54 protein-coding genes and 1 pseudogene (2 of these 55 only partly in view) are annotated in these 55783 nt (G+C 68.7%); 27 read left to right on the top strand and 28 right to left on the bottom strand.

Annotated features, from left to right (window positions below):
- Positions 1 to 430, top strand: the 3' portion of a protein-coding gene (locus tag ABC337_RS07155; RefSeq protein WP_412884559.1) for an SDR family NAD(P)-dependent oxidoreductase. 356 nt of this gene lie to the left of the window's left edge; 430 of the gene's 786 nt are visible here — the last part of the coding sequence; the start codon falls outside the window, past its left edge; the stop codon is at positions 428 to 430.
- A 7-nt stretch (positions 431 to 437) separates the two neighbouring features.
- On the opposite strand, the gene ABC337_RS07150 is transcribed toward ABC337_RS07155, so the two are convergent.
- The 3 genes from ABC337_RS07150 to ABC337_RS07140 all read right to left on the bottom strand — a co-directional run bounded on the left by ABC337_RS07150 (position 438) and on the right by ABC337_RS07140 (position 4067).
- Positions 438 to 1571, bottom strand: coding sequence for an FUSC family protein (locus ABC337_RS07150; RefSeq protein ID WP_412884560.1), 1134 nt, complete (start codon positions 1569 to 1571; stop codon positions 438 to 440).
- A gap of 164 nt (positions 1572 to 1735) precedes the next feature.
- Positions 1736 to 3319, bottom strand: coding sequence for an MFS transporter (locus ABC337_RS07145; RefSeq protein WP_412884561.1), 1584 nt, complete (start codon positions 3317 to 3319; stop codon positions 1736 to 1738).
- 256 nt (positions 3320 to 3575) lie between these two features.
- Positions 3576 to 4067 (bottom strand): GNAT family N-acetyltransferase, encoded by a 492-nt coding sequence (locus ABC337_RS07140; RefSeq protein WP_412884562.1) that lies wholly within the window; start codon positions 4065 to 4067, stop codon positions 3576 to 3578.
- Between the two features lie 79 nt (positions 4068 to 4146).
- Between ABC337_RS07140 and ABC337_RS07135 the strand changes: the two genes are divergently transcribed.
- Complete coding sequence (locus tag ABC337_RS07135) at positions 4147 to 4404, top strand: hypothetical protein (RefSeq protein ID WP_412884563.1); 258 nt, start codon at positions 4147 to 4149, stop codon at positions 4402 to 4404.
- A 36-nt stretch (positions 4405 to 4440) separates the two neighbouring features.
- On the opposite strand, the gene ABC337_RS07130 is transcribed toward ABC337_RS07135, so the two are convergent.
- Together ABC337_RS07130 and ABC337_RS07125 are read right to left on the bottom strand one after the other, a co-directional pair.
- Positions 4441 to 5742: an amidohydrolase gene (locus ABC337_RS07130; protein WP_412884564.1), complete on the bottom strand. Its 1302-nt coding sequence runs from the start codon at positions 5740 to 5742 to the stop codon at positions 4441 to 4443.
- 71 nt (positions 5743 to 5813) lie between these two features.
- Positions 5814 to 8318: an ATP-dependent DNA ligase gene (locus ABC337_RS07125; RefSeq protein WP_412884565.1), complete on the bottom strand. Its 2505-nt coding sequence runs from the start codon at positions 8316 to 8318 to the stop codon at positions 5814 to 5816.
- Between the two features lie 40 nt (positions 8319 to 8358).
- On the opposite strand from ABC337_RS07125, the gene ku reads away from it, so the two are divergent.
- Complete coding sequence (gene ku, locus ABC337_RS07120; RefSeq protein ID WP_412884566.1) at positions 8359 to 9471, top strand: non-homologous end joining protein Ku; 1113 nt, start codon at positions 8359 to 8361, stop codon at positions 9469 to 9471.
- A 36-nt stretch (positions 9472 to 9507) separates the two neighbouring features.
- On the opposite strand, the gene ABC337_RS07115 is transcribed toward ku, so the two are convergent.
- The 6 genes from ABC337_RS07115 to ABC337_RS07090 form a co-directional block, all read right to left on the bottom strand.
- A complete protein-coding gene (locus ABC337_RS07115; RefSeq protein WP_290256953.1) occupies positions 9508 to 9795 on the bottom strand; it encodes a DUF7218 family protein in 288 nt (95 codons plus the stop codon).
- A gap of 255 nt (positions 9796 to 10050) precedes the next feature.
- The gene (locus ABC337_RS07110; RefSeq protein ID WP_364136038.1) at positions 10051 to 10329 is read right to left on the bottom strand and encodes an HPr family phosphocarrier protein; all 279 of its coding nucleotides are present in this window, start codon (positions 10327 to 10329) and stop codon (positions 10051 to 10053) included.
- A gap of 60 nt (positions 10330 to 10389) precedes the next feature.
- On the bottom strand, positions 10390 to 12444 hold the full coding sequence (locus ABC337_RS07105) for a PTS fructose transporter subunit IIABC (RefSeq protein ID WP_412884567.1): 2055 nt from the start codon (positions 12442 to 12444) through the stop codon (positions 10390 to 10392).
- A gap of 2 nt (positions 12445 to 12446) precedes the next feature.
- Entirely contained in the window at positions 12447 to 13433 is a 987-nt protein-coding gene (locus ABC337_RS07100) for a 1-phosphofructokinase family hexose kinase (RefSeq protein ID WP_412884568.1), read from the bottom strand.
- A complete protein-coding gene (locus tag ABC337_RS07095) occupies positions 13430 to 14242 on the bottom strand; it encodes a DeoR/GlpR family DNA-binding transcription regulator (RefSeq protein ID WP_412884569.1) in 813 nt (270 codons plus the stop codon). Before ABC337_RS07095 ends, ABC337_RS07100 begins: the two co-directional genes overlap by 4 nt.
- Before the next feature lie 288 nt (positions 14243 to 14530).
- Positions 14531 to 14794, bottom strand: coding sequence for a DUF6458 family protein (locus ABC337_RS07090; RefSeq protein WP_412884570.1), 264 nt, complete (start codon positions 14792 to 14794; stop codon positions 14531 to 14533).
- 372 nt (positions 14795 to 15166) lie between these two features.
- On the opposite strand from ABC337_RS07090, the gene ABC337_RS07085 reads away from it, so the two are divergent.
- The 5 genes from ABC337_RS07085 (at position 15167) to ABC337_RS07065 (ending at position 21039) form a co-directional block, all read left to right on the top strand.
- On the top strand, positions 15167 to 15784 hold the full coding sequence (locus tag ABC337_RS07085; RefSeq protein WP_412884571.1) for an alpha/beta hydrolase: 618 nt from the start codon (positions 15167 to 15169) through the stop codon (positions 15782 to 15784).
- Positions 15785 to 15926: 142 nt separating this feature from the next.
- Positions 15927 to 16952, top strand: a complete 1026-nt coding sequence (locus ABC337_RS07080) for a LacI family DNA-binding transcriptional regulator (protein WP_412884572.1) — start codon at positions 15927 to 15929, stop codon at positions 16950 to 16952.
- An 85-nt stretch (positions 16953 to 17037) separates the two neighbouring features.
- On the top strand, positions 17038 to 17781 hold the full coding sequence (locus ABC337_RS07075; protein WP_377971238.1) for an HAD family hydrolase: 744 nt from the start codon (positions 17038 to 17040) through the stop codon (positions 17779 to 17781).
- A 61-nt stretch (positions 17782 to 17842) separates the two neighbouring features.
- A complete protein-coding gene (locus ABC337_RS07070) occupies positions 17843 to 20173 on the top strand; it encodes a glycoside hydrolase family 65 protein (protein ID WP_412884573.1) in 2331 nt (776 codons plus the stop codon).
- A gap of 110 nt (positions 20174 to 20283) precedes the next feature.
- Positions 20284 to 21039, top strand: coding sequence for a class I SAM-dependent methyltransferase (locus ABC337_RS07065; RefSeq protein ID WP_412884574.1), 756 nt, complete (start codon positions 20284 to 20286; stop codon positions 21037 to 21039).
- Between the two features lie 68 nt (positions 21040 to 21107).
- Here ABC337_RS07065 and ABC337_RS07060 read toward each other — a convergent pair whose 3' ends face one another.
- A complete protein-coding gene (locus ABC337_RS07060) occupies positions 21108 to 22118 on the bottom strand; it encodes an isopenicillin N synthase family dioxygenase (protein WP_412884575.1) in 1011 nt (336 codons plus the stop codon).
- A 381-nt stretch (positions 22119 to 22499) separates the two neighbouring features.
- On the opposite strand from ABC337_RS07060, the gene ABC337_RS07055 reads away from it, so the two are divergent.
- The 4 genes from ABC337_RS07055 (at position 22500) to ABC337_RS07040 (ending at position 26142) form a co-directional block, all read left to right on the top strand.
- Complete coding sequence (locus tag ABC337_RS07055) at positions 22500 to 23873, top strand: NAD-dependent succinate-semialdehyde dehydrogenase (RefSeq protein WP_412884576.1); 1374 nt, start codon at positions 22500 to 22502, stop codon at positions 23871 to 23873.
- A gap of 173 nt (positions 23874 to 24046) precedes the next feature.
- Positions 24047 to 24865 carry a hypothetical protein gene (locus ABC337_RS07050; RefSeq protein ID WP_412884973.1) on the top strand — a complete coding sequence of 273 codons (819 nt, stop codon included), beginning with the start codon at positions 24047 to 24049 and terminating at the stop codon, positions 24863 to 24865.
- Positions 24849 to 25598: a LamB/YcsF family protein gene (locus tag ABC337_RS07045; protein ID WP_412884577.1), complete on the top strand. Its 750-nt coding sequence runs from the start codon at positions 24849 to 24851 to the stop codon at positions 25596 to 25598. The genes ABC337_RS07050 and ABC337_RS07045 overlap by 17 nt, the downstream gene beginning before the upstream one ends.
- Positions 25599 to 25605: 7 nt before the next feature.
- The gene (locus ABC337_RS07040; protein ID WP_412884578.1) at positions 25606 to 26142 is read left to right on the top strand and encodes a GNAT family N-acetyltransferase; all 537 of its coding nucleotides are present in this window, start codon (positions 25606 to 25608) and stop codon (positions 26140 to 26142) included.
- A 322-nt stretch (positions 26143 to 26464) separates the two neighbouring features.
- Here the strand turns inward: ABC337_RS07040 and ABC337_RS07035 are convergent, their stop codons facing one another.
- The 7 genes from ABC337_RS07035 to ABC337_RS07010 all read right to left on the bottom strand — a co-directional run bounded on the left by ABC337_RS07035 (position 26465) and on the right by ABC337_RS07010 (position 32971).
- Positions 26465 to 26716 carry a hypothetical protein gene (locus ABC337_RS07035; protein WP_412884579.1) on the bottom strand — a complete coding sequence of 84 codons (252 nt, stop codon included), beginning with the start codon at positions 26714 to 26716 and terminating at the stop codon, positions 26465 to 26467.
- Positions 26717 to 27330: 614 nt separating this feature from the next.
- Positions 27331 to 28089, bottom strand: a complete 759-nt coding sequence (locus tag ABC337_RS07030; protein ID WP_412893303.1) for a sulfurtransferase — start codon at positions 28087 to 28089, stop codon at positions 27331 to 27333.
- Between the two features lie 374 nt (positions 28090 to 28463).
- Positions 28464 to 29486, bottom strand: a complete 1023-nt coding sequence (locus tag ABC337_RS07025) for a S66 family peptidase (protein ID WP_412884580.1) — start codon at positions 29484 to 29486, stop codon at positions 28464 to 28466.
- Positions 29487 to 29580: 94 nt separating this feature from the next.
- Complete coding sequence (locus ABC337_RS18540) at positions 29581 to 29955, bottom strand: YunG family protein (protein WP_459562737.1); 375 nt, start codon at positions 29953 to 29955, stop codon at positions 29581 to 29583.
- A 42-nt stretch (positions 29956 to 29997) separates the two neighbouring features.
- On the bottom strand, positions 29998 to 30501 hold the full coding sequence (locus ABC337_RS07020) for a P-loop nucleotide/nucleoside kinase family protein (RefSeq protein WP_412884581.1): 504 nt from the start codon (positions 30499 to 30501) through the stop codon (positions 29998 to 30000).
- Positions 30502 to 31300: 799 nt separating this feature from the next.
- On the bottom strand, positions 31301 to 31876 hold the full coding sequence (locus ABC337_RS07015; RefSeq protein ID WP_306971199.1) for a recombinase family protein: 576 nt from the start codon (positions 31874 to 31876) through the stop codon (positions 31301 to 31303).
- Positions 31877 to 32485: 609 nt separating this feature from the next.
- On the bottom strand, positions 32486 to 32971 hold the full coding sequence (locus ABC337_RS07010; protein ID WP_412884582.1) for a hypothetical protein: 486 nt from the start codon (positions 32969 to 32971) through the stop codon (positions 32486 to 32488).
- A gap of 171 nt (positions 32972 to 33142) precedes the next feature.
- On the opposite strand from ABC337_RS07010, the gene ABC337_RS07005 reads away from it, so the two are divergent.
- The gene (locus ABC337_RS07005; protein WP_412884583.1) at positions 33143 to 34033 is read left to right on the top strand and encodes a hypothetical protein; all 891 of its coding nucleotides are present in this window, start codon (positions 33143 to 33145) and stop codon (positions 34031 to 34033) included.
- A 77-nt stretch (positions 34034 to 34110) separates the two neighbouring features.
- Here ABC337_RS07005 and ABC337_RS07000 read toward each other — a convergent pair whose 3' ends face one another.
- The 3 genes from ABC337_RS07000 to ABC337_RS06990 all read right to left on the bottom strand — a co-directional run bounded on the left by ABC337_RS07000 (position 34111) and on the right by ABC337_RS06990 (position 37459).
- The gene (locus ABC337_RS07000; RefSeq protein ID WP_412893302.1) at positions 34111 to 34536 is read right to left on the bottom strand and encodes a DUF3995 domain-containing protein; all 426 of its coding nucleotides are present in this window, start codon (positions 34534 to 34536) and stop codon (positions 34111 to 34113) included.
- Between the two features lie 166 nt (positions 34537 to 34702).
- On the bottom strand, positions 34703 to 35311 hold the full coding sequence (locus tag ABC337_RS06995; protein WP_412884584.1) for a DUF1349 domain-containing protein: 609 nt from the start codon (positions 35309 to 35311) through the stop codon (positions 34703 to 34705).
- Between the two features lie 837 nt (positions 35312 to 36148).
- Positions 36149 to 37459 carry a DUF445 domain-containing protein gene (locus ABC337_RS06990; RefSeq protein ID WP_412884585.1) on the bottom strand — a complete coding sequence of 437 codons (1311 nt, stop codon included), beginning with the start codon at positions 37457 to 37459 and terminating at the stop codon, positions 36149 to 36151.
- 50 nt (positions 37460 to 37509) lie between these two features.
- Here ABC337_RS06990 and ABC337_RS06985 point away from each other — a divergent pair, with 50 nt between their 5' ends.
- Positions 37510 to 38397 carry a glycerophosphodiester phosphodiesterase gene (locus tag ABC337_RS06985; RefSeq protein WP_412884586.1) on the top strand — a complete coding sequence of 296 codons (888 nt, stop codon included), beginning with the start codon at positions 37510 to 37512 and terminating at the stop codon, positions 38395 to 38397.
- A 23-nt stretch (positions 38398 to 38420) separates the two neighbouring features.
- Here the strand turns inward: ABC337_RS06985 and ABC337_RS06980 are convergent, their stop codons facing one another.
- The gene (locus tag ABC337_RS06980; RefSeq protein ID WP_290256928.1) at positions 38421 to 38567 is read right to left on the bottom strand and encodes a hypothetical protein; all 147 of its coding nucleotides are present in this window, start codon (positions 38565 to 38567) and stop codon (positions 38421 to 38423) included.
- 93 nt (positions 38568 to 38660) lie between these two features.
- Between ABC337_RS06980 and soxR the strand changes: the two genes are divergently transcribed.
- Entirely contained in the window at positions 38661 to 39185 is a 525-nt protein-coding gene (gene soxR / locus ABC337_RS06975; RefSeq protein WP_412884587.1) for a redox-sensitive transcriptional activator SoxR, read from the top strand.
- Positions 39186 to 39225: 40 nt separating this feature from the next.
- Here soxR and ABC337_RS06970 read toward each other — a convergent pair whose 3' ends face one another.
- Together ABC337_RS06970 and ABC337_RS06965 are read right to left on the bottom strand one after the other, a co-directional pair.
- A complete protein-coding gene (locus ABC337_RS06970) occupies positions 39226 to 40818 on the bottom strand; it encodes an ABC transporter permease (RefSeq protein WP_412884588.1) in 1593 nt (530 codons plus the stop codon).
- Positions 40811 to 41722, bottom strand: coding sequence for an ABC transporter ATP-binding protein (locus tag ABC337_RS06965; RefSeq protein WP_412884589.1), 912 nt, complete (start codon positions 41720 to 41722; stop codon positions 40811 to 40813). Before ABC337_RS06965 ends, ABC337_RS06970 begins: the two co-directional genes overlap by 8 nt.
- Positions 41723 to 41880: 158 nt before the next feature.
- Here ABC337_RS06965 and ABC337_RS06960 point away from each other — a divergent pair, with 158 nt between their 5' ends.
- The 4 genes from ABC337_RS06960 (at position 41881) to ABC337_RS06945 (ending at position 43810) form a co-directional block, all read left to right on the top strand.
- Positions 41881 to 42333 carry a DoxX family protein gene (locus ABC337_RS06960; RefSeq protein WP_412884590.1) on the top strand — a complete coding sequence of 151 codons (453 nt, stop codon included), beginning with the start codon at positions 41881 to 41883 and terminating at the stop codon, positions 42331 to 42333.
- Positions 42330 to 43082, top strand: coding sequence for an AzlC family ABC transporter permease (locus tag ABC337_RS06955; protein WP_412884591.1), 753 nt, complete (start codon positions 42330 to 42332; stop codon positions 43080 to 43082). The genes ABC337_RS06960 and ABC337_RS06955 overlap by 4 nt, the downstream gene beginning before the upstream one ends.
- Entirely contained in the window at positions 43079 to 43390 is a 312-nt protein-coding gene (locus tag ABC337_RS06950) for an AzlD domain-containing protein (RefSeq protein WP_412884592.1), read from the top strand. Before ABC337_RS06955 ends, ABC337_RS06950 begins: the two co-directional genes overlap by 4 nt.
- A gap of 81 nt (positions 43391 to 43471) precedes the next feature.
- A complete protein-coding gene (locus tag ABC337_RS06945) occupies positions 43472 to 43810 on the top strand; it encodes a hypothetical protein (protein ID WP_412884593.1) in 339 nt (112 codons plus the stop codon).
- Positions 43811 to 43873: 63 nt separating this feature from the next.
- Here ABC337_RS06945 and ABC337_RS06940 read toward each other — a convergent pair whose 3' ends face one another.
- Together ABC337_RS06940 and ABC337_RS06935 are read right to left on the bottom strand one after the other, a co-directional pair.
- Positions 43874 to 44800 (bottom strand): NADP-dependent oxidoreductase, encoded by a 927-nt coding sequence (locus ABC337_RS06940; protein ID WP_412884594.1) that lies wholly within the window; start codon positions 44798 to 44800, stop codon positions 43874 to 43876.
- Positions 44801 to 44974: 174 nt separating this feature from the next.
- Positions 44975 to 45056: pseudogene (locus tag ABC337_RS06935) on the bottom strand (YkvA family protein); the annotation flags it as partial.
- Between the two features lie 377 nt (positions 45057 to 45433).
- On the opposite strand from ABC337_RS06935, the gene ABC337_RS06930 reads away from it, so the two are divergent.
- A complete protein-coding gene (locus ABC337_RS06930) occupies positions 45434 to 45760 on the top strand; it encodes an ArsR/SmtB family transcription factor (RefSeq protein ID WP_412884595.1) in 327 nt (108 codons plus the stop codon).
- Positions 45757 to 46485, top strand: a complete 729-nt coding sequence (locus tag ABC337_RS06925; RefSeq protein WP_412884596.1) for a cation efflux transmembrane domain-containing protein — start codon at positions 45757 to 45759, stop codon at positions 46483 to 46485. Before ABC337_RS06930 ends, ABC337_RS06925 begins: the two co-directional genes overlap by 4 nt.
- A 48-nt stretch (positions 46486 to 46533) precedes the next feature.
- Here the strand turns inward: ABC337_RS06925 and ABC337_RS06920 are convergent, their stop codons facing one another.
- Positions 46534 to 47202 carry a TetR/AcrR family transcriptional regulator gene (locus ABC337_RS06920; RefSeq protein WP_412884597.1) on the bottom strand — a complete coding sequence of 223 codons (669 nt, stop codon included), beginning with the start codon at positions 47200 to 47202 and terminating at the stop codon, positions 46534 to 46536.
- 84 nt (positions 47203 to 47286) lie between these two features.
- Here ABC337_RS06920 and ABC337_RS06915 point away from each other — a divergent pair, with 84 nt between their 5' ends.
- The 6 genes from ABC337_RS06915 to ppsA all read left to right on the top strand — a co-directional run.
- Positions 47287 to 47640: a thiamine-binding protein gene (locus ABC337_RS06915; RefSeq protein ID WP_412884598.1), complete on the top strand. Its 354-nt coding sequence runs from the start codon at positions 47287 to 47289 to the stop codon at positions 47638 to 47640.
- A 146-nt stretch (positions 47641 to 47786) separates the two neighbouring features.
- The gene (locus tag ABC337_RS06910; protein WP_412884599.1) at positions 47787 to 48884 is read left to right on the top strand and encodes an acyl-CoA dehydrogenase family protein; all 1098 of its coding nucleotides are present in this window, start codon (positions 47787 to 47789) and stop codon (positions 48882 to 48884) included.
- Positions 48878 to 50308 carry a PIG-L family deacetylase gene (locus ABC337_RS06905; protein ID WP_412884600.1) on the top strand — a complete coding sequence of 477 codons (1431 nt, stop codon included), beginning with the start codon at positions 48878 to 48880 and terminating at the stop codon, positions 50306 to 50308. Before ABC337_RS06910 ends, ABC337_RS06905 begins: the two co-directional genes overlap by 7 nt.
- Positions 50305 to 51099 (top strand): glycosyltransferase family 2 protein, encoded by a 795-nt coding sequence (locus ABC337_RS06900; RefSeq protein ID WP_412884601.1) that lies wholly within the window; start codon positions 50305 to 50307, stop codon positions 51097 to 51099. Before ABC337_RS06905 ends, ABC337_RS06900 begins: the two co-directional genes overlap by 4 nt.
- 122 nt (positions 51100 to 51221) lie before the next feature.
- Positions 51222 to 53864 carry a cation-translocating P-type ATPase gene (locus ABC337_RS06895; RefSeq protein WP_412884602.1) on the top strand — a complete coding sequence of 881 codons (2643 nt, stop codon included), beginning with the start codon at positions 51222 to 51224 and terminating at the stop codon, positions 53862 to 53864.
- Positions 53865 to 53925: 61 nt separating this feature from the next.
- Positions 53926 to 55783, top strand: the 5' portion of a protein-coding gene (ppsA, locus tag ABC337_RS06890) for a phosphoenolpyruvate synthase (protein WP_412884603.1). It continues 542 nt past the right edge of the window; only the first 1858 of its 2400 coding nucleotides appear in the window; its start codon is at positions 53926 to 53928; its stop codon lies beyond the right edge, outside the window.

Below are 55783 nucleotides of genomic sequence, written 5' to 3'. Positions count from 1 at the left end.
CCACGTCGAGACAGCGATGGAGCTCTCGCACGCCGCCCTCCAGGGAATGCTCCAGCGGGGCTCCGGCCGGATCATCAACGTGGCCTCCGTCGCCGCGTTCCTGCCGCGGGAAACGTACTCCGCCGCGAAGGCCTGGCTGCTGAGCTTCAGCCGCTGGGCCAACATCGCATATGCCTCGCGAGGCATACAAGTAACCGCAGTCTGCCCCGGCTTCACCGATACCGAATTCCACGACCGGATGGGTATGGACAAGTCCGTGGCCCCGTCCTGGATGTGGCTGAGCGCCGAGCAGGTGGTCCGCGAGGGTCTGGCGGACAACGCCCGAGGCCGCGGGGTGTCCATCCCCAGCCGGCGCTACAAGGCGCTGATCGCGGCGGCGCGGCTGCTGCCAACGAAGCTCGTGGCCGGTCCGCCGCGGCGGGCGAAGTAGCCGGCGGCTAGGCTTCCGGCGGGCTGAGCGGCGGACCGGCCGGGGCCGCGGGCGATGTCCGTGGCGGCGTCCGTTGCCCCAGGGCCCGGCGGCGGCGGATCAACAGCACGACGGCGATCCCCACGCAGGCGCCGAGTAGCGTCTCCACCGCCCGTTCGGCCACCAGCAGGTGCGGGTCGGCCGGTGAGGAGAGCTGGGTCATCAGCAGGATCACCGGGGTGAAAAACACCATGGCCAGCCCGTAGTGCCGGGCCATGAATAGCTCCGTGCCGAACTGCAGCACGATCACCAGCACCGCAACGGCGGCGGTCTCGCTGCCGGGGAACAGCCGCAGCGGAGAACCCGCCCACGGGAAGAGCACGGCTGCCACCACGAGCAGGCCCAGCAGCGTGCCCACGATCCGGTGCAGGCCTCGGTAGACGCTGCTCGGCAGGTCGGCGCCCGCCAGAGGCACCGCCGCCGCGGCCATCGCCCAGTGCGGGTGGCCGCTGCCGCTGAGCACCCCGATGCTGCCGGCCGCTCCGACCGCGGCCAGGTAGCGGGCGGCGTGGATCCAGGCCGCCCGGCGGCGGACACCGCGCAGCGGCGGCACGGTCCGTCCCGCGCCGCGCACCCAGGTCCGGGTGCGGAGCCAGCCGGCGAAGCCGACCAGGATGGAGAACGCCGCGGACCCGGCGCCGATCAGGATCGCAACCGGTCCAGGAACCGGGGTGGGGATGGACGCGCACGCGCCGAGGGCCAGGAGCCCAAAGAAGGGCCCGTTCGGTTTCAGGTTCACCCGGTCCGCGAAGAGTGAGCCGAGGGCGGCGAGGCCGGACTCCACGGCCACGAGGGTCCAGGAGTGCAGGTGGTTGACCGAGAGCAGCACGCCGACGGCCAGGCCGCCCACCAGGACCAGCGCCGCCTGCAGCTGGTGCCGGAGCCTGAGCTGGTGCGGTTCGGAGCGGCCGTACATGCCGGTCAGGGCGCCAAAGACGGCGTAGACGATCAGGTCCGGCCGCCCGGCGGCCAGCAGCGCCATCGAGGGAACGGCGACGCTGAGCGCCACGCGCACCGCCGAGGCGTGGTCCCGGTTGGCCGGTCCGAGCGAGTGGAGACCCTTGGCATGGCGGAGCAGGGAGGACCGCGGCGTGGACGGCATACGGACCTCCTGGGGTGTTTTGAGGTGGGGAGAGCGGATGGGGGCGCGGCCGGGGACGGCATCGAAGCGGGCCGGGAGCCGCCAAAGGCCCGCCGTGGCCGCCGCCCCAATGGGGACGGACGGGCCGCGACGGGCCTCGGAGGGCGGGGCGCTGGGCGGGGTGCCTAGGCCGGTGCGCCGACCTTGCCGCCGTCGGAGTCGCCCGCGGCAACCAGGGGCATGTCCATGTGCTCCAGGTTGATCAGCGGGTTGTCATCCTGGGTGGCGACCAGTTCCCGGGCCTCGTCCGGGGTGTCCACGCTCGGCATGGAACCGGGCAGCGGCATCTGGGCGGATTCCTTGAGGAAGTAGATGGCGACGGCGCCGATCGCCGAGGTGACCATCAGGTAGTACGCGGGCATCATGTCGTTGCCGGTGGCCGAGATCAGGGCCGCGACGATGAACGGGGTGGTGCCGCCGAAAATCGCGACCGAGAAGTTGTACGCGATGCCCATGGCGCCGTAGCGGCTGGCCGTCGGGAACTGGGCGGGCAGGGCGGAGGCGAGGTTGGCAACGTAGAACGTCACCGGGAACGCGATCAGCGCCAGGCCAGCCAGGGTGGACCAGATCGCGCCGATGCCGATCAGCAGGAATGCCGGGGTGGCCAGGACCACGGTGCTGATGGCGCCGATCCAGAGCACAGGCCGACGGCCGATCCGGTCGGAGAGCTTGCCGGTCAGCGGGATGCAGAGGCTCATGACCACCAGGACGGGGATCGTCAGCAGGGTGCCGTGCAGCTCGTCGTAACCCTTGGACTCGGTGAGGTAGGTCGGCATGTAAGAGGTAAGGGCGTACCCGGCAGTGTTTGCCGCTGCCACCAGGATCATGGCGGTGATGATCGAGCGCCAGTAGGCCTTCACGATGCCCACCGGCCCCTTGGAGGCGGCGTCGTCGGCGGCGGAAGCGTTCTTGGCGAGGTTCTCCTGGGCGTCGAGCGTGGCCTGGAACTGCGGGGACTCCTCGATCTTGCTCCGGAAGTACACGGCAACGGCGCCGAGCGGGCCGGCCACGAGGAACGGGATGCGCCAGCCCCACTGCTCCATGTTGTCCTGGCCGAGGGTCAGCTGCAGGACGGATACCAGCGCGGCACCGAGCGCGAAGCCCAGGTAGCTGCCCATATCCAGGAAGCTGGCGAAGAAGCCGCGGCGCTTGTCCGGGGCGTATTCGCTGACGAAGGTGGTGGCACCGGCGTACTCACCGCCGGTGGAGAAGCCTTGGATGAGTTTGAGGACCACCAGCAGGACGGCGGCCCAGATGCCGATTTGTGCGTACCCCGGCAGGAGACCGACGGCGAAGGTGCTTGCAGCCATGATCAGCAGGGTGGTGGCCAGGACCTTCTGGCGGCCCACTTTGTCGCCCAGCCAACCGAACACGACGCCGCCCAGGGGGCGGGCGATGAATGTGGCGGCGAAGGTGCCGAGTAGGAACAGGGTCTGGACGGTCTTGTCCGCCTCGGGCAGGAAGACCGGGCCCATGGTGGTGATCAGGTAGCCGAACACGCCGACGTCGTACCATTCCATGGTGTTGCCGACGATGGTTCCGCCGAGGGCCTTCTTCAGCATCGGCTGGTCAACGACGTTGACGTCGGACTCGCGGAGCCGGCGGCGGCGGAGGCGTGGCTTCTTGGCGGCGACGGATGCGCCCGGGTTGGTTCCGGCGGCGTTGGCTACGCCTGCGGAAGAGTCGGTCATGCTTCGGTCTTTGGGCATTTGGGAAGCTCCTGTGGAGGTCATTTGCTTGCGACTTCTAGCTGCCCCGCTCTGGGCAGGCTCTCAATTTTACGGGATTTCCGTAGTGATTCCGATTTTTGTGCCGTAGGATGCCCCTTTTGGGCGGCCGGATGCCCGGCGTCGGCGCGAGGCAGTGATCGCATATTCCGCGTCATCACTGGGAAGTAAGCAGTGAGCTTATTAGTTTGGTAACAATTGGGCCGCGACCGCCCCGAAGTCCCGGATTCCGGGCGTTTTACCGCCGTTCGAGCCTGATTTCGGGGAGCTCGAACCAGTCCTTCGGGAGCAGTTTCCGGGTGCCGTCGGGGGTGAAGCCGTGCCGGGCGTAGAAGGCCCGCGCCCGGGGGTTCTCTTCGAGGACCCACAGGTAGGCCGGGCCGGGGCCGACGGCGGCGTGCAGCAGTGCCGCGCCGAGCCCGGAACCGTAGGCGGTCCGCAGCGTGTAGATCGCGTACAGCTCCCGTTGGTCCGGCCGGTCCTCGTCCCGTCCGGGGCCGCCGTGGGCGAACCCGACGATCCGGCCGTCGTCGTCGAGGGCGATCACCGGCGCGGACGGGCCCGCCAGGGAGGGCCGCCGGCTTTCCGTCCGCTCCGGCAAGGAGGCGCGGCGGGCGGCGAAGAACTCCGCCGGGAGGACGTGGGAGTAGCACTCCTCGTGGGCCAGCGTGTGCATCTCGACCAGGGCTTCGGCGTCAGCGGGCGTTGCCTGCCGCAGGTGGTATTCCATGCCCCCAGCCTAGAGACATGGCGACGGCGGCAGTCCTACCATGGTGGGACGCTTCATTTCATCGCGGAAAGGAAGAGTCATGGCGGATCATCACTCGAAAGAGCAGCTTGAGCCGGAGGTCGCCCAACACCTCACCGAGTCCATGGACAAGGTCCCCGGCCCGGAGATCAAGCGGCCCGCCCCGCCGTCGCCGGCGGACGGCCACCCGTGGCCGGACGGCAGCGGCAAGCACCACCACCCCAGGGACCGCGACGCCGTCCACGCACAGCAGGGCCAGCAGGTTGCCGACGCCGCAATGCACCGCCAAAGCCGGCCGCAGATTCCGCACCACGACTAGGCCGGGTTTTCGTTTGCGGCCGCCGCGGGGCCGTCCCTAATCCCTGGCGAGCCAGGCCATGGCTGCGACGACGGCCGCCGTTGTTCCCGTGCGCAGGGTGGGGTCAATGACGGGGGCAAAGTGCGGGGAGTGGTTGGCCGGGATGTCCTGCGTGACAGTCCCGGCAGACTCTGCCGCCGCGTAGGCTTCCGGATCGCTGCCGCCCAGGCCCCAGTAGGTGTAGGGCGTTCCCAGGGCGTCGGGAATCTCGCTGAAGTCCTCGCTGGCCGATTGCCGGTCCAGGCCTGCCGCCTGCGCGCCGAAGTGCCGGCGGAAGGCGGCGCTGACCCTCGCAGTGGCCCCGGCGTCGTTGTCGGTGAGTGGGTAGTGGTCGTAGAACTCGAACTCCGGCTCCTTCGGGCACCCGGCGGCCAGGCACTCGCCGGTCACGATCCGCCGGACCGCGGCGGTGATCTGCTCCCGGGTGGCCGGGTTGAAGGTGCGGATGTTCAGTTCCAGCTCCGCCCGGTCGGAGATGATGTTGCTCTTGGCTCCGGCGCTGAGGCGGCCGATGGTCAGGACGGCGAACTCTCCTGGTGCCACCTCGCGGGAGACGACCGTCTGCAGCCGCAGGGCAACGGAGGCCGCCAGCACCACCGGGTCCACGGCGAGCTGGGGCATCGAGCCGTGGCTGCCCCGCCCGTGGAGCGTGATTTTGACGCTGTCCGCGCTGGAGAGAACCGCGCCCGGCCGGGTCCGCACCTGGCCGGCGGGGAACGCCAGGACATGCTGGGCCAGCGCCACGTCCGGCCGCGGAATCAGGTCCGCCAGGCCGGCGTCGACCATCCGCCGCGCCCCGTCCGCCACCTCCTCCGCCGGCTGGAACAGGGCGATGTAGGTGCCGGCCCAGGAGGCTTTGCCCTCCGCCATCAGGCGGGCGGCGCCGAGCAGGCAGGCGACGTGCACGTCGTGCCCGCAGGCGTGGGCCACCGGTACGGTGCCGCCGTGGCCGTCCGCGGCAGTGTCGGTGCTGGCATAGGGCAGCCCGGTGTCCTCGGCCATGGGGAGGGCGTCCATGTCGGCGCGCATCAGCACGGTGGGCCCCTCGCCGTTCCTCAGGATGCCGACGACCCCGGTGGTGCCGATGTTCCCGTGCACCTCGTAGCCGAAGTCCCGCAGCAGGCCGGCCGCCAGCGACGCCGTCCGGGTTTCCTGATGGCCCAGTTCGGGGTGCCGGTGCAGGTCTTTGTAGAGTTCCTCCTGCCATGCCGCGATCCCCGCCGCGCCGGCGACGATCCGGGCTCCGGGGGCCGCGGACTCCGGGGTTTCGTGGTGGTCGTTGCGCCTGGTCTCGCTCATGGTCCGGTCCCTTCATCGCTGATATGGCTCATCGCTGGAAAGCTCAGGTGTGGAAAGCCTCAGGGCCGCCGTCAGCCGGATTCGACGACGACGTCGGCCGGGTTCTTGTCCAGCCGCCAGCCGCGCCAGACGGGGTGGCGGAGCTTCCCGGTGCCCGTCCACTCGCCGAACGTCACCTCGCCCACGAGCTTGGCCGAGACCCAGTGAGCGTCGGCGGCGTCCGCGACGGGCACCTCGTCGAAGGGTGGCGTCTTGCGCGGTATCGCGTCAAGGGTCCGGCGCATCTCGGCGAGCTCGCGGGTGCTGAAGCCGCTTCCCACCCGGCCAACGTAGCGGAGCCCCGAACCGTCGGGGATGCCCACCAGGAGGGACCCGACGGTATCGCTCCGGCCGCCGTTGCCCGGCCGCCAGCCGCCCACCACCACTTCCTGGGTCCGCTCGAATTTCAGCTTCAGCCAGGACCGGCTGCGCTGGCCGACGTAGCGGCCGCCCGTGCGCTTGGCCATGATGCCCTCGAGGCCCAGTTCCTGCGCGCTCTCGAGCAGATGCCCGACGTCGGCGTCGATCACCTCGGAGAGCTGCACCGGGCAGTCGCCCCGGGGCGCGGCCGCGAAGAAGGCATCCAGCCGTTTCCGCCGGGATGTCAGGGGGCGGCGGCGCAGGTCCTCGCCGCCGTCGGTGAGCAGGTCGAACAGCATCAGCCGCACCGGGGTGGCGGCCCGCGCCTTGGCCACGTCGCCGGCCTTGGTCAGCTTCATCCGGCCCTGCAACAGCCCGAAATCGGACCGCCCGGATGGGCCGACGGCGATGATCTCGCCGTCGGCGGCGAAGTCCTGCGGCGGCCAGCAGGACCGGTCCGTCAGCTCCGGGTAGCTGGCGGACATGTCGATCCCGTTGCGGCTGATCAAGCGGATCCGCTGCGCGTCGCCGAGCACCAGGGCCCGGACGCCGTCCCACTTGAGCTCGAACTGCCAGTCACTGTCGGTCAGGTCCGCGCGCGTTCCCGGGCTGGCCAGCATGGGGGAGAGTTGCGCGAGGTCCGGGGCCGCGGGAGCCTCCGCCGTCCCGCCGTCGCCCTGTCGGCCGTCTTCGCCCTGGCCGCCGTCGTCCGGCCCGCCGTCGCCGTCATTTGAATCCCCGTGGTGTTCCTTCGCCTCGTCCATCAGGTGGATCAGCCACTGGTCCTTGGCCTGGCCGGTGTGGATGAGGGCGAAGCGCCTGGGACCGCCCAGCGCGCCGCCGTCCTGTCCGGTGAGCGTGGCGATGACCTCCTTGCCGGCGATCCACTTCTCGCACTCGTAGGTGCCGCGGTCCCAGATGCTGACGGTTCCGGCGCCGTACTGGCCCTTGGGGATGGTCCCCTCGAAGTCCGCGTAATCCATCGGGTGGTCCTCGGTCTGCACCGCCAGGTGGTTCTTGGCCTTGGATACAGGCACCCCCTTGGGCAGCGCCCAGGAGACCAGCACGCCGTCGCGCTCCAGCCGGAAGTCGTAGTGCAGCCGGCTGGCGTGGTGTTCCTGGATGACGAAGCTCTCCCGGCGGGTTTCTTCCGCGGCACGGTTGCGGTGCCGCTCGGCGGTGAACGGTTCCGGGGTGGCGGCGGCGTCACGCTTGGTGCGGTACTTCTCCAGGCGCGGGTCGGTGTCCCCGCCGTCGCCCGGGGCAGCGGCACCGGCGCCGCCGTCGTGCCTTCCGGAAATCACGGCGAACGGGTCCGTGCCGGCGGCCACCCGCTTCATCACCTCGCGGTAGTCCAGCTGGTGCAGCGTCGGGGCCGCGAGCTCCCGCCAGGTGCGGGGCGCGGCGACGGTGGGTCGGAGCCGGCCGCGCAGCGAGTACGGGACGATCGTGGTCTTGGCCGCGTTGTTCTGGCTCCAGTCGACCAGGACCTTGCCGGTGCGGAGGGTCTTCTTCATGTCGCTCACGGCCAGGTCAGGGTGGTCCGCCTCGAGGGCCCGGGCCAGTTCGTGGGCGAAGTCGGCGATCTGGTCCGAGCTCTGCGTCCCGTCGAGGGCCGCGTAGAGGTGGATGCCTTTGCTGCCGCTGGTCACGGGCACGGGGTCCAGGCCCACGTCCCGGAGGATGGCCCGGGCTAGGGTGGCCACTTCCACGCATTCGGCCAGGCCCGCGCCCTCGCCCGGGTCCAGGTCCAGGACCAGGCGGTCCGGGGGCAGCGGATCGCCGCCGGAATCCACCCGCCACTGCGGCACGTGGATCTCCAGGGCGGCGATCTGGGCCAGCCAGGTGAGGGTGGCCGGATCGTTGACCAGGGGGTACTGGACGGTGCGGTCCTTGTGGGTGATGGACGCCCGCGGCACCCAGCCGGGGGTGGAGTGGTCCAGGTTCTTCTGGAAGAACATCTCCCCGGGCGCGTCCGCGGTGCCCACGCCGTGCACCCAGCGTTTGCGGGTGGCCGGGCGGTCCGCGGCGGCCGGTATCAGGACGGGTGCGACGGCGGCGTAGTACGCCAGCACGTCCGCCTTGGTGGTGCCGGTCTCCGGGTACATCACCTTGTCCAAATTGGTCAGCACCAGCTCCCGGCCGTCCACCCGGACCCGTTCCTTGCCCTCAGCCACGGGGCTTCACCTCCGTGCCGGTCTGGTGTTCACTTGAGCCATGAGAGCCATCTGGAAAGGCGCGATAGCGTTCGGCCTGGTCAACGTCCCCGTCAAGGTCTACAGCGCCACCGAGGATCACGACATCAGCCTGCACCAGGTGCACAACGCCGACGGCGGGAGGATCCGCTACCAGCGCCGCTGCGAGGTGTGCAGCAAGGTTATCGACTACGAGGACATCGACAAGGCGTACGAGGACGACGGCCGGACGGTGATCCTCAGCCGCGAGGAACTGAAGTCCATTCCGGCGGAGAACAGCCACGAGATCGAGGTGGTGCAGTTCGTCCCCGCTGACCAGCTCGACCCGATGATGTTCGAGAAGAGCTACTACCTGGAGCCGGACGCCAAGTCGCCGAAAGCGTACATGCTGCTGCGCCGGGCGCTCGAGGACACGGACCGGGTGGCGGTGGTCCAGTTCGCGCTCCGGGAGAAGACCCGTCTGGGCGCCCTGCGGATCCGCTGCGACGTGCTGGTGCTGCAGGGCCTGCTCTGGGCCGACGAGGTACGCGAGGCCAATTTCCCGGCCTTGGAAACCACAGTCCGGATCTCCGCCCAGGAGCGGGAGATGTCCGCTGCCCTGGTCGATTCGATGGCGGCCGACTTCGATCCGGCGCAGTTCACCGACGACTACCAGCTCCAGCTGCGGCAGCTGATCGACGCCAAGATCGAGCAGGGCGACTCGCTGGACACGGAGGAGACCTTCGGCGCTCCCGCGGCGGAGGCGGGCACCGGCGAGGTGATCGACCTGATGGACGCCCTGAAGCGGAGCATCGAACGCAAGCGCGGCGGCGGGTCCGACGGCGGAGCCTCCGAGGGCTCGTCCGGCGGATCCGCAAGGGGTGCCGCCACGTCGGGCACGACGAAGACTGCTGCCGTCAAGACGGGCACCGCAAAGACCGGCACTGCCAAAGCCAGCGCCGCCAAGACCGGCACCGCCAAACCCGCGGCTGCGAAGACGGGCACCGCGAAGTCGGCCGCCGGCACGTCCGCCGGAACCAAATCTGCCGGGACCAGAACTGCCAGTACCAAGACTGCCGCCACGAAGACTTCCGCCGCTAAGACCAGCGCCGCCAAGTCCGGGACAGCGAAGACCGCGGCGCGGAAGGGCGCCTGAGCCGGGGGAGGCCGCCCGGGGCAGCGCCGACACCGCCTAGGAGTTCCGCAGAGCGGAGATGAGCTCGCTCTTTTTCTTGGCCGAATACCCGGTGAGGCCGATTTCCTTGGCGCGCTTCTTCAGTTCCGGGACCGTCCAGTCCTCATAGTCGCCGGAATGGCCGCCCTTGCTGCCGACGCTGGAGCGCCCGCGCTTGGCCGCGGCGTTGGAGATCCGGGCCGCCTTCTGCTTGGAGGCACCGTCCTCGAGAAGCGCCTCATACATCTCGGGATCCTTAATGCTGGGGCTCTCGGAGCCCTGCGGTGCGCCCTTCTTGGTCGGCATGCCCACCCCTCCTGATCGGTCCTAACCGTCCTGAATTCGTGCGGCGCCGGAGCCGGCCTCCCGCGCCCTTTCTGCCCACGCTAACCACGGGCGGAAGCGAACACAAGCATTTCGTCAGCATGCTGACGAACCGGACCAAAAGCCCGCCGGCGTCGCGGTCGCCCCATGGCCCCCGGCGGGCGGGCCGCCCTAAAAGCGGAAGGCCGCCGCCCCGTCCCGCGAGGGGAGGGGGCGGCGGCCTTCCGGCGTCGGTGACTACTCGGCGTCGTGGTCCGTTTCAAGGATCTGGACCAGGCGGTCGAGGGCGGCGTCGGCGCCGTCGCCCTCGGCCCGCAACACCACAACCTCGCCGTGCGAGGCGCCCAGGCTCATCAGCGAGAGGATGCTGGCGGCATCCATGGCCTCGTCCGCGGGTTCGCCGAGCCGGGCGATGGTGATCTCCAGATCGAACTCGCCTGCTGCCTCGGCAAAGATGGCGGCCGGGCGGGCGTGCAGGCCAACGCGGCTGGCGATGGTGGCGTTACGTTCGGTCATTGTTGCTCCTAGAATTTCAGCTTCGGATGATCAGCGATGAAGGGTCTGTGGTGGACCGGCTCAAACGGTGACGGGGACCGGTTCCACCGTATCAACGGTCTTCTTGACTGCCCAGCGCTTGAGTGCGATCACCGACAGGGCGGTGATCACGGTGCCAACGGCGATCGCGACGACAAACATCAGGAAGTTGTCGATGGCGAAGAAGACGAACAGTCCGCCGTGCGGGGCCTTGGATCCGACGCCGGCCGCCATCGAGATGGCACCGGTGACCGCGCCGCCGAGCATGCTGGCGGGGATGACGCGCAGCGGGTCGGCAGCGGCGAACGGGATGGCGCCTTCGGAGATGAACGAGGCACCCAGCAGCCAGGCGGCCTTGCCGTTTTCCTGCTCGGCCAGGCTGAAGAGCTTCTTGTTCAGGACGGTCGAGGCCAGGGCCATGGCCAGCGGCGGAACCATGCCGGAGGCCATCACGGCGGCCATGATCTGCCACGGTGCCTGGTTGTCGATCGAGGCGGCGCCGAGGCCGGCGACGGCGAAGGAGTAGGCAACCTTGTTGACCGGGCCGCCGAGGTCGAAGCACATCATCAGGCCGAGGATCACGCCGAGGGCGATTGCGCCGGCACCGGTCAGGCCGGAGAGCCAGGAGTTCAGGCCGTTGGTGATGGCCACGATCGGGCCGCCGAGGATGACGAACATCAGGCCGGAAGCCACCAGCGAGGCCAGCAGCGGAATGATCACCACGGGCATCAGGCCGCGCAGCCAGCGGGCCACCTGCAGGCGGCCGATCACGAGGGCGATGTAGCCGGCGAGCAGGCCGCCGACAATGCCGCCGAGGAAGCCGGCACCCATGAAGCCTGCGACGGCGCCCGCGACGAAGCCGGGGGCGATGCCCGGACGGTCGGCGATCGCGTAGGCGATGTAACCGGCCAGCGCCGGGACCAGGAAGCCCAGCGAGAGGGCGCCGATCTTGAACAGCACGGCGCCGAGGTAGGCGCCCAGCGGGCCCCAGGCGTTGTCCGGGTACTGGGTGGGCAGGTTGAAGAGGGAGTTCTGCAGGACGATGTTGTCCGCGAACTTGGTGATCAGGTAGCCGCCCATGAGGAAGCCGAGGGCGATCAGCAGGCCGCCGCCGGCGACGAATGGAATCATGTAGCTGACGCCGGTGAGCAGGGCCTTCTTCAGCTTCTGCCCGACGTGCTCGCCGCGCTCCTCCGCCTCGTGTTCGGCCTGTTCCTCCGCGCCGAAGTGTGGGACGCGGCGGGCGTGCGGGTTGTCAGCGGCCGCGAGGGCCTCCTGGACCATCTTTTCCGGCTCGTCGATGCCGCGCTTGACCGGGGCGTTGATGACGGGCTTGCCGGCAAAGCGCTCCTTGCCGCGGACGTCGACGTCGACCGCGAAGATCACGGCGTCGGCGGCGGCGATCACGGCCGGGTCCAGGGCCTTGGCGCCCGAGGAACCCTGGGTCTCGACCTGCAGGTCGACGCCGACCTCCTTGGCCGCAGCCACGAGGGAGTCGGCGGCCATGTAGGTGTGGGCGATGCCGGTGGGGCAGGCGGTGACGGCGACGAGGCGCTTGGTCCGCGGAGCACCGGCGGCACCGGCCGCAGCGGCGCCGGTGGCTGCGGCTGCAGGTTCGGCGGGCGTTGCGGCGTGGGCGGCCGGCTTGTCGGCCAGGGCACCCTCGACCAGTTCCACGACCTCGGCCTGGCTGGACGCGGCGCGGAGGGCGGCGGTGAAGTCCTTTTTGATCAGGGACCGGGCGAGCTTGGAGAGCAGCTTCAGGTGTTCCTGGTCAGCGCCTTCCGGGGCGGCGATGAAGAAGATCAGGTCCGCGGGGCCGTCCTTGGCGCCGAAGTCGACCGGGTTGGAGAGGCGGGCCATGGCCAGCGTGGCCTCCGTGACCGCCGTCGAGCGGCAGTGCGGGATGGCGATGCCGCCGGGCACGCCGGTGGCAGTCTTGGACTCGCGGGCGAAGGCGTCGGCGAAGAGGCCTTCGACCTCGGTGGCGCGTCCGTTGGCCGCAACCTTGCCTGCCAGGTGCCGGATCACGTCCTCGGGTGAAGTGCCGAGATTCTGGTCGAGCTCGACCAGTTCGGGAGTGATGAGCTGGGTCACTGTCAATCCTTTGTCAGGGCCGTGATGGTTACGGCATCGGGGGTGGTTTCGTGCACTGCCGGGACTCGGGAGCCGGGCAGGGAGGCGGCGGCGGCACCATGGGCCACCGCCTGACGAAGGCAATCAGCCGGGGCGGCGCCCTGGCTTGCGGCGAGCAGGTAGCCGGCCAGCGAGGAATCGCCGGCGCCCACCGTGCTGACCGCGGTGACCGGCGGGTGCGTGGCGAGCCACGCGCCGTCGGCCGTCACAAGCACCGCACCCTTGGAACCGAGGGTGGCGAGGACGGCGCCCACCCCGGAGCGGACGACGGCGGCGGCTGCCGTAGCGGCTGCCTCCGGATCGGCCTCGAGCTCCTCGGCGGACTTGTCCGTGGCGAAGCCGGCTGCGGCAGCCAGTTCCGCCAGTTCCTCGGCGTTGGGCTTGAGCAGGTCCGGCATGCCGAGGGGGTCGCCGGAGACCGCTGCGGCGAGGGGTTCGCCGGAGGAGTCGACGGCGATGAGGGGTGCCTCGGAGCCGTCGTGGGTGGAGCGCAGCCGCCGGGTGACGGTGGCGTAGAAATCGGCCGGGACTCCGGGCGGGAGCGAGCCGGCCAGGACCACCCAGCTGGCGCCACGGGCGGAGTCCAGCAGCAGCCCGATCAGGGCCTCCTGCTGTTCGGCGCTCAGAACCGGGCCAGGTTCGTTGATCTTGGTGGTGACGCCGCCGGGTTCGGTGAGGGCCACGTTGCTGCGCAGCGGCTCACCGATCGGCAGGGCGGCGAAGGGCACCTCGGTGTCCCGGAGCCCGGCCAGGACCGGGTCGGCCTCCGCGCCCGGGAGCACGGCGAGGGTCTTCAACCCGGAGGCCACGAGGGCCCGGGAGACATTGACGCCCTTGCCTCCGGATTCCTGCCGGACGGAGAGGGCGCGTTGGACTTCGCCGCGCTGGAGGGGGCCCGGGAGGGCGACGGTACGGTCCAGGCTGGGGTTGGCGGTGAGGGTGACGATCATGCGACCACCACCTCCACTCCGGCGTCCGAGAGTGCGGCCGCGAGGGCCGGACTGGGGTTCGAGTTGGTGATCACGGTGTCCAGATCTTTCAGGGAGGCGAACTGGACCAGCGTTTCCGCGTCCAGCTTGGAGGAGTCGGCCAGCACCACGATGCGGCGTGCCGAGCGGACGAAGGCGGCCTTGACGGCTGCTTCTTCAGGATCGGGAGTGCTCAGCCCGAAGGCCGCGGAGATGCCGTTGGTGCCGATGAAGGCGATGTCCGGGCGGATCCGGCCGGCGGCTTCCACGGTGGACTGGCCGACGGCGGCCTGGGTCAGGCCACGGACCTTCCCGCCGAGCAGGTGCAGGGCGATGCCCGTCTCGCCGGAGAGTCTGGCCGCGATCGGCAGGGCGTGGGTGATGACGACGAGTTCGGCGTCGGTCCCCGGAGTGCCGGTTCCAGTGGTGGCTGCCGCCGAGCGGGCGGCCAGCATGCCGGCCAGGGCCTCGGTGGTGGATCCGGCGTCGATCAGGATGCTGCCCGAGCGGTCCTCGGGGATCAGGGCCAGGGCCGCTGCGGCGATCCGCGTCTTCTCCGAGGGGCGCTGGACCGTGCGTTCGAGGATGCTCTCCTCGGTGGTGCTGATCCGTTCGGGGGAGACGGCGCCGCCGTGGACCCGGCGGACGCTGCCGGCGGCCTCGAGGGCGGCCAGATCCCGGCGCACGGTTTCGGTGGTGATGCTGAATCGCTCGGCGAGGTCCGTCACGCTGGCCCGGCCGCTGGCGGCCACGAGCTCAACGATCAGTTGCTGGCGTTCCTCGGCGAACACTTGCCCTCCATTGCGGCGTTGACGTGGCTGCGGTTTCTGCTGGTCCCGACTTCGGTGACCGCTGTCACATCGAAGTGGAATTGATTGACTTTATCTTTGATCATGTGGCTTTGTCAACGAAAAACCACACGAACAAAGAATGAGTCTTTGGGGCGCCGGCGGCGGGGCCCGGGACGGGTGGGCCGGACGCTGCTTAAACGCCGGATGCCGGGCCGGACCTGTGCGGTCCGGCCCGGCATCGGGCGGTGTCTTGCGGTTGCTGCGGACGCCGGGACGGCGGCCCTTGGGCTAGATGCCGGCGTCGCGGCTCTCGTTGCGGGTGATGGTCTCGCCGGTGTTGGGGTCAACCACCGACCGGGTCTCGCTGACGCGGCGGGTGCGGCTGCGGCCGGGGGAGGCCAGGATCAGCGAGGCGATCAGTCCGATCACGCCGACGACCATCAGGATGTACCCGATCATGGTCTGGTCCACGTTGGGGATCAGTCCGGGGGTGATGGCCCAGGCCAGGATGGCACCGAGGGCGATCAGGAAGATGGAGGATCCGATTCTCATTACTTGCTCCTTAGGGGTCCGGATGGACGGTGTCACTGGCTGAGTCTGGTGAAGTCCTGTGGTGCAGTCGGTATCGAAGAGTCCGGGTCGCGACCAGGGCCGCCGCCTGAGGGGCTGCGGCCAACGCTAAGCATGCTGTCCATTGTCACGCTACAGCCCGGCACCCCCGGATACAACGATTTGGGCCCCGGTTTGACGGAAAAGCCGCAGGTGAGGGCCGTTTTTCGCACCAATTCCGGGTTTCCGCTCCGCTTCCGGACGGGGGCGGTCCGGACCCGGGGCGCGCCGGTCCGGAAGCGCAGCGGATTTCCTGAGCCGGTGCGGCGGGCCCGGCTCGACGGCGGTGACCCCGGTTCTCGCTAGGCTGGCCGGATGGAGACGGTTGCCTGGTCCAGGCCGGAGGTGGAGCGGGAGGGCACCCCGCTGCTGGTGATGCTGCATGGCTACGGCACGGACGAAACCCGGATGTCCCGTCTTTTCGGCAGCCTGCCGCCCGAGTTCACCTGCGCCGCGCTGCGTGGCCCGAAGGTGATCGGCGACGACTACGGCTGGTTCCTGCTGGACTACTTCCTCACCCACGACTTCGCGGACGTGATTTCCGCCGCCAACCGTGTCTTCGCCTGGATCGACTCAGTCAAGGACCGGCACAGCAGCGTCACCCTCCTCGGTTACTCCCAGGGCATGGCGATGGCCAGCACCCTGCTGCGCCTCCGCCCCGAAGGCTTCCGCGCCGCCGTCGGACTTTCCGGGTTCGTGCTGGAGAACGAACTGCTGGCCATGAGTGAATCGTTCGACGCCCGCCCGCCGTTCTTCTGGGGCCGGGACAAGGAGGATGTCGTCATCAACGACGCCGCCACCGAACACACGGCGGAGTGGCTGGAAGAGCACACCCAGCTCACGGCCCGCAGCTACCCCGGGATGGGGCATTCGATCTCGGCAGCCGAGCTGGTGGACGTGGGGGCGTTCCTGAGGCACTACGTCCTGCAATGACGGAGGCCGGCCCCGGCGGATAATCCATTCGATGGCCCGAATCCGGGTACTTGCGCCCTGTTTTTATAAGCGTTTACACTCTAATTTGGCCAATTTGATCGGCCCACTACTTGCTGGGGAGAAAGGTCTAGGCCCGTGTCGCATGGCTAAGGCACCGCGCGTGACCATCCAGGACGTGGCAGCCCTCTCCGGGCTCTCGATCTGCACCGTCTCCCGTGCACTCCGCAACCTCCCCAATGTGTCCGAGAAGGCGCAGGCCAAGGTCGCGGACGCGGCAGGCAAGCTGGGCTACCGCGCATCCAGCGCAGCCTCCCGCCTGGCCGGAGGCTCCACCGGCGCCGTCGCCATCATCGTCCCCACCGCCACCGCGTGGTTCTTCGCCCAAGCCGTCGAGGCCGCGGAAGAGGTCTTCGCCGACAGCGGCTACGACACGGTGCTGATCAGCCTCCGGAACCGCCCCAGCGTGCAGCGCAAGCTGTTCGGTGACCTGGCCGGACTGGCCCAGCGCGTGGACGGGGTGCTGCTGCTGAACGTGGCCTTGGACGCCGCCGAGGTCGCGGCCCTGGAGGACTCCGGCCTCGCCGTCGCCAGCGTCGGCATGCAGTCCGTGCCCTGGGACAACGTCGGGATCGACGACGAGGAAGCGGCGCGGAAGGCCACCGGCCACCTCCTGGACCTGGGCCACTGGGACCTGGCAATGCTGGCCGGCACGGAGCCGCCGTCGAGCACCGTGGTCACCGCGGACGCCCGGCGCCGCGGCTTCGAACGGGCGCTCGCGGAGCACGACCTGACGCTGGACCCGGACCTGGTCCTGGATGCCGGCTCCAGCATCGAGGGCGGACGCCGGGCCATGACCGAACTGATCGAGAACCGCAGGCTCCCCTCGGCGGTCTTCGCCGGCTGTGACGAAACGGCCTTCGGGGCACTGATGGCCCTGCGCGACCTGGGCATGTCGGCACCGAAAAACGTCTCGATCATCGGGATCGACGACCATCAGATGAGCTGGTTCCTGGGCCTGACCACCGTGGCCCAGCCGGTCGCGGACCAGGGCGCCTTCGCCGCGAACCTGCTGGTGGAACGCTTGCTCCGGCCGGAGCCGCCGGCCCGCACCGCACACCTGCTCGAGACCAAGCTGGTGGAGCGGCGCAGCACCCGCCGACGACGCTGACCACACCCCCGGCCGCGGCCGGGCAGCAGACCCCCGTCTCCACCCCCCCGAATCTCCACATCCGTCTGGAAGGACACCCGAACCCATGACTGCCACTTCCCCCGAGGCCCTGCCGGCCGACGCCTTCGCCGGCGCCTCCGCCGTCCTTTTTGACCTCGACGGCGTGCTGACACCCACCGCGGTAGTCCACGAGCGCGCCTGGCAGGAACTCTTCGACGGGTACCTCAAGGACGTCCCCGGGGCGCAGGCCTACCGGGAGAGCGACTACTTCGACCACATCGACGGCAAGCCCCGCTTCGACGGCGTCCGCGACTTCCTGGCCTCCCGCGACATCGTGCTGCCCGAGGGCCCGGCCGACGACGACCCGGCCCATGACACCGTGCACGGCCTGGGCAACCGCAAGAACAAGGTGTTCAACGACATCGTCGCCGCTGGCGGCGTGCAGCCCTACGAGGGCTCGGTGCGTTTCATCGAGGCCGCGCTCCAGCGCGGACTCAAGCTCGCCGTCGTCTCCTCCTCCCGCAACGCGGTCCCGGTGCTGAAGGCCGCGGGACTCTCGGACTACTTCCCGGTGGTGGTCGACGGCGTCGTCGCCCTCTCCGAAGGCCTGCCCGGCAAGCCCAGCCCGGCCACGTACCAGTACGCGGCCCGGCTCCTGGAGCTGCCGAGCGAGGAATGCATTGTCGTAGAAGATGCCGTCTCCGGTGTCCAGGCTGGAAGCGCGGGGAGCTTCCACTCGGTCATCGGCGTGGACCGGGGAGCGGGCCGACAGACCCTGCTCGACGCCGGCGCCACCCTCGTGGTCAGCGACCTCGCCGAGCTGCTCTAGCCCGGCCCGCCTCCGCCACCCCACCCGCACCAGACCCTCCGCCCCCAGAAGGACCCCCACCATGGCTCTCATCACCTCGGACCGCGCCAGGTTCCCCAACGACCCCTGGCAACTCGTGGAGACCGCCCACGTCCCCGGCAACGCCGGCACCCTGGAGACCCTGTTCAGTCTCGGCAACGGCCACCTCGGCATCCGCGGCGCGCACTGGGCCGCCGCCGACGCCGAACTGCCCGGCAGCTTCATCAACGGCTTCCACGAAATCTGGGACATCAAGCACGCGGAGAACGCCTACGGTTTCGCCCGCACCGGCCAGCGGATCCTCTACATCCCGGATGCCAACAACTTCGCGGTGGTGATCGACGGCGAGATGCTCAGCCTGGAGGATTCCACCGTCCTGGACTACCGGCGCAGCGTGGACTTCGCCACCGGCATCTACGAGTGCCGGATCGTCTGGCAGTGCCGGTCCGGGTCCACCGTGACCACCACCGAACGCCGTGCCGTGGGCTACCAGGCCCGCGGCACCCTCGGCATCTCCCTTGAGGTCTCCGCCGACCGCGAGATCTCCGCAGACGTGACCTCCGCCGTCGTCAACCGCCAGGACCAGCCGGTGGAGGACCACTCCGCCCACGACCCGCGCCGCGCCGGCCGGCACGCCGGGCGCGTGCTGCTGCCGCTGCGGCTCGACGGCGGCGACGGCTCCCTGCGCCTGTCCTGGGAGGCCGCGGAGTCCCGGCAGCGGCTGGGCATGGCCGTGGACCACTGGACCTCCGCCAACGTCCAGCCCTTCGACACCCAGGTGGACCAGGACGACAGCAGCGTCCGGTACGTCCTGGCTGTCAGCCCGGATGAGCCGTTCCGGCTGGAGAAGAGCGTCAGCTACGCCGTGGCCCGCGGCGTGGACGAGGACCCCGCGGAGACCGCCGAGCGCGAGCTGCTGCCGATCGCGGACATCTTCGCCCAGAGCGAGGCGCACTACCGCGACTACTGGACCACCAGCGACATCGTGGTGGGCGGCCGGTCCGAGCTGCAGCAGGCCATCCGCTGGAACCTTTTCCAGCTGGCCCAGGCCACGGCCTGCGCGGACGTCGCCGGCATCCCGGCCAAGGGCGTCTCAGGCTCCGGCTACGACGGGCACTACTTCTGGGACCAGGAGGTCTACCTCCTGCCCTACCTGACCTACACGAACCCGCACAACGCCCGTCAGGTCCTGGAATTCCGGCACGAACTGCTCCCCGAGGCCCGGGTCCGGGCCAAGGAACTCAGCGTGGACGGCGCGCTCTTCCCGTGGCGCACCATCAACGGCCTGGAGGCCAGCGCCTACTACGCCGCCGGCACCGCCCAGTTCCACATCGCCGCCGCGATCGCCTTCGCCACCAACCGCTACATCTGGGCCAGCGGGGACGCGGCCTTCCGCGAAACCCAGGGCTCCGAGCTGCTGATCGAGACCGCCCGCATGTGGGCCTCTCTGGGCTTCTTCGGCAAGGACGGGCTGTTCCACATCCACGGCGTCACCGGCCCGGACGAGTACACCGCCGTCGTCAACGACAACCTCTACACCAACGTCATGGCGCGCTTTAACCTGCGTGCCGCCGCGGCGCTGGACCACCCGGGGATCGACGACGCCGAGCGTGAACTCTGGGAGCAGGCCGCCAACCGGATGCAACTGCCCTACGACAGCGACCTTCAGGTCTTCTCGCAGGACAACGACTTCATGAGCCTGGAGCCCTGGGACTGGAACACCCCCCGCTCGAAGTACCCGCTCCTGTTGAACTTCCACCCGCTGGTGATCTACCGGCACCAGGTGCTCAAGCAGGCGGACACGGTGCTGGCGATGTTCCTGCAATGGCAGGACTTCAGCGCCGAGGAGAAGCGCCGGGCGTTCGACTTCTACGACCCGATCACCACCGGCGACTCCACCCTGTCCGCCTGCGTGCAGGGAATCATGGCGGCCGAGGTGGGCTACGGCAAGGCCGCGCTGGACCACTTCCTCCACGCGGTCTACATCGACCTGGACGACACCCACGGCAACACGATCGACGGCGTCCACATCGCCTCGACCGGCGGCGTGTGGAGCTCGCTGGTCAGTGGATTCGCCGGCCTCCGGGACCAGGGCGAGGTGCCGTACTTCGATCCGCGGCTGCCCGCCGAATGGGATTCGCTGGACTTCCACCTGAAGCTCCGCGGCGGACTGCTGCACGTGCAGCTGGACCACCGGGAACTGCGGCTGGCCATGGTCGAAGGCGGCCCGCTGGAGGTCGACGTCCGCGGTGAACGCCGCACCGTCGGGACCGACGCCGTGTCCTTCCCCGTGCAGCCGGTGGAGAGCCCCGAGCCGACGGTCTTCCCCGGCCCGGCGACGGCGTCCATTCCGGTGATCCACGCCGCGGGGTAGGGGAGCGGGGGGCTAGCTCCGCTTCACCTTCGCGCCCGTCGAAACGGCGGGGCTGAAGCGCGTTCCGGGATCTCCTTCCGGGCCGGGGTTCCGGGTGCCATAGTGGCGGGATGATCAACCAGCAGCAGCTCTGGGATGCCGACGCCGCCTCCCGCTATGACACGCCCGGCGAGGGGATGTTCGCCCCGGAGGTGCTCGAACCGACCGTCGCTGTCCTTGCGGAGCTCGCCGCCGGGGGACGCGCCGTCGAGTTCGCCATCGGAACCGGCCGGGTTGCCCTTCCCCTGGCCGCGGCCGGCGTCCCGGTGACCGGCATCGAGCTCTCCGACGCCATGATCGCAAGGCTCCGGGAGAAGGCCGGCCCGGAGGAGATTCCCGTGGTTCGGGGTGACATGGCGGAGGCCTCGGCGGGGGAGGGGTTCGCCCTGGCCATCCTGGTCTTCAACACCATCTCCAACCTCCTGACGCAGGAGGAGCAGGTCCGGTGCTTCCGGAATGCCGCCCGGCATCTGGCCCCCGGCGGATGCTTCGTCGTCGAACTCTGGGTGCCGCAGCTGCGCTCGCTGCCGCCTGGCCGCGGGGGAACCGTGGAGGTGAGCGAGCCCGGATACCTGCTGGTGGACACCTACGACGTGCTCCAACAGCTGGTGGTCTCCCACCATGTGCGGTTCGATCCGGAAGCTTCCGGCGGCCGCGAGGCACGGATGGGCCGCACCCCGCACCGGTACATCTGGCCGGCCGAGCTGGACCTGATGGCGCAGCTGGCCGGCTTCGAATTGGAATCCCGTTGGGCGGACTGGGACCGGAGCGAGTTCACGGCGGACTCCCGGAGCCACGTCTCGGTCTACCGCCTGCCCGCACGCTGAGGCCGGCACCAAACGGCTGACGACGGCGGGAGCGTACGGCCGAGGGGACGGAAGCGGACCCGCGGAACCTACCCCTGCAGGTCGGCGTGGTGGATGGCGGCGACGTTCGGGTGCGCCCGCAGCCGGTAGCGCAGCGCGTTATCGCCGTACGTCTCCAGGATAGGGCTGTCGGTCGGGTCCACGGACAGGCCGCGGGCCTTGGCCTGATACTCCGGGTTCATGGCAAGCTGCGGCATGGCGGCGTCCAGCGCGGGGTTGTAGAAGAAGGGCAGCGAGATCCGGTCCGTGCCCTTCGCCGGGGAGATGACCCGGTGCAGCGTGGCCTTGAGGTAGCCGTTGGTGGCCAGCTCCAGCATCTCGCCGATGTTCACCACGAACGTCCCGGGCACCTGCGGCGCGTCTATCCACCGACCCTGGTATTCCACCTGCAGGCCGCCCTTGTCCGGTTCCACCAGCAGGAGGGTGAGGACGCCGCCGTCGCGGTGCGAGCCCACGCCCTGCTTGGGTTCGTCGCCGGATTCGCCCGGGTAGCGGACGATCTTCAGCATTGGGAACGCGCGGTCACCGAAGGCGTCGTCGAAGCTGTCCTCGGGGGCGCCCAGGGACACCGCCAGTGTGCGGAGCAGGTTCAGCGAGATGGTGCTCAGCCGGTCCGTCCAGGCCGCCACGACGTCGCGCATCCCGGGTAGCTCTGCCGGCCACAGGTTCGGGCCCTCCAGCCGCCAATAGTCGGCGACGCCGTCGCCCGGCTCCACCGCGGCCCGCTCGACGCCGATGTCGATCTGCTCGCGCCAGTCGACGGCCCGGTCCGTGAGCTCGGCGCCCATCCGGGTGTAGCCGCGGAACTGCGGACTGTGGATGTTCTCCACGGCGAGCTTCTGCTCCTCCGGCAGGTCAAAGAACCGGCGGGACGTCACGAGCATGGCGTCCACCAGATCCTGCGGGATGCCGTGGCCGGAAAGGTAGAGGAACCCGACGTTGTGCATGGCGTCGCGGAGTTCGTCCCGGAACCGGGAGGCTTCCTCCGGCCCGGCGTTCAGCCGGGAGTAGTCCAGAACGGGGAGTGATTCGAGTGACACGGTCCTATAGCCCTTCGTGGCGCGATGTGGAAATCGAAGTCCTTAATTTCTTCAACGTTACGACCGGATGCCCCCGGCGGCAGCACTGCATTTCGAAATGCGTCACCGCCTTGTGCGGGCCGGCGCGATGGGGTATTTCCGACGACGGCGGCGCGGGCGACGGCGATGCCGGCGCCAACGGCGGACCCGCCGCCGGCGTGCAGAAGATCACGGTTGGAATACAGCCGGGGACGGCGCGGTTGCCGCTTAAAGGATGGGCCGCGCACCTGCTGCGGCCCGTCTTCACCCGGGGCGGGGACCGCCGCGCGGCGCCGCATCGGCGTCGTTCGCGGCCCGCGCCCACACCGGCTCAACCCAGCCAGAAACGGAGATGGTGGACCAATGACTGCCTACAAGACAGTGAACCCCGCGACCGGAGAGACGGAAAAGGAATTTCCGCTCGCAACCAAGCAAGAGGTCGAGACGGCGCTCGCCGCCGCGCAGCAGTCGTTCCTCGAGTGGCGCAAGGCGCCCGTGGAAGAGCGCACCAAGGTCATCGCCCGGGTCGCCGAGCTGTACCGGGAACGCGAGGATGAACTGGCGCGCCTGATCGCCAAGGAGATGGGCAAGCCCGTGGTCGAGGCCCGCGGCGAGGTCAAGCTTGTCGCCTCGATTTACGACTACTACGCCTCCGAGGGCCCCGAATTCCTCAAGGACGAACCGCTGGAGGTCAAGGGCGGCGGCGATGCGCTCGTGCGTTCCACCCCGATCGGCCCGCTGCTGGGCATCATGCCGTGGAACTACCCCTACTACCAGGTGGCCCGCTTCGCCGCGCCCAACCTGGTCCTGGGCAACACCATCCTGCTTAAGCACGCCGGCAGCTGCCCGCAGTCGGCCCTCGCGATCGAAAAGATCTTCCACGACGCCGGGCTGCCGAAGGGCGCCTACACCAACCTCTTCCTGGACAACGACCAGGTGGCGGAGATCATCGCGGACTCCCGCGTCCAGGGCGTGTCCCTGACCGGCAGCGAGCGGGCCGGCGCGGCCGTGGCCGAGGTCGCCGGGCGCAACCTCAAGAAGTACGTCCTCGAACTGGGCGGCAGCGACCCGTTTATCGTGCTCGACTCCGATGACCTGGACGCCACCGTCAAGGCCGCCGTCGGGGGCCGCATGGGCAACGCCGGTCAGGCCTGCACCGCGTCCAAGCGGTTCATCGTCCTCGAAGACCTCTACGAGCCCTTCGTGGAGAAGTTCACCGAGCGGATGGCCCGGATTAAGCCCGGCGATCCCCAGCAGGAAGACACCCGGTTCGGTCCGCTGTCCTCCCAGAGCGCCGCGGACGGCCTGGTCGAGCAGATCCAGGACGCCGTGGACAAGGGAGCCACCCTGCGCACCGGCGGCCACAAGGTGGACGGCCCCGGCGCCTACGTGGAGCCCACCGTCCTCACCGACGTCACCCCGGAGATGCGCGCGTTCTCCGAGGAGCTGTTCGGCCCCGCCGCTGTCATCTACAAGGTGGCCAGCGTCGAGGAAGCAATTGACCTGGCCAACGGCTCGCCCTACGGCCTGGGCGGATCGGTGTTCAGCACCGACCCCGCGAAGGCCCAGGACGTCGCCGACCAGCTGGACACCGGCATGGTCTTCATCAACTCGGTGGCCCAGACCCAGGCGGACATGCCCTTCGGCGGCGTGAAGCGCTCCGGCGTTGGCCGCGAACTGGGCCGCTTCGGCATGGACGAGTTCGTCAACAAGAAGCTCATCCGCACCCCGCGCTAAACGCCGACGGCGCGACCGGCCGCCGTGCGAAAAGCTTCGGCGCGACCGGCTACTCACGGCCGCGGACGGGGGCAACTGCCTCCGTCCGCGGCCGTCGCCGTGCCCGGTTCGGGCGTGGCCTAGTCTTAACCCTGGACAACGTTCAGCACCCTTATGGTTTATGAGAGGCGATGATGGCCAAGCGCAGCAACCCGGCGATGAAGATTGCCCAGCAAGCCGCCCACAGCGCGATGTTCGACGCCGAGGGCAAGCCCAAGCCCGGCGTGCACAACGTGCTCCTGCGGGCCGTGGAGATCCAGCGGCCGCTGGTCCTGGCGAACCTGCGGCGGCTGCAGAAGAAGCACCCGCACGCCAGCGCCGCGCAGCTCGCAGCGATCCTGGAACGCAACTACCTCATGGCCGTCACCGGGGGAGGTGCCCTGGTGGGCGGCTCCGCCGTCGTCCCCGGCGTCGGAACCGTGGCCGCGCTGGGGCTCTCCGCCGCCGCGACCGCCGGCTTCCTGGAAGCCACCGCCCTGTTCGCCACGTCCCTGGCCGAGCTGCACGGCGTGCGGCTCGAGGACCCGGAGCGCGCCAGCACCCTGGTCATGGCGATCATGCTCGGCGAGGAAGGCACCACGCTGCTCAGCTCCCTCAGCGGCCAGGCCGCGGGCCAGGGCAAGGGCCCCACCCAGGCCTGGGGTTCCCTGTTCGCCCGGCGTGCCCCCCTGGCCGGCTTCGGCTCGGTCCGCGAGCAGATCCAGCGGGCCTTCCTACGCAACCTGCTCAAGCGGCAGGGCACCGCATTCCTCGGCCGCGCGCTGCCGTTCGGCGTCGGCGCCGTGGTGGGCGGCGTCGGCAACCGCATGATGGGCCGCGCCGTGATCGAGAACGCCAAGGAGGCCTTCGGCCCCATGCCCATCACCATTCCCGGCGACCTGCACTCCGCTGACCTGAACACGGACGACGCCGGAACCGGCCTGAAAGGGGCGCGCGGTGGATCTGAACGCTGACCTTGGGGAGTCGTTCGGCTCCTGGACCATGGGCGACGACGCCGCAATGTTCCCGCTGGTCACCAGCGCCAGCGTCGCCTGCGGGCAGCACGCCGGTGACCCGGTGACCATGCTGGACACCTGCCGCGCGGCCTACGAACTCGACGTCCGCGTCGGCGCCCACCTGGGGTACCCGGACCTGGGCGGCTTCGGCCTGCGCGCCATGGACATCAGCTTCGATGACCTGTTCGGCTCGGTGCTGTACCAGCTCGGGGCGCTCGACGGCGTCGCGCACGCCGTGGGTGCCTCCGTGGACTACGTCAAGGTCCACGGCGCGCTGTACGACCGCACGGTCCACGACGAGGAGCAGGCCTCAGCTGTCGTCGCCGCCGTCCAGGCCTACGACCCGGGCCTGCCGGTCCTGGGGCTGGAAGGGTCCGCCCTGCTGCGGCTCGCCGCCGACGCCGGCAGTCCCGTCTTCCACGAGGCCTTCGCGGACCGCGCCTACCTCCCGGACGGCACCCTTGTGCCGCACCTGGAGGACGACGCCGTCATCGAGGACCCGGACGAGATCGTGCGGCGGGCGGTGCGGCTGGCGCTCAAGGGCGAGGTCGAAGCGATCGACGGGACCGTAGTGAAACGCACCCCGCACTCACTCTGCCTGCACGGCGACACCCCCGGCTCGGTGGCCGTGGCCGCCGCCGTCCGCTCCGCGCTGGAGCAGGCCGGCGTCGAGCTCGAGTCCTTCGCATAGGAACCGTATGGACGACGTCCCGCGCACGACCCCGGTCCGGACCGCGGACCTGGACGGTCCGGATGCTGCTGCGGTCGGCCGACTTGTGGCTGCCTACCTGGTGGAAACCGAGCGGGAAAAGGCCGCCCGCCTGGGCGGACCACCGTTTTCCGGGGTACTTCCGGAGAGGTATCGGCGCGAGGTTGAGAACCCTGCGCGGGCCTACTCCGGCGCGGCCGTCCTCGTGGCGGACTCGGGTTATGGTCCGGCCGGTGTGATCACCGTGCACCGCGCGTGCGCGGCCTGGGAGATCAAACGGGTCTGGGTTGATCCAGCATCCCGTGGCCAGCGGGTCGGCGCCGCCCTGCTGGACACCGCCCTAAAGTTTGTCGCCGCGAACGGGCACGATCCCGTACGGCTCACGGTCTGGGACTGGCGGGAAGACGCTATCCGGCTCTACCGCCGGGGCGGATTCGTCCCCGTTCCGTCCTGGGAGGACAGACACCAGCTGCTCTGCATGGAGCGGCCGGCGGTCGAGCTGGGTTGGCCGGAAACGCTGAGGTAGCTTTCAACCGGACTTATGATCGGGCCGATAACGCCGGAGTGAATGCCCCTCGCCACCACCTTCTGCGATCGTTTGTTAGCCTTCGGAAAGTTTCCGACGCAGGCTGCCCTTGCCTCGGAACGCGACATTCAATCAGAAAGCCCTGAATCCGAAACGCCCCGGTGTTGGCGCCGTTCCTTGAGCCCGGCCCGCACTGTCGTGAAGATCCCGATGCCCATGGCTATGGCGGTAAACCAAAGGCCCGGCGATCCCTGCAGGGCAAGAGTGACTGAGACGATCAGGAGCAGACCGGCAAGCGATAGGAATGCCCATCGTCCCGCGGTCACTGTTGCCCCCGTTCGGTAGATGGACGGGCGGTGAAGTACCGAAGGATCAGCGTCAGGCCTACCGGTACGAAGATGATGCCGCTGACAAGGCGGACACTGTCCACTGGCGTCCATGTCAGGAAAATTGCCGCCCAGAGCAGGAAGAAAACTCCTGCAATGAGCCTCAGCGGCGAGGACCTTTTCATTGCATACTCCTTCGGGACGGGAACCTGGACGGGACTGCCGGAGCCGGCGCGCTCTTCTGACATGTCGCGAGCCTATCTACGGCAACCGAGGACGCAAGTCACAGCTAAGACTCCACGGCCCACGGCAAGTACCGGCCGTCTGGACCGTTGGATTTATGCGCAACCGTCATAGGCGACAGTATTCGCGGGCTTGTCTGAACTTCCGCGCACACTGGCGTCCGCAACTCAATCCCAAGGCATTGGAGTGCGGGACGCGCATCCGGGTTGTCCCTTTCCTGGCCAGTCGCGGCCGAAAGAGCGGTTGCAAGGACACCGTTTAGGGGTGTTCGGATTCTTCAGCACCCGAAAGCGAGCGGGTTTTATCGTGGGGCTGTAGTCGAGGGTTGCCCCGGCCAGCAAGGCGAGTGCAGCTTCGCTGACGAATAGCTCCGCCCCGGGGCACCCGTATCTAGCGTCGGAGTCAGTGCCCCGGGCCCTGGTGAAGACTTATGTGTTTCCACAACAGCCGCCGTCCTGGATGTCTACTCGTGCTTGACCTCCCATGAGTTCCAACTGGCGAATGGCCGCAGCTGTAACAGTAAATGGTGGGAACACGGTCCCTGCCATGCCGGTCACTCTAATCCATGCGGAATTGCTGCGCGGCCAAGTTCAAGTGGCGGTATTTTTTACGGCGGTGTTCATCGGTCAACCTCGGCCGGGCGGCGAGGCTCAGCCCCGTACTCTGACCACCCGCCTGCGTAAAGTCGGCCCCGGCCGAGTCCTGCGTGCTCAAGAGCGAGCAGGTTGTGGCAGGCAGTGACGCCTGAGCCGCAGTAGGAGATGACGGTGGTCCCGTCTTCGATCCCAGCCGCCGCATATGCTCGTTGGATCTCTACGATCGGGCGCAGGCGCCCGTCGGGGGTGAGGTTCTTACGACAGGGGACGTTCACTGCGCCAGGAATGTGTCCGGCCTGGGGGTCGGTGGGCAGCTGGAGGCTTCCGTCGTAGCGATCGGCATTGCGCGCATCGACGATGGTCCCGACAGCCCCTGCAGGGATCTCCGCAAACTGAGCGAGATGGGCCTCGGGCCACGGAGACTGCGTGAAAGTCTCGGGGCTTGGGTTCACGGGCATCGTCTCCAGCGGGCGTGTCCATGCGGTCATCCCGCCATCGAGCAGCGCCGCATGGTGCCCGGTCGCACGCAGCATCCAAACGAGGCGCGCGGCGATAACTCCTCCCGCGTCGTCATAGGCGATGACGATCGAGTCGTCGCCGATTCCCAGGGAGGACATTCCCTGTGCGAAGACTTCAGGGGCCGGAAGCGGGTTCAGGCCCATCGGCCCGGAACTGCCGGACAGCCATCCGTCCAGATCCACGAAGACCGCGCCCGGAAGATGTCCACCTTCGTATGCTGCATGGCCCGACGCGCCGTCGAGGTACCAGCGAACGTCTGCGATGACTACGTTGTTTTGGTGCTCCTCGAGCCACTCGGCATCGACAAGGGGGGAAGATCTTCTTGGTTTATCCAGCCGTCATCCACGTGGTGCAGGCTAAACGATGCGTCCATACTTCGAACAACAAAGAACCGATATGTGGACGCCCCGGAGGTTGTGATGTACCGCCCCACATGCCGGCGGGCCGGTCCTCAACCGCGTTTTGAACTTCCTCACGATGAGGATGTGTGGCGCCGCGTATTCAGAAAGTGACCGCCATCGTCCGCTCGCACAGATAGTGGAAAACCCCCGGGTTTGGGCCCTGCTCGGTATATGCAAAAACGACCGTTTCGTACCCGCTCCCCCTGCGGGTGGACAATGCTCCACTTGACGTGGGTTCAGGTCGTGAGGTGCTGCGTGATCATGCCGAAGCCGTCGCTGAGTCTGATGTCCGCGAGAGCGCCATTAACTAGGGGCATCTGTGGCGGCTGGTGGCCGATGTCGAAGTCATAGATGACGGGTATGCCGAGGTCCCCAACAGCACGGTAAAGGGCTTCTACCTGGCTTAGCCCATTGGCATCATGCGAGCTGCTGCGACCAATAACAATGCCGGAGGCTTGCTGGAACCGGCCTGCCAGCCGCAGGGACCAAAGCATTCGGAGTACGGATGGTGCATCGGAACCAGCCGATTCAAGGTAGACGATCAAACCCTCGGGGGCGTGGCGCTGAGCAAACCCAGGCACATCTCCGAACCGTGAGCCAGCGAGTAGGGAGACGGTTTCCAGGCAGCCTCCTATCAGCCGGCCCTGCATACTGACGGGACGGCCGTCCAGCGATTGCCACTTAGTCGGAGCCTCATAGGCGGACTTCCGGTCAAGAGGTTCATCTTCCCAGTCGACCCATGCGCGCGAACGGCGATGGGGAGCGGAACTCTGGGAGAACGAATCGCCCCCCGCCAGCCCCACGACCTGGGTCCAGCGCTTGAACTGAGTTGGCAACTCCCAAGGCTCGTCCATCAGATTCGCCCCGTGCAAGGTGGCTACTCCAGTAAGGATGGTCAGCGGCAACAAGAGGGTTGAAATGTCGGACCAGCCTACAAACCATGTTTCCGCGTCTGCAATAGCGTCCCAGTCGAGATATTCGATGAGCTCAATTGCGAGTTCTCCGCCCCACGGCGGCAATACCGCTCCAGCTCCCGCGAAGGCTGCGCCTAGGTCCTCCGCGCGTTCCTGGGCGCTGGCAGGGGTAAGTCCGCCGATGGTCGCATGGGGACGCAGTCGCGGATCGAAGCCTCGTTGCCTGAGGTTGTCAGTGGCGGCCTGAAGCCTGGCAAGCAGGGTGTCGGGGACGCCCATGGACGGGGCCGGGACCTCGATTCGGTCCCCCCTCCGGAGCGGCTTGGGATAACGCACGGCAACCATTACCCAAAGGTAGCAATCCGGTCCACTGGGTTTCTCGTCGCGCCCGTGGCGCCATTCTTTGGCTGTCCACACGGCCTAGTGCCCGGGCGAAGCATCAGTGGTCGAACGCGGAAAAAACCCGGGCACGGAGGAGTTGGTACTCGTTGATGTAAGCTCGGGGGCCGCCAGGCGGGCGAACGACGACCCTCGGTTCCCCGATGGTGCGGTGACTTTGGAATTGTTCTCGGGTGAGATCGATCTCAAGCCCATTGGTGAACTGGTTCCAGTAGTGGACTTCGTTGTTCTCGTCCCCGCCGGTGACGTCTGCAATGAGTAGGTCGCCACCGAGTAGGTCCTGAATCACTAGCGCCGTTGGCCCACACTGACCATGCGCTGGTTTGTCGGGGTGCCACGTCGCCAGGCTTTCGGCGTCGAGGCAGGTCGTATCCGGACCCCAGGACAAGCGGAACGCACGTTCTATCTCAAGCAAGGTATGGGTCAACGAGACAGCGTATCTGCCTGCTGCTTGGATTCAGCGAAAATCCACGGGGGAGACCACGACCTCCAGCGGCCCTTCTTCTGCTGTTGGGGGTTCGAAAGCGTCGAAGTATTGGGTCGCGAGGTCCTCGCTGAGTTTGAAGTCATCTGCGTGGCTTGTAGTTCGGCTACGAACGCGATTGAGCGCGATTTCTCGTGGGGTTTGCACATAGATCGTCTCCGGCCGTACACCGAGAGGTTTGACCAGGCGGCGGTACTCTTCTCGCATTTTGAGTGACCAGAAGGAGAAGTCGAGAACCACGTCTGAACCTGACCGGACAAGTTCCAAGAGGCGCGTTTGTAGCGCTGCCTCGATCGCAAGTTGTGTCCCGGCTTCCAGTGGCATAGTTCGGCACCCCAACCGCCACGCAGCCTCGTCAATGGAGAGCCGGATCATCCCGTCGCTCTCTAATCCTCGAGCGATGGTGGATTTGCCAGCGCCGGCGGGGCCGCACATGAAAATGACTCGACTCACCCGGGCAACGTTACGGTGTTCCATGCTCAGTCGAGCCATGGGAATCCCAGCGGGTTGGCGGCCGCGCGGCTGGAAACCGTTTCGAAGTTGTGGAGCGCCGGTATGAGCGGCAGGTTCTGGGGTTCTACCGGTATTTCGGCCAAGACAGGAACGGGCTCGGTGCTAATGAACTGGCACTCAGTGATGGGCCCGAGAGCAGGGTCTGTGTAGCTGGGCATCCTTGTGAAACTCTTACCCGGAAGCACGTACACCGCCCCCGCATTCGTAGGCGCCCGGCCGTCCTCAGTCGAAGCGTAAGAGAGAAAGATGCGCCGTTCAGCCAAGGTCCCAGGGGCCGTTCCCGGGTAGAAGCAGGCGTTTAGAAATCGGCGGCATGAGAAAGATCGGATGGCGTACGCAATAGCCCACGTGGGGTCTTCGGTCGCGTAGATGGCCGTCGTCTTAGAGAACTGGTCCAGGCTGAAGTCGAAGGGTGCTCTAGGGGTAAGCGTCGACAGACCTGTGGTCTGCGAACCATGGAGTAGGACGTCGTTATCTGCAACGAGTTCGGCGAGACGACTCCAAGTCTCGTTACCGTTGGTCGGAGCGGGGAAATGCCACGTAGGTCTGTCCACCCGACAAACGCTAGCAGCGCCTCATCCGAGCCCCTGGAGCCCCTCCGAATGGCGTAGGACCGTCGATCCTTACGTGTGGACGTCAAAAACGACCGTTTTTGACGGTGACGGTGCGTCCCATCAAGACACCGCTGTGACTTTCGGCGGTAAATGGCGGTCTTTTGCGGCGCTATTTGGCGCGTTCCTAGCCGTCGGCACCGCGCCGGTCTTCAGATGGTGCGCCTTTGGAGCTCGCGGTACACAGTCGTCCGTGACACGCGGAACAGCTCCGCCAATTCAGCCTGCGTATGTTCGCCGGCGTCGTGCAGGGTCAGAAGATGCTTCCGCTGCGTCTTGGACAATTTTGGCTGCTTGCCCTTCAGCCGCCCCTTCGCTTTTGCGACCGCCATGCCCTCGCGGGTGCGCGCCCGGATCAGATCCGCCTCAAACTCGGCCACCATTCCCAGGACGTTGAACAGCAGCCGGCCTACCGGGTCAGTCGGGTCGTGGCTATTGCCTCCGAGACTAAGCACAACCCCCTTGGCTGTCAGCTCATCGGCAATGTCCCGGGCATCAGAAAGTGAGCGCGCCAACCTGTCGAGCTTGGTCACCACGAGCGTATCGCCGGCCCGGCACGCCGCCATCGCTTCACGGAGCCCAGGGCGCACCCGGTTCGCGCCCGTAAGTCCGTGATCGACATAGATCTGGGACTCCTCTACACCCAGGGCAAAGAGGGCATTGCGTTGGGCGGTAAGGTCCTGGTCGTTCGTCGAGACCCGGGCATAACCGATCTTCATTCCAGTCATAAGGAACATGGTTGCAGTAATCCCCCCGTCACCGTGCATATGATCGTGCGGGTCTTACGTACATGGCCTGGGCCAGCATCCCCGCGGAACGTGGCAGCTAGCTTCCGCGGTACGGTGATCGACCGGCTTACGGACAGTGAGCCGCCCTCTGCTTCTGGTGACTGAGCGGTTACGCTCACGTTCCCTGTCTGCCCAATTTTGGTCCGAATGGCCGGCTGCTGGCCAACAAGTAATGACGCATACTGATCCTATGAACATGGCAGGTTCCGCCTCATGGCTGCCTTGGTTGGTCCTCATCCCGTGCGTGGCCATATGGGGCTACAGCCTGGTCAACTTCATCCAAACGGACGAAAGAGAGATGCGAACCTTCAGCAGGGATATCTGGCTGGTGCTCCTCGTCTTTGGAAGTGTGGTGGGCGGGCTGGCGTGGCTGGTAGCGGGCCGCCCTCGGCCGCCTGGGGTTCATCGTCGAACCTAGTTCAGCGGGAATCGGGCTGCGACTGGACGGTTTCGAGCGACACGATTAGGCCGACGAGCTTGGGCAGAATTGTTATCACGCTGCCCGGCGGTGAAGCGTCCGGTGAGGGATCCTCCAATGGCGCTCGACACCTAAGCGAGCTCGACCTGGCACCTTCTGCCGGTCGACTCCCCGTGGAGCGTGAAATCGAGGTTGAGAGTCCGAGCATCTTTTGGCGGCTTCGGTAGGAAGGTCCAAGATGCCGCCCATTCAGTCCCGTCCCCGGCAACTTGCCCAGACGCTCTTTGATATTCAGTTCCAGCGTCGTCTGAAACAACCACCTTGATCGGTTCCAAGGCCATCACGCCGGGCATGATCGGCCCGTCCCCGGCAACCTCAGGGCCATGTTCCTTCCTCTGCTCAACCCACCGGAGGCGGGCTTCGACAAAGCTTTGGTCGCGATGGGTGGTCTCATGGCTCCGAACCCCCTCAAGATTGACCCTTATGCCAGGTTCATCTTGCGCCGCTGCGATTTGGTTTGGTGTTTGGTCTGTAAGTTCGACGCCCGCGAAACGCACGGCAATGCCATCGCTTTCGGCAACAATGAGATCAGCGGGAGCAGAGACAATCGTCATCATGAGAGCCAGCCTAGCTTCCGTAAACCCTCCTGAAAGCTTCGCAGCCGCGCCAGTAAGCGCGTTAGCCGATCCTTTACCGGGCGCTGTCAACGATCGGTAGCGCCAGCTTCACTACCCCGTGGTTCCCAAGCTCTCACGGAGCAGCCCCGAGCTGACTACTAGGCTGGCGCCATGGAATCGTTGCCCAACGCTGCTCCCGGTGCCTGGCTCAAACCTCTGATGGACACTGTGTGGCGTGACATGCACGTTGTGGTGCCACGGGGATTCCCCGCCTACGCCAGAATCTTCCATCCGATGACCCGGGACCGCCCAACGGACACCGGCTCCTGGCACGGACATCCCCGCGGTGGCGTCTTCCCCCTGGACGAGCAACAGGTCCGCTGGTCTGACGTCGCGACTGCTTTCGGGACCAAGATGTACCCACTAGCCCAATTCCACCGGATCCTCGGGCAACGACCGGACCAGCAGGAAATTTTCGACAATGAGGGCTGGCGCTATTCCGAACCCTTAACCGGCAACCTCGCACCGAACATCCTTGCGGCCCTGGCTGCGCGCCTCTGCGAACATACGTCCACACCAAACAAGGGTGTGACCGCCATCTGGGAAGGATGGGGAGGCCTAACGAGTTCCCTCGGCTACGCCCAACTCACGTTCACGGACACGGAGATCCCCGGAGACATTGCTCCCGATTCGTCCTCATTGCCCACGGGACCCGGTTCGGGTCTGTTACCGGCAGAGGCGATCAACGGAGAAACACTTAGCCTGCCGGGGCGCGCCTACTACCTCTTCAACGCCGCGCCGCAGTTCTACCGCGACCGTGGGTGGGTGAATCATGTGCCCTGGCACCACTCCCCACACTTCCCGCAATCACCGAACATCCTCTGGCCAGAGGACAGAAGCTGGGTCATGGTGACCGAAATCGACTTTGACTCCACAGTGGTTGCGGGCAGCCAGGAACTCATAGCGGCGCTAGTGCAGGACCCCGCCATCGAAGCGCGACCCCTAAATGAGGGAGCAGACCTGACACGGGACGCCGACATCATCAACCGCCCCGGACAGTAGCCGAGCCTTGCACTTCACCGCACCCACAAGCGGCGCTATAGCACTCACCTCGTTTAGGGGCCCGAATGAGGATCGGCTTACGCAACTGCCGTTGAGCTCCTGCGCGAGTACCAGAGCGATAACAATAGGGCTATACCCCAAAGGAAGAACAGGGGATCCCACAACCATGCGTGGCCAATCATCGCGTTGAGGTCATACCCACCTGCAGGCCGAACCACACCTCCAAGAACTGCACCGCTGACTAACGTGTTCACGCCCCCGTAGACGACAAGGAGCAGTCCGCCGGCCCAGCTCACGGCACGCCAGAACCTCTGCCGGGGCATTCGTCCATACGCGACGGCCACGGGGAGAGTCGCTGCCAGCAACTTCACTACCGCAACAACTCCGAGCCATAGTCCTGCCTCGAGGGGGGCTTCGACGGACAGCTGGACTGCCCATTGACCAACCGTGGCTAAGAGCCACTGCCCACCCAAGGCCCAGTACAAGCTGAACCCGGCATGCACAGTACCGGCTATGCAGGCCAGCCACACCAAAGATCGGCTGCAGGACAGTTTCCTTTCAGGCGTCACCTGGATCACTGTAGCCAATGGCCGAAGATCGTTTCAGACGGGGCACCGATTGCCGATCCTTCACCTCTCCCAGTACGACTCACGGATGAGTTCTGCGGCTTTAGTCGTGTTCAGCGTGCAGGGTTGCATCTGCATCGGTCTCAACCCATCGGGTGAAGGTGGTCGTGAGGTTAGCCCGAGTGGGTGAGGCACAAAATGGGCCGACCTCGGCACTTGCTGTTTCATCCAGAGGAGCAACGCGGATGAGCCGGAAAGACTCATCCCCGGCGCGGGCCCTGATGGTGACGGCGTTACCGGCCCTGCTCAGCCGCACTGTGATTTCCCGATTGATCCACTCAGGGACAGGTGCCACCGACCAGTCGGAGACCCCATGGGTTACGACGGCCCCAACCTGTGGGACTCCGTCGGACACCTCCACACCGGCCTTGATCCAAGAAAATTCCGAAACGTGAAGATAGATCCCCGCCTGGTCGAACTGCTCAGTGTAATTCAGAAGGAATGAAACCTCCACCGCCCCCTCAGCGGGCAGCGGTGCCAACAGGGCATGCGCGCTGTCATGGACGAAGCCGTACGAGGTGTGCCTCCACGCGTCACTGTTCTCGGCTGCGGTTACCCGCAGAGTCCGACCATCCGCGACGACACGCACGGGCGGGTTGCGCCACCTTCCCCGGTCCCAGGAATCGAGTGCTTCCTTTATCACCTGTGTCACGTCAGATCCCCTAAGTCGATCGTTCAGTCCGTACGCCTTATTCAAGCAGTGGCAGACCCAACACGACGGCGGTTGCCCGTTGATCGATCCTTTACCGGGCGCCCCGCGCCTATGGACCGCCCAATGCGAAGAGGTGTTTAGCGAGGAAACCTGATAATCCAGTTGATCAGCAATGCAGCCACAACAACGATCGGAAGCAACGCCGGCAACAGCCGCTCGCGTCGAGCAAGGGCAACAAGCCCAAACCCAGCACCCACCAAGACGGTTGCTCCCGAGAGTAAAACCAGCAGCCCAAAGAACAGTGAGGTAGTTTCAACTTCCCGGCATGAAGCAACCCCCGCCGGATAGCCATACTCCGGCGGGCACTGAAGCCAGAAGGCTTGCGCGCAGTATGCGGGAAGTCCGATACCCAGAGCAATCACCCCAAGCAGCAGCGCTGTCGTGCCGAATCTTCTACGTTCACCGCGATGTCTCCAATCCCCCATCCCGAGAACCCTACGGCAATGAAGCTTCCTGCCCGTAGGACAGTCCTAACCCGCCCGCCGGCGCTTGGGCGTCCTTCATTGTGAGGCTGATCGAACACAGCTGTTGAGGAAGGCGCCGGCGGAGCGGCCGTCCGGTGGAGGATCCTCTTCCGGACTGAACCATGCGCCAAATAGCGCCGCAAAAAGACCGCCATTTACCGCCGAAAGTCACAAAGACACCGCCGCAAATCCGGCTTTTGCCATTGGATCGTCAGGTCAGAACTCGACTACGAAATTTACTGCCGCCATGTACGTCAAAACTCCGCAAACAATGGGTTTTGATGCATTGGAAAGGCTGAGGGAACCCGGACGTCTACCCAAACACCAAACTCGCCACCGTAAAGATCGCCAGCCCGGCCAGCGCTCCCACCACGGTGCCGTTGATCCGGATGAACTGCAGGTCCTTGCCGACCTGGAGCTCGATCTTCTCCGAGGTTTCCTCCGCGTCCCAGCGCGCCACGGTGTCCGTGATGACGCCGGCAATGTCGGAACGGTAGTTGTTCACCAAGTAGCCCGCGGCGTCGCCCACCCAGGCGTTGACCTTCCCGGCGAGTTCGGGGTCCACCGTGAGGCGGGTGCCGAAGTCGTGGACGGCCGCCTTGAACCGGACCGTCAGCTCGCTGTGCGGATCGTCGACTGCGGTCAGCAGCGCCGCCTTGACGGTGCCCCAGGTACGGGAGGCCAGCTCGCGGACCTCCGGGTCGCCCAGCACCTGGGCCTTGACGCCCTCGGCCCGGGCAATCATCACCGGGTCGTGCTGCAGGTCGTGCGCCAGCGACTTCAAGTACGTGTCGATGGAGCGCCGGACCTGGTGCTGCGGATCGGCCTGCACGGCCCGGGTGAACTTCAGGATCTCCACATAAACCTTGTCGCCCACCAGACCGTCCACGAAGCTGGGAACCCAGGTGGGGGAGCGGTCCGTGACCACCCGGTTGACGGTCTCGTGGTTGTCCCGGACCCAGTCCACCGTGCGGTCCACCAGCAGGTCCACCAGGGCGTGGTGGTGCCCGTCCTCAAAAATCCGCTCCGCGAGACGGCCCACCGGCGGCCCCCACGGCGGGGTGAGCAGATGCCGGCGCACCATGCCCTCGATGACGGCCTGGACGTCGTCGTCGTTCAACACCGTGAACGCACCCCGGATCACCGCGGCGCCCTCCTTCGCCACCCGCTCGGCGCCGCCCGGGCCGGAGAGCCAGCCGCCGACCTTGCGGGCGACGTCGACGCTGGCCAGCTTCTCCTTCACCACCTGCTCGGAGAGGAAGTTGGTCTCCACGAACTCGCCCAGCGAAGCCCCGATCTGGTCCTTGCGCCGGGGAATGATGGCGGTGTGCGGGATCTTCAGGCCCAGCGGGTACTTGAACAGGGCGGTCACGGCGAACCAGTCCGCCAGTGCACCCACCATGCCGCCCTCGGCCGCGGCGCGGACGTACTCCAGCGCCGGGTACTGCTTCTGTAGGGCGAACGCGACGACGAACACCACTGCCATCCCGATCAGGAGCGATCCTGCCACCATTTTCATCTTCCGTAGCGCGGCTGCCTTCGCGGCATCGGCAGGGGAGAGCCGGTGGTCGGCTGCAGCCGTTATGGTGCCAGCACGGGATGGTCGCTCAGAGTTCACCTGCATGTGCCCAGCCTAGCCGGGCCCCCGGACCCCGGGTCCGCTAACGTGTTCGCATGACCATTGAGGAGTCCGCTGCCGCCCGCCCGCTCGTCTACGCCCACCGGGGAGCCAGCGGGGCCTTCGCGGAGCACACCCGCGCCGCCTACCTGCAGGCGATCGCCGACGGCGCCGACGGCGTCGAGTGCGATGTCCACCTGACCCGCGACCAGCACGCCGTGCTGCTGCATGACGCGACCCTGGACCGCACCTCCAACGGCACGGGCCCGGTGGCCGAACGCACCCTGGCCGAACTCCGGGAACTCGACTTCAGCTCCTGGAAGGGCGCCCGGATCCCCGAGATCTACGGGGCGAAGACCGAGCAGCTCCTGACCCTGCCCGAACTGCTCGACATCCTGCGCACCGCCGGCCGCGAGATCGGGCTGGCCATCGAGTTCAAGCACCCCAGCCCCTATCAGCTTAAGCTCGAGGACCGGGTACTGGAGATCCTCACCGGCGAGGGCTGGGACCCGGCCACCGGCATGCTGGAGAACATCCGGGTTTCCTTCATGAGCTTCAACCCGGATTCCGTCCGGCACCTGCTGCAGACCGTCCCCGCCGAGGCCATCTGCCAGCTGGTGGACGACGTCGACGTCGACGAAGTGCGGGAGAGGTTCAGCGTCGGCTCCATCACCGGCAGCGCGATGGCCAACGTCATGAAGGCTGCCCAGCTCGAGGGTGAGGAACTGCTGGACCAGGGTGCCGTGGGCCTGGCCGGACCCGGCATCGACTATGTCCGCGAATTCCCGGACACGGTCCGCCGCTGGCTCGAGTCCGGCCGCCGCTTCCGGGTCTGGACCGTTGATGCCCCCGAGGATGTGGACCTCTGCCGGGAGGTTGGCATCCAGGAGATCACCACCAACCGCCCGGCCGAGGTCCTGGAACGGATCTCCGTCAGCCTGTAGCGGCCGGTCCAGTTCCACCGCCCCTAGCGGAACTGGGACAGGGAGGACAGGGCGGCGTCCACCGAGCGGTTCTCCCACGGCCGGCGCTGGCGCAGGGTCTTTCCGGGAAGGGCCTGGTCCCCCTCGGGGGTGACGGTTGCTTGGCGTGCGGTCTTGCGGGAGGTCCTCATGGTGCTGCTTTCGTTCGTAGCGGTTCTTTCAGGCTCCAGTGAACAACCTCAAGTGAACTTGAGGTCAAGCCGGACCCGTGCCAGACTGCACGGGTGCCGTCCGCCCCAGACTCCCTGCTCTCCGTCGGTGAGGTCGCGTCCCGCGCCGGAATCACGGTGCCGGCCCTGCGCTACTACGAAGACCGCGGCCTGGTGCAGTCACAACGCACCAGCGGGAACCAGCGCCGCTATAAGCGCACCACCCTGCGCCGTCTGGCCGTGGTGGCGGCCGGCCAGCGGGTGGGACTGAGCCTGGAGCAGATCAAAGCCGCCCTCGACGGCCTGCCCGCGGACCGGGCCCCGAACCAGGCGGACTGGACCGCCATCAGCCGGGACTGGGCGGGGCTGGTGGCCGAGCGGATCCGCGAACTGGAGGTGCTGGGCGAGTCCCTGGACAGCTGCATCGGCTGCGGCTGCCTGTCGCTGGGCCGCTGCTCCCTGGTCAACCCCGGCGACGCGGCCGCCGCCGAAGGGATAGGTTCCCGCTGGGCCCGGCGCGCCCGCCGTGCGGCCGGGGCGGACCCGAGGGCAGGCGTGGGGGCACAGGAGGTCCAGGTCCAGGGCCCGGCCGAGGTCTAAGGCCGGCCCCGCAGCACCCGGCAAGTCCGGGCCCGCGTGCTTACGCCGCCAGGTCCCGCCGCCGCCAGCCCGCGTAGCCCAGCACTGCCAGGAGCAGCGCGACGCCGGTCAGCCAGGCCAGGGCGGGCACGGCGTCGGACGTCACCGGCAGCAGCGGCGAATGCCGGAACGGCGAAAGGTCCATCAGCCATTCCGGGGCGTTCCAGAGCACGCCGAACTCGCCCAGGGCCACGAACGCCAGCAGCAGGACCCACACCCCGGCGGTCAACCGCGGCAGCCAGCCGAACACTGCCAGCGCCAGCCCGGCCAGCACCCAGGCGGCCGGGATCTGGGCCAGGGCGGCCACCGTGGACCGGCCCACCAGCCCGGGATCCTGCACCGTCAGCGCCGCCCCGATGCCGATCGAGACCCCGGCCAGCCCCATCAGCACTGCGGAACCGGCCAGAGCGAAGCCGAAGTGGCTGCCGGCCCAGCGGGCCCGCGTCGCCGTCGTCGCCAGCAGCGCCTCCGCATGGCCCGCTGCCTCCTCGGTCCGCAGATGGTTGGCCGCGGAGACCGCGTAGGCCGCCGCCAGCAGGCCCATGATGCTGATCTCCGCGGCCAGGAAGGCGTCCCGCACCGCCGGGGCTCCGCCGAGCAGCTTGATCAGGTCCTGCGCGTTGGCCGAACTCAGCAGCTCCGCGACGTTCCCGATCAGCGAGCCGACCACCACCCCGAACACCACAAACGCGATCGCCCACGCCAGCCACACCTTGTACTGCAGCCGCACGGCCAATGCCCACACCCCGGACAGGGACCCCACCGCCGGGCCGGGGCGCTCGGCCCGCAACCCGGCGCCCAGGTCCCGCCGGGACCGCAGCGTGAAGGCCGCCGGGATCAAGACGGCGCTGAGCAGGACGGGCAGCACCAGCACCCACCAGTGGTCCCCGGCGAAGGCGCGGATCTGTTGGTTCCAGCCGATGGGGGAGAGCCAGGACAGGAACGAGGGGCCCGGCTCGGACAGGTCGCCCACCGCACGCAGGCCGTAGGTCACCGCGATCACCCCGACGCTGAGGCCATTGGCGGCCCGGGCGCCGGCGGTCAGCTGGGCGGCGACGCCGGCCACAGCGCTGAACGCCATCCCGGTGGCGGCCCAGCCCAGCCCGAACGCCAGCGACCCCTCCGCCGGCAGGCCGCCGGCGGCCAGCCCGGCGGCGGAGAGCAGGCCCACGCCCAGGCTGCCCGCGAGTCCGATGATGAGCGCGGCGGCCAGCGGCGCGTCACGGCCCAGCCGCCCGCCGCCAAGCAGTTCCAGCCGGCCGCTCTCTTCGTCGGCCCGGGTATGGCTGATGACCAGCATGGCCATCAGGACGGCGAGGATGGCGGTCATGAACGCCGTGTACTTGATCAGGGAGAGCGCGCCGAGGGACGCCGGGTCGTAGATCCGGCCGAACATCGCCACCATGGAGGCCGTGGCGTTGAGGGCGTCCGCCGCCTCGATGCGGCTGCGCACGTCCGGATACAGCTCGGCGCCGGCCCGCGCCGTGGAATAGGCGACGACGGCGAAGCCCAGCACCCAGCCGGGCAGCAGCCAGCGGTCCCGCCGCAAGCCCAGGCGCAGCAGCGTCCCCGTCCCGGCCAGGGTCTCAGGCATCGCCGGAACCCCGGCCAAAGGTTCCCGCCCCGTAGTGGCGCAGGAACAGGTCCTCCAGCGTCGGCGGCTGGCTGGTCAGGGACTTCAGGCCCGCGGCAGTCAGGGCCTGAAGGAACGGGGCGAGTCCGGCCGGATCCACCTGCGCGCTCACGCGGTGGTTGACCACGGTGACATCGTGCACGCCGGGCAGCCGGTCCAGTCCCGGCGGGACGGCCGCGACGTCGGCGGTGACGGCGGTGCGGGTCAGGTGCCGGAGCTTCTCGAGCGGACCGGTCTCCACCACTCGGCCGGCGCGGATGATGCTGACCCGGTCCGAGAGGGCCTCGGCCTCGCTGAGGATGTGGCTGCTCAACAGCACCGTCCGGCCCTGGTCCCGGAGCGCGCGGACGCAACCGCGGAACGCCTCCTCCATCAGCGGGTCCAGGCCGCTGGTGGGCTCGTCCAGCAGGAACAGCTCGGCGTCCGTGGCCAGGGCCGCCACCAGCGCCACCTTCTGCCGGTTGCCCTTGGAGTAGGTGCGGGTCTTCTTGGTGGGGTCCAGTTCGAACAGCTGTAGCAGCCGGTCCCGCTCGGCCCGGTCCTGGCCGCCCTGCAACCGGCCCAGCAGTTCGATCACCTGGCCTCCGGTGAGGTTCGGCCAGAGCGAGACGTCGCCGGGGACGTAGGCCAGCCGGCGGTGCAGGGCGGCTACGTCCTTCCACGGGTCCAGGCCCAGCACCCGCGCCGTCCCGGCGTCGGACCGCAGCAGCCCCAGCAGGAGCCGCAGCGTGGTCGACTTGCCCGAGCCGTTCGGCCCCAGGAAGCCGTGCACCTCCCCGGCGGCCACGGTGAAGTCAAGACCGTCCAGCGCCGTCACGGTGCCAAACCGCTTGACCACACCCGCCATCTCCACGACGTTGCCCATAGCCACCACGGTACTCCGGGAGCAAGCTCCCGGATCCCCTGCGGAAGGTCCCGTTTCGCGTGTTCGTCTCCCGTGCCGTGGCCGTGCCGTGGCGGGGCTGCGACGCAGTCGGCGGGACCCGTTCGGTGGCACCGCCGCGGTTGTGGTTGCATGGATGCATGCCTTTTCGCTGGTCCCCCGGGGCAACCCGAACCCTGTCCGCCACCGCCCTGAGCGGACTGTTGCTGGCCAGCGCCGCAAAGCACTTCCGGGACCCCGCCTTTTTCGCCCCGCTGGTCCCGTCCTACCTCTGCCGGGACGACTCCGGCGAGCAGCGCAACGGCCCGCTGGCGGTCCTCTCCCGGGACGAATGGGTCGCCGCCACGGGACTGCTGGAGGGCGCCGCAGCCGCGGGGCTTCTGCTGCCCCGGACCCGCCGGGTCAGCGCCGGCTGCGTCACCGCCCTCTTCACCGTGTTCCTGACCGCCCACGTTGACGCGCTCCGAACGGCCTTTGGGCCGGAGGGGTCCCCGCGGGCCCGCACAATCCACGGCATCCGGCTGCCGCTGCAGGCACCCCTGATCGCCTGGTCCTGGAGCCTGGCGAGAGCGCCCCGGCAGACACGCAGGTGAGGACCGCCCTCACTCCGGCGGTCCGGATCGGGCTGTCCATCAGCGTCGCCACCGGGCTTTACGGCATCTCCTTCGGCGCCCTCTCCGTCGCCTCCGGGCTGGACTTCTGGCAGACCATGGCGCTGAGTCTGCTGCTGTTCAGCGGCGGCTCGCAGTTCGCCTTCATCGGCGTGGTGGCCGGCGGCGGCTCGGGACTGGCCGCCATGGGCGCGGCCACCCTGTTGGGCATGCGCAACGGGATTTATGGAATGCAGTTGAACGCCTTGCTGCAGCCCAAGGGCTGGCGGCGCTTCGCCGCGGCGCAGGTCACCATCGACGAATCCACGGCCACCAGCACCGGCCAGACGGACCCGGCCGAGCAGCGCCGGGGGTTCTGGACCGCCGGCGTGGGGGTTTTCGTGCTGTGGAACATCTTCACCGCCGTGGGCGCGCTCGCCGGCAGCGCGCTGGGGGACCCCAAGCAGTGGGGGCTCGACGGCGCCGCGGTGGCAGCCTTCCTGGGGCTGCTCTGGCCGCGGCTGAAGGGCCGCGAACCCGTGGCGATCGCCGTCGTCTGCGCGCTCGCCACCGTGCTGGCCGTCCCGCTGGTCCCCGCCGGGGTGCCCATCCTGGTAGCCGCGCTGGTAGCCGCCGTGTTCGGCTGGTTCAGTTCCGGCCCGCGGGACGAGGGCCTGGAGCCCGACGTCGCCCCCTACCCCGGGCGCGAACACGGGCGCGGCGCCGGGGCGGACACGGGGGAGGGCGCATGACGCTCTGGCTATGGCTGCTGCTCTCCTGCGTGCTGGCCTACGCGTGGAAACTGCTGGGCTACCTGGTGCCCGCCGCGTGGCTGAAGAACCCCAGGATTTCCCGCGTGGCCGGGGTGATGACCATCGGGCTGCTCGCCTCCCTGACGGTGGTCAACGCGGTGGCCTCCGGGCAGTCGCTGGTCCTCGACGCGAGGGTTGGTGCGCTGGCCGCCGCCGCCCTGGCGTTGCTGCTCCGGGCTCCGTTCCTGGTGGTGGTGCTGGCCGGCGCCGGCGCGGCGGCCGGTCTGCGCCTGCTCGGCTGGGGGTAGCCGTTACTGCCGGCGGGCGTTCGCGGGTGCCCGGTCTTTAGTCCCTAGCCGGTGCGCGGCGGCCGGTGACAGCATCCAGTGATGACCACCAACCAGCCCGACAATGCCGCTGCCCGCGACCCGGAGGGTGCCGATCCGGAGCATTCCGCGCCGGACGGGGCACACTCCGAGCGCGGGCCGGCGGAGCAGGCGCAACCCGCCAAGGGCGGCCACGACCGTGCGGCCGCGTCCCGCGCCGCCGGCGGCATTCCCACCGGAGCCGTATCCACCCGCGACCTGCAGGACCTGGCGAGGCGCCGGCGCGAGGCCGAGGAGAAGCTGCAGCACCACCTCGAGGAAGCAAAGCACAAGCCGGCGCACCGTCACGACGGCGGCCACCACGAACCCGGGGGTCCGGGCGGGGAACCCGGACACGGCTGAGGGCAGGCGCCGGAAGCCCGACACCTGCCCTCAGATCACCCGCCCCTCGGAGCGGAAACGCTGCTACTCGCCGTCGACCGTGACGACGATCTTGCCGCGGGTGTGGCCTTCCATGTTGTCCCGGAAGGCGTCCGCGGTACGCTCCAGCGGGTAGGTCTTGGCGACCTCCACGCGCAGGCCGCGGCTGTCCACCAGGTCCGCGAGTTCTTGGAGCTGGGTCCCCACCGGGTTGACCCACATCCAGGTCCCGCCGTGCTGTTCGACCTCGGCGTCCGCGATCGAGGCGTGCTTGCCGCCCTCGGCCAGGACGGCCAGGGTGGCGTCGAGCACGCCGCCGACGAAGTCGGCCACGATGTCCACGCCCTCGGGGCGGAGTGCGCGCACGCGGTCGGCCAGGCCCTCACCGTAGGCGACGGGTTCCGCGCCGAGGGCGCGGATGAAGTCGTGGTTCTTCTCCGAGGCGGTGGCGATCACGGAGGCGCCGAGGGACTTGGCGATCTGGATGCCCAGGGAGCCGACGCCGCCGGCTCCGCCGTGGATCAGGACGGTCTTGCCTTCGCCCGTGCCGAGGCGGGTCAGGACCTGGTAGGCGGTCAGGCCGGCCAGCGGCAGGCCCGCGGACTCGTTCCAGTCCAGGGTGGCCGGCTTGCGGGCGAGGACCCGCTCCGGGAGTGCGATGTACTCGGCGAAGCTGCCGCCGTGGACGTAGTCCTTGCGGCCGTAGGCGATGACCTCGTCACCGGGCTGGTACTGCGGGGCGTCAATGCCCACTGCTTCCACCACACCGGCGACGTCCCAGCCGGGGATCGCGGGGAACTGCAGGTCCATCATGCCGTCGAGTCCGCCGGAGACGATCTTCCAGTCCACCGGGTTCACGGAAGCTGCCTTGACCTTGACCAGGACCATGCCGGGGCCCACCTTGGGCATGGGCTGGTCAGTCAGTTCGAAGACGTCAGGGGTGCCGTATTCGGTGTACGTGATTGCTTTCATGCAGGCGTCAACGGACCCGTCCGGGCCGGTATTCCGGGGCTCCAGGGTGAGAGCGGTCTCAGTGCGCGGCGCCCAGCCCCGCGAGTTTCAGGATCAGAGCCAGGCCCTCCGGCGTGCCGGGCCAGTGCCGGTGCACCGCGTCCGTGCCCGCCCGCTTGACCACGGAGCGCAGCGCCAGGGCGACGATCACGACGTCGTCCGCGTAGCCGATCACGGGCAGGAAGTCCGGCACCAGGTCGATCGGGGACAGCAGGTACAGCAGCAGCAGGACCAGGCGGATCCTTATCCCCGCCGCGACGGTGCCGTCCGCGATCAGCCGTTTCACCAGGCGGAGCAGGTCGGGCAGCAGCCGCAGCGCGTCCCTCATGGTCACGGTTTCGGGGTGCCTGCGCGCGTAATTCCACAGCAGGACCAGCAGTGCTGCGTAGACCAGCATCAGCCCGCCGATCACGCCGGCGAGGGTTTCCCAGCTCATGGACTCAACCGTTCTCAGAAATTTGGCAGCAGCTTTGATCCGAACTTATCAGGAGAGGCTGGACTCGAAAGTCGGAACGACAGCGGTGCACGTGTAGTCGGGATGGGTGCGGTAGTACAGGATTGCATGAATACATCGCACGCTGTACTTTTTGGAAGATGAAAACGCTCACGCAGGCACCCGTGCTCGCCAGATTTGGCCATGCGGTGTCGGACCCAACCCGCGCCCGCATCCTCCTAGCCCTTTCAGAGGCGACGTCCTACCCCTCGGATTTGGCGGTGTCGCTGGGTGTTTCACGGCAGAGCATGTCAAACCACCTGACGTGCCTTCGGGGCTGTGGGCTGGTGGTGGCTGTTCCCGACGGGCGGCGGACCCGGTATGAGTTGGCCGACGCGCGGTTGGGCCATGCGATCAAGGATCTGTTGGGTGTTGTTCTCGCCGTTGATCCGTCGTGTTGCGCCCCGGACGGGAAGTGCCTGGTATGACGGCGCCGCTGCGGGCTCTAACCCCGGAACGCCGGGGTGTGCTGAGCCGCCGCATCCGCCTGTTCGCGGCCGCGACGATCACGTACAACGTCATTGAGGCCGTGGTGGCGCTCTGGGCCGGCAACGTTGCCGACTCCGCTGCCCTGATCGGCTTCGGGCTCGATTCGGTCATCGAGGTGACATCGGCCCTGGCGCTCTCGTGGCAGTTCGCGTCGAAGGATCCGGAGCGGCGAGAGCAGCTGACCCTGCGGATCATTGCCGTCTCGTTCTTCGCTCTCGCCGCCTTCGTGGCCGCGGACTCCATCCGGGCCCTGTCCGGCGCCGGTGAAGCGCAGCATTCGTTGCCGGGCATCGTGGTGGCCGCGTTGAGCCTGGCAATTATGCCCGTGTTGTCCTGGGCGCAACGGCAGGCCGGGCGTGAACTCGGGTCAAGGACGGCCGTTGCGGATTCCAAACAGACCCTGCTGTGCACCTACCTTTCCGCCGTGCTGCTCGTTGGACTGGTCCTGAACAGCATCATGGGCTGGTGGTGGGCCGATGCTGGCGCGGCTCTGATCATTGCCGGCATCGCGGTCCGTGAGGGCATCAACGCCTGGCGCGGAGACGCCTGCTGCGCAACAGCGGGACCCGCGGAGCAGGACGCGGCCTGCTGCGCAGGGTGCCAGGCCGAGTCGGAGCCGGCGGCCGTGCCCGTGGCTCTCGGGACGAAACCGGCTGGCCGGTGAGCGCCATTTCGCCAGCGCAGAACGTGCGGATGGCCAGCTAGGCCATTCTCAGCGGTACGTGGCCCCGGAAGGCGAACCGAACCCCACGCCGAACGCGGTGCCGTACTGGGTTCCGGGCACCAGTGTCTGGGGCGGCAGGGGGCGGTCCGGCCGTTCGGCGCGGATGGCATCTTCCAGCAGGGCCACCGGCCGGCGCCAGGCGTCCGAGCCGGCTTCCATGGTGTCTACCACGCCGATCAGCATGGCCAGCAGCCGGATCATGTCCGCCATGGAGATGTCGCTGCGCAGCGTGCCCTGGCCCTGCCCGCGTCCCAGCAGGATCGCGACCGACTCGATCAGGTCCCCGGTGATCCCGGTCAACACCCCGCGGCGCCCGGCCACGGCGCCGAGGAGGTTGGCCTCGTCGCTGGCCACTCCCATCAGCGCCTCGATAATGCGAAACAGGCCCTCGGCGGCGTCGGTCCCGGCCAGCGCGTCTTCGATGACCGGGTTCACGCGCAGCTTCAGCTGCTGGTGCAGGGCGGCGAGGACCAGTTCCTCCTTGTCCGCGAAGTTCCGGAACAAGGTGGCGGGGCCCACGCCGGCGGTCACGGCGATGGTCTGAAGCGGCACCTCCGGCCCGTGCTCACGGAAGCACTGGCGGGCCGCGGCAATGATCTTATTGACGTTGCGTGCGGCATCCGCGCGGAGCGGCCTGCGGTCTACTGCCCGGTTCATTTGCTCAGGGTAGCAACGCCGGGGCGGCGCGAACCGGTTACCCGCGGGTTCACATATTTATGACGCGGAGTGCACACTGGAGCCATGCTGCTTGCCTTTTCTGTTGCCCCGTCCGGCCGTCCTCCCGCCGACCCCCTTGCCGGTTCCGGCGCCGCCTCTGACGCGGGCTCCGGCGCCGACGACGCGTCGTTGCACGACGCCGTCGCCGCCGCGGTGCGGATCGTCCGCGAGTCCGGACTCTCGAACCACACCGACGCCATGTTCACCACGATCGAGGGTGAGTGGGACGAGGTGTTCGACGTCGTCAAGCGCGCCACCGAGGCGGTGGGCCGCTACGGCAGCCGCGTGTCGCTGGTGATCAAGGCGGACATTCGCCCCGGCTACACCGGCGAACTGACCGGCAAGCTGGACCGGCTGGAGCGCGCGCTGGGGGAGTAGGCCCCGCCGACGCGCGCGGGCCAGGGCTCGGTGCGGGCCGCCGCCTTGGTAAGTATGCTGATATTTCCTGTTGCGGCGCAGCGTCATGCCGGAACGGAGGGACCGAGAACACCAGGCGAAGCCCGCAAAAGGACACGAACCAGCTTATGAACGCGACCCAGGACCCCCGCCCGCCCAAGGCCGTGCGGATAAGCTCCGGCCCGGACGCGCTCGCCGGGCTGGATCCGTTCCTGGCCGCCGTCGCTGACGCCGTCGGGAACGTTCCCGCCCTGTTGTCCCTGGCCGCCGACGCCGGATCGTGGGCACCGGCGCCCGGCACCGGCCGTACCGCCTTCCTGTGGGAACTGCTCGCCTCCGTCGCCGCCGTCGACGTCGCGGCCGGCCGCATCCTCGAACCGCACCTGGACGCGGCCGCGATCCTGCAACAGGCCAGGGACGCGGGGGAGGCCGGCGACTCGCCGGTCCTCGAGGGCGCCTGGGGTGTCTTCGCCGCGGAGGCACCCGGCCTCAGCCTCACCGCCACGGAAGAGAGCGGCCGGACGGTGCTGACCGGCGCCAAGCCATGGTGCTCACTGGCCGGGCAGCTGGATCATGCCGTGCTGACCGCCCACCTGCCCGGCGGCGGCCGCGCCGCGTTCGCCGTCGACCTCCACGCAGACGGCGTGAGCGTCGCCGACCCCGGCTGGACCAGCCTGGGACTGCGGGAGGTTCCCAGCGGCACCGTGCACTTCGACGCCGTCCCCGCCACTCCGCTCGGCGGCGAGGGCTGGTACTACCGGCGCCCCGGCTTCGCCTGGGGCGGCATTGGGGTGGCGGCCTGCTGGCTGGGCGGCGCCGTAGCCGTTGCCCGCAGCTACCGGGACACCCTGAAGGACGCCGAGGACCGCGGCCGGGCCCCCGACCAGGTGGCCCTCGCGCACTTGGGCGAGATCGACCGCACCCTCGCCGGGCTCACCGCCTACCTGGCCCGCACCGCGGAACGGATCGACGCCGGTGACCTCTCCGGAAGCGGCGCCTGGCCCGAGGCGCTGCGCGTCCGCGGAGCCGTCGCCAGCGCCGTAGAACGCATCCAGGCCCTGGTCAGCCAGAACCTTGGCCCCGGCCCGCTGGTCTTCGACGCCGCCTACGGCAAGCGCATGGCCGACCTCGCGCTGTACATCCGCCAGCACCACGCCATGCGCGACGACGCGCAGCTGGGCTCGTTGGTTTTCAAGGGCGGAATCGAGGGCGACGAGCCATGGTGAGCTTCACCCACCAGGACGCCGGCACCCCGGAAAGCGCCTGGGCCCGCTCCGGCGCGGCGGCCCTGCCCGAGCTCCCACTGAACGACGGCGAGCTCGCCGCCACCGCGTTCCTGGTGCTGGCCGCCCACCCCGACGACGAAACCCTCGGCGCCGGCGGCCTCATGGCCCGGCTGCATGCCCTGGGTGCGGACGTGCGGGTGCTGCTCTGCACCGCGGGCGAGGCCTCCCACCCGGATTCGCCCACGGTGACGCCCGAACGGCTGGCCGAGGTACGGCTCCGCGAATTCGACGGCGCCCTGGGACACCTGCTGGGCGGACCCCGACGCCGCTACCTGGGGCTTCCCGACGGCCGGCTCGCGGAGCACCGGGCCGCGATCACGGCGGCCATCCGGGAGGCGGCCGCGGACACCGGAAAGCCTGCAGAGCGGATAGTTCTCGTGGCGCCCTACCGGCACGACGGCCACACCGACCATGACACCCTGGGCCGGGCCGCCGCGGAATCCGCCGCCGGGCACGGCTACGGCCTGCTGGAATTTCCCATCTGGTACTGGCTCTGGGCCACCCCGGAAGACGCGGCCTGGCAGGACTGGCAACGGTTCCTGCTGCGGCCCGAGGACCAGCAGGCCAAGGCCCGGGCGATGGCCGCCCACACCTCCCAGATTGCTCCGCTCTCGGACCTGCCCGGGGACGAGGTGCTGCTGCCGCCGGGCTTCCTGGCCCACTTCGAGCGACACTGGGAAACTTTCGCCTGGCACCAGCCCCGGCCACCCGCCGCCGCCAAGGACACGGCCGGGGACGCCGCCGCCCACGACGCAGGCTCCCACGGCCCGGCCGCCGGCTACGCCGCCGCCGACGCCGAACGGCTCTTCGACGCGGTCCACGGCCGCGACGAAGACCCCTGGGGCTACACCGGCGCCTGGTACGAACAGCGGAAACGGGCCCTGACCCTGGCCGCGCTGCCGGAGCAGAGCTACGAGGCCGGGCTGGAGATCGGCTGCTCGATCGGGACGCTGAGCGCCGAACTGGCCGAACGCTGCGGAACCTTCCTGGCCGTCGACGCCAGCAGCACCGCCCTGGCCCGCGCCGCCGAACGGCTGGAGCACCTGCCGGCCGCGCAGACCCGGCACCTCACCGTCCCGCACGGCTGGCCGGACGGCGGGTTCGACCTGATCGTCGTCTCCGAGGTGGGGTACTACCTCTCGCCGGAGGAGCTGGACGAACTGTTCCGGCGGGTCGAAACCTCGCTGCTGCCCGGCGGCACCCTGGTCCTCTGCCACTGGCGGCACCCGCTGGACGGCTGGGTCCTGGACGGTGACACGGTCCACGCCACGGCCCGCGACCGGCTCCGCTGGGCCGGAGCCGGGCTCTACCGGGAACGGGACTTCGTGCTGGAAATCCTTCGGGCGCCCGAGCGGCAGCCATGACCGTCGCCATGACCGCCCGGCGGCGCCCCGCGATCGACACGGTCGCCGTCGTCGTTCCCGTCCACAACGAGGACCAGCATCTGGACCGCGCGCTGTCCGCCGTGCAGGCAGCCGCGGACCAGCTGGGCCGCACCCGCCCGGAGGTGTCGGTCCGGGTGATGGTGGTGCTGGACTCCTGTACCGACGGGTCCGCGGAGATTGCCGGACGCTACGTCGAGGCCGACCCCCGCCTCCAGGTCCTCACCGTCGGGCTGCGCAGCGCCGGGGCCAGCCGGGCGGCCGGCATCCGCACCGCCGTCCTGGGGCGCCCCCGCCGGCATCCCGGCCAGCGCTCCACCCCCGTGCCCTGGCGCGGCAAGACCTGGCTGGCCAACACCGACGCCGACTCCCGGGTCCCGCCGCACTGGCTGGTCCGGCAACTGGAATTCGCCGATGCCGGGGCGGACGCCGTCCTGGGGTCGGTGGAACCGGACCCGGTGGGCATGGACCCGGACCTGCTGCGCCGCTGGCTGGAGCGGCACCCGTTCGAGGAGAACCACCCGCACATCTACGGGGCCAACTTCGGCGTCCGCGCCTCCGCCTACCTCGCCGCCGGCGGATTCCCGAAGCAGCAGTCGCATGAGGACCGCACCCTGGTCCAGGGCCTGCGCAGCCTGGCGTTCACCGTCCTGGCCACCGACAGCGTCAGGGTGCTCACCTCCGGTCGGACGCAGGCGCGGGCACCGCAGGGGTTCGCGGCGTACCTGCGCTCCCTGGGCCGGCAGGCGCCGCCGGCGGCCACCGGCAGCTAGGCAGGTCCGTCCGCCGGCGCCGGTGACCTTTGGCCCTAACCCGGGGACCCCGGGCGGTGGATCCTCGGGACCATGAGAACCGGGGCGGCGCCGGGGCTTCCCTTCGGACTGCGGGGCGTACGGTGACATCCGCGGGCGCGGGGCTGGCGTCCGGAAGCGCAGGCCTCAGCTCCGAGGAGGCGGCCCGCCGGCTGGAACACGACGGTCCAAACCAGTTGCCGCAGGCGCGTCCTGTCCCCGGCTGGCGGCGGTTGGCCGCGGAGCTGACCCACTTCTTCGCCCTCATGCTGTGGGTGGCCGCGGCGCTGGCTTTTGTCGCCGGTATGCCTCAACTCGGCATCGCGATCGTCGTGGTCATCGTGGTGAACGGTGTCTTCGCCTTCATTCAGCAGGCACGGGCCCAGCACGCGGCCGCCAAACTGCGGGAACTTCTGCCAGCCATGGTCTCGGTGCGGCGCGACGGCCGGGTGGTCAAGGTCCACACCACCGAACTGGTGCCCGGAGACGCCGTTGTCCTGGTGGCCGGGGACAGGGTGCCCGCGGACCTGCGGCTGGAACTCGCGGCCGGTTGCGCCGTGGACGAGTCGATGCTCACCGGGGAGAGCGAGCCCACCGCCAAGACCGCCGGGGACAGCATCTACGGCGGCACGTTCTTGGTCATCGGTACGGCCGAGGGCACCGTCACCAGTACCGGCGGCCACACCCGGCTCGCCGAGATCGCGACCCTGACCGGGAACGTCGGGGCGCCCCCGAGCCCGCTGGCACTGGAACTACAGCGCATTGTCCGCATTGTGGCCGGGGTGGCGCTGGGCATCGGCATCCTGTTCTTCGTCCTCTCCCTGCTCGTCGGCATTTCCTGGCGGGATGCGTTCCTCTTCGCGATCGGCGTGGCGGTGGCGCTGGTCCCTGAGGGCCTGCTGCCCACGGTCACCCTCTCCCTCGCGATCGGGGCGCAGCGCATGGCCGGGCGGAATGCCCTGGTGCGCAACCTGCAGGCCGTCGAGACGCTGGGCTCCACCACCTTCATCTGCACCGACAAGACCGGCACCCTCACCCAGAACCGGATGAACGCCGTCGAGGTCTGGACACCCTCCGGGCTGCTCGAGATCGCCGGCCAGGGCTATGCCCCGGAGGCCGAGATCAGGGACGGGGACGGGGCTGATGCCGGAGCCGAGGCCGTCCACGCGGCCCGGCAGCTCGGTACGGCGGCCCGGGCGGCCTCGGTTGGCCGCACGGTTCAGCACGAGGGGCAGTGGATCCCTGAGGGCGACCCGATGGAGGCCGCCATCGATGCACTGGCCCACCGGCTCGCGGAACCGGGCAGCGGCCCCGAGGAGCTGAAACCCTCACACCGCTTCGCCTTCGACCCGCGCCGGCTCCGGGAGTCCGCGATCGTGGGCACCACCCTCTTCGTCAAGGGTGCCCCGGAATCAGTCATTCCGCTCTGTGAGGCCAACGGCGGCGAGGACGGCGCGGCACACGCGCTCCGGATGGTGGACCAGATGGCCTCACACGGACTCAGGGTGCTGGCCGTCGCGCAACGCAGCCTCCCGGGCCTCCCCGGCGCCCGGTTTTCCCTCGACGACGTCGAAACCGGGCTGACGTTGCTGGGCCTGATCGGCCTGCACGACCCGCCCCGCGCCGAGGTCCGGGTCTCCCTGCAGGCCGCCCGGGAGGCTGGCATCAAGGTAGCCATGGTCACCGGCGACCATGCCTTCACCGCCGCGGCCATCGCCCGGGAAACCGGCCTGATCGGGTCGCCCGAACTGGTGCTGGAAGGCCACTCCCTGCCCGAGGACGACGAGGTGCTGGCCGCGCTGCTGGACCGTGACGGCGTGGTGGTCAGCCGCGTCACGCCCGAACAGAAACTCCGGGTGGCCAGGCTCCTCCAGCACCGCGGCCACGTGCTGGCGATGACCGGCGACGGCGTCAACGACGGACCCGCCCTGCAGCAGGCGGACATCGGCGTCGCCATGGGACTCAGCGGTACCGACGTCGCCCGTGAGGCTGCAGACCTGGTGCTCCTCGACGACGACTTCGCCACCATCATCGCCGCCGTCGAACAGGGCCGCGCCACCTACGCCAACATCCGCCGGTTCCTCACCTACCACCTCACGGACAACGTCGCCGAGCTGACGCCGTTCGTCTTCTGGGCGCTGTCCGGCGGCCGGTTCCCCTTGGCACTGAGTGTCCTGCAGATCCTGGCCCTCGACATCGGCACCGACCTGCTGCCGGCCCTGGCCCTCGGATCGGAAGCTCCCAGCAAGGGGGCGCTGAAACGGCCGCCGGAGCGACGCCATTTGATGGACCGGGCCCTGATGGTCCGGGTCTTCGCCCTGCTGGGTCCGGTGGAGGCGCTGATGGAGATGACCGCCTATACCGCTGTGTTGTTCGGCGCCGGCTGGAGTCCCGGGGCGCCGCTGCCGCCCGCGGACGTGCTGATGGCGGGATCGGGTGCGGCGTTCACCACCGTCGTCCTGGCCCAGCTCGCCAACGCCTTCGCCTGCCGCAGTGCCACGGCGCCCCCGTGGCGGCTGGGCTGGTTCACCAACCGCCTGCTGCTCTGGGCCGTGCTGGCGGAGCTGGGTCTGCTGGTGGTGTTCCTGTTCCTCGGGCCGGTGGCGGCGCTGCTGGGCCACGCGCCGCCGACGCCCGGCGGGCTGGCCGTGGCGCTCGCGGCCGTTCCCGCTGTCCTCGTGGCGGACTGGGCGTACAAGTCCTTCCGGCATCGCCAAGCCGGCGCCCCCAAGGTCCAAAGACTCTGACCGGACCCCGCGCCGGGCAGCAGGATCGGAGCATTGGCGGACCGACCCGAGGAGTACTCGCATGCCCGAGCACGTGAAGTGGTTTGAGGAGATCGGCATGGCCGATGTGCCCCAGGTCGGGGGCAAGAACGCTTCCCTGGGCGAACTCATCCAGACCCTGAAGTCCCGGGGAGTGCAGGTTCCGGACGGTTTCGCTACCACGGCCGCTGCTTTCCGGTTGTTCGTTGCGGCGAATGCGATTGAGCCGGACCTGCGTGACCGGCTGGCCGCTTTCCGCGCCGGGACGGCCACGCTGCGCGAGACCGGCGAGGCCATCCGCGAACTCTTCCTCGGCGGGGAATTCCCGCCGGATGTGGCGGACGCGGTCCGCCAGCACTACCGGGACCTGAGCCGGCGGGCCGGGATGGACCGTTTGTCTGTGGCGGTGCGCAGCAGCGCCACAGCCGAGGACTTGCCGGACGCCAGCTTCGCTGGCCAGCAGGAGACCTTCCTGAACGTCGCCGGGGAGCCGGAATTGTTGGACGCCTGCCGGCGCTGCTATGCCTCGTTGTTCACGGACCGGGCCATCAGCTACCGGGAGGTCAAGGGCTTCGATCACCTCGACGTCGCCCTCTCGATCGGTGTCCAGCGGATGGTCCGCTCGGACATCGGCGCCTCCGGGGTGATGTTCTCGATTGACACGGACTCCGGTTTTCCCCGCGCGGCCGTGATCAGCGCCGCCTGGGGGCTGGGCGAAACCGTGGTCCAGGGGACCATCAACCCGGACAAGTACCTGGTCTTCAAACCCCTCCTCACCGAGGCGTCCGCGGCGGCCGGCATCAGCCCGATCATCGAGAAGACCCTGGGCTCCAAGGCCCGGAAAATGGTCTACAGCCGGGGCGGCCACGCCCGCACCCGCACCGTGGATACCTCCGAGGCGGAACGCCGCGCCTATGTCCTGACGGATGAGGAGATCCTCACGCTGGGACGCTGGGCCGTGACCGTGGAGGAGCACTACGGCCGGCCGATGGACATGGAATGGGCTCGTGACGGGGAGACCGGCGAGCTCTTCATGGTCCAGGCCCGGCCGGAAACCGTCCAGTCGCAGAAGACGGGACCCCGTTTCACCCTGCACCACCTGCTGGAAACCGGACCGGTCCTGGCCGCGGGTGCCGCGATCGGCGACTCAATCGCGCAGGGCACCGCCTGCGTGATCCGCAGCGCCGCGGACATCGAGGGGTTCCGCGACGGCGCCATCCTGGTCACCGAGATGACGGACCCGGACTGGGTGCCGATCATGAAGCGCGCCGCCGGGATCGTCACCGACCACGGCGGACCCACCAGCCACGCCGCCATCGTCAGCCGGGAACTGGGCGTGCCCGCCGTCGTCGGTACCGGGAACGCGACGGCGGTGCTCACGGAGGGTCTGGCCGTCACGCTGTCCTGCGCCGAGGGCGACCAGGGGCGTGTCTACGCCGGCAGCCTGGCGTTTGAGACCGAGGAGGTGGACCTTGGCGAGCTGCCGGTGACCCGCACCAAGGTGATGGTCAACATTGCCAGCCCCGCCGCCGCGTTCCAGTGGTGGCGGCTGCCCGCGGATGGCGTGGGGCTGGCCCGGATGGAGTTCATCATCAGCTCCCTGATCCGGGTCCACCCGATGGCGCTGGTCCACCCGGAACGGGTCACGGACCCCGGCGAGGCGGCGCAGATCCGCGAGCTCACGTGCGGGTATGCGGACCCCCGGGACTACTTCGTGGACGCCCTGGCCCTGGGGATCGCCAAGATCGCCGCGCCGTACCATCCCCGGCCGGTGATCGTGCGGCTGAGCGACTTCAAGACCAACGAATACGCGCACCTCGTGGGCGGGGCGGCCTTCGAGGAGGCCGAGGAGAACCCGATGCTGGGCTTCCGCGGCGCCTCACGCTACTACGACGAGCGCT

The sequence above is a fragment of the Arthrobacter phoenicis genome (genome assembly GCF_047238215.1).
Lineage (GTDB): Bacteria > Actinomycetota > Actinomycetes > Actinomycetales > Micrococcaceae > Arthrobacter.
This window is presented reverse-complemented; position numbering and strand designations above follow the sequence as displayed.

Coding starts and splice junctions, on each gene's coding strand:
- ABC337_RS07020 (WP_412884581.1), bottom strand. CDS start 30,501: ATGGAACACCGTAACGTTGCCCGGGTGAGTCGAGTCATTTTCATGTGC.
- ABC337_RS06940 (WP_412884594.1), bottom strand. CDS start 44,800: ATGAAAGCAATCACGTACACCGAATACGGCACCCCTGACGTCTTCGAA.
- ABC337_RS07035 (WP_412884579.1), bottom strand. CDS start 26,716: ATGTCAGAAGAGCGCGCCGGCTCCGGCAGTCCCGTCCAGGTTCCCGTC.
- ABC337_RS07005 (WP_412884583.1), top strand. CDS start 33,143: ATGGAATCGTTGCCCAACGCTGCTCCCGGTGCCTGGCTCAAACCTCTG.
- ABC337_RS06920 (WP_412884597.1), bottom strand. CDS start 47,202: ATGAACCGGGCAGTAGACCGCAGGCCGCTCCGCGCGGATGCCGCACGC.
- ABC337_RS07085 (WP_412884571.1), top strand. CDS start 15,167: ATGGAGACGGTTGCCTGGTCCAGGCCGGAGGTGGAGCGGGAGGGCACC.
- ABC337_RS06970 (WP_412884588.1), bottom strand. CDS start 40,818: ATGCCTGAGACCCTGGCCGGGACGGGGACGCTGCTGCGCCTGGGCTTG.
- ABC337_RS06980 (WP_290256928.1), bottom strand. CDS start 38,567: ATGAGGACCTCCCGCAAGACCGCACGCCAAGCAACCGTCACCCCCGAG.
- ABC337_RS07025 (WP_412884580.1), bottom strand. CDS start 29,486: ATGGTTGCCGTGCGTTATCCCAAGCCGCTCCGGAGGGGGGACCGAATC.
- ku (WP_412884566.1), top strand. CDS start 8,359: ATGAGAGCCATCTGGAAAGGCGCGATAGCGTTCGGCCTGGTCAACGTC.
- ABC337_RS07115 (WP_290256953.1), bottom strand. CDS start 9,795: ATGCCGACCAAGAAGGGCGCACCGCAGGGCTCCGAGAGCCCCAGCATT.
- ABC337_RS06905 (WP_412884600.1), top strand. CDS start 48,878: ATGGTGAGCTTCACCCACCAGGACGCCGGCACCCCGGAAAGCGCCTGG.
- ABC337_RS06960 (WP_412884590.1), top strand. CDS start 41,881: ATGCCTTTTCGCTGGTCCCCCGGGGCAACCCGAACCCTGTCCGCCACC.
- ABC337_RS07090 (WP_412884570.1), bottom strand. CDS start 14,794: ATGAGAATCGGATCCTCCATCTTCCTGATCGCCCTCGGTGCCATCCTG.
- ABC337_RS07070 (WP_412884573.1), top strand. CDS start 17,843: ATGGCTCTCATCACCTCGGACCGCGCCAGGTTCCCCAACGACCCCTGG.
- ABC337_RS06930 (WP_412884595.1), top strand. CDS start 45,434: ATGAAAACGCTCACGCAGGCACCCGTGCTCGCCAGATTTGGCCATGCG.
- ABC337_RS07110 (WP_364136038.1), bottom strand. CDS start 10,329: ATGACCGAACGTAACGCCACCATCGCCAGCCGCGTTGGCCTGCACGCC.
- ABC337_RS06950 (WP_412884592.1), top strand. CDS start 43,079: ATGACGCTCTGGCTATGGCTGCTGCTCTCCTGCGTGCTGGCCTACGCG.
- ABC337_RS07100 (WP_412884568.1), bottom strand. CDS start 13,433: ATGATCGTCACCCTCACCGCCAACCCCAGCCTGGACCGTACCGTCGCC.
- ABC337_RS06915 (WP_412884598.1), top strand. CDS start 47,287: ATGCTGCTTGCCTTTTCTGTTGCCCCGTCCGGCCGTCCTCCCGCCGAC.
- ABC337_RS07145 (WP_412884561.1), bottom strand. CDS start 3,319: ATGCCCAAAGACCGAAGCATGACCGACTCTTCCGCAGGCGTAGCCAAC.
- ABC337_RS07010 (WP_412884582.1), bottom strand. CDS start 32,971: ATGATGACGATTGTCTCTGCTCCCGCTGATCTCATTGTTGCCGAAAGC.
- ABC337_RS07150 (WP_412884560.1), bottom strand. CDS start 1,571: ATGCCGTCCACGCCGCGGTCCTCCCTGCTCCGCCATGCCAAGGGTCTC.
- ABC337_RS07080 (WP_412884572.1), top strand. CDS start 15,927: ATGGCTAAGGCACCGCGCGTGACCATCCAGGACGTGGCAGCCCTCTCC.
- ABC337_RS07140 (WP_412884562.1), bottom strand. CDS start 4,067: ATGGAATACCACCTGCGGCAGGCAACGCCCGCTGACGCCGAAGCCCTG.
- ABC337_RS06965 (WP_412884589.1), bottom strand. CDS start 41,722: ATGGGCAACGTCGTGGAGATGGCGGGTGTGGTCAAGCGGTTTGGCACC.
- ABC337_RS06990 (WP_412884585.1), bottom strand. CDS start 37,459: ATGCAGGTGAACTCTGAGCGACCATCCCGTGCTGGCACCATAACGGCT.
- ABC337_RS07130 (WP_412884564.1), bottom strand. CDS start 5,742: ATGAGCGAGACCAGGCGCAACGACCACCACGAAACCCCGGAGTCCGCG.
- ABC337_RS06925 (WP_412884596.1), top strand. CDS start 45,757: ATGACGGCGCCGCTGCGGGCTCTAACCCCGGAACGCCGGGGTGTGCTG.
- ABC337_RS06985 (WP_412884586.1), top strand. CDS start 37,510: ATGACCATTGAGGAGTCCGCTGCCGCCCGCCCGCTCGTCTACGCCCAC.
- ABC337_RS07015 (WP_306971199.1), bottom strand. CDS start 31,876: ATGACTGGAATGAAGATCGGTTATGCCCGGGTCTCGACGAACGACCAG.
- ABC337_RS07050 (WP_412884973.1), top strand. CDS start 24,047: ATGGCCAAGCGCAGCAACCCGGCGATGAAGATTGCCCAGCAAGCCGCC.
- ABC337_RS07055 (WP_412884576.1), top strand. CDS start 22,500: ATGACTGCCTACAAGACAGTGAACCCCGCGACCGGAGAGACGGAAAAG.
- ABC337_RS07040 (WP_412884578.1), top strand. CDS start 25,606: ATGGACGACGTCCCGCGCACGACCCCGGTCCGGACCGCGGACCTGGAC.
- ABC337_RS06900 (WP_412884601.1), top strand. CDS start 50,305: ATGACCGTCGCCATGACCGCCCGGCGGCGCCCCGCGATCGACACGGTC.
- ABC337_RS07065 (WP_412884574.1), top strand. CDS start 20,284: ATGATCAACCAGCAGCAGCTCTGGGATGCCGACGCCGCCTCCCGCTAT.
- ABC337_RS07075 (WP_377971238.1), top strand. CDS start 17,038: ATGACTGCCACTTCCCCCGAGGCCCTGCCGGCCGACGCCTTCGCCGGC.
- ABC337_RS07135 (WP_412884563.1), top strand. CDS start 4,147: ATGGCGGATCATCACTCGAAAGAGCAGCTTGAGCCGGAGGTCGCCCAA.
- ABC337_RS06910 (WP_412884599.1), top strand. CDS start 47,787: ATGAACGCGACCCAGGACCCCCGCCCGCCCAAGGCCGTGCGGATAAGC.
- ABC337_RS06945 (WP_412884593.1), top strand. CDS start 43,472: ATGACCACCAACCAGCCCGACAATGCCGCTGCCCGCGACCCGGAGGGT.